This window comes from Streptomyces aidingensis (assembly GCF_900112355.1).
GTDB lineage: Bacteria > Actinomycetota > Actinomycetes > Streptomycetales > Streptomycetaceae > Streptomyces > Streptomyces aidingensis.
Genome location: NZ_FOLM01000002.1, coordinates 376,040 through 432,890 on the forward strand (window position 1 = coordinate 376,040; position 56,851 = coordinate 432,890).

Here is a 56,851-nt window from a genome sequence, read left to right on the forward strand (position 1 = left end):
TGCGGCTCGCGGTGCCGTCCGAGGAGATCCGCAACGCGCCGGTGCTGACCCAGAACGATCTCCAGGCCTTCCCGGTCCATCTGCGTGCCCCCTCTCCGGCGGCGCCGAACGGGTGACGCGCCCGCCGGGGGGGCTCCGCGAGCGGGGCCCCCCGGACCCTTTCGCACCGGCTCCCACCAGTGGTGTCGCCCGTCTCGCCTGCTGTGCGGACCGTCTCAGGGGCCGGACAGCGGCGGGCCCGGGCGGGGTCCTGGGTCTACCCTCACCGCGTGGCCGATATCCAGATTCCCGCTGACATCAAGCCCGCCGACGGCCGGTTCGGCTCGGGTCCCTCCAAGGTGCGGACCGAGGCGCTGAGCGCCCTGGCCGGGACCGGCACCTCGCTGCTCGGCACCTCGCACCGGCAGGCGCCGGTGAAGAACCTCGTCGGCCGGGTCCGCGAGGGCCTGTCCGCGCTGTTCTCGCTGCCCGAGGGCTACGAGGTGGTCCTCGGCAACGGCGGCACCACCGCGTTCTGGGACATCGCGACCCATGGGCTGATCGAGCGCCGGTCGCAGCATCTGACGTTCGGTGAGTTCTCCGCCAAGTTCGCCAAGGCCGCCGAGCTGGCCCCCTGGCTGGAGGAGCCCACCGTGATCGCCGGTGAGCCCGGCACCGTGCCGCAGCCGCGGGCCGAGGCGGGCGCGGACGCCTACGCCCTCACCCACAACGAGACCTCCACCGGCGCCGCGGCCACCCTGAAGCGGGTGGCGAGCGCGGACCCCGGCGCCCTGGTCCTGGTCGACGCCACCTCGGGCGCGGGCGGCCTGCCCGTCGACATCGCCGAGACCGATGTCTACTACTTCGCGCCGCAGAAGTCCTTCGCCGCCGACGGCGGTCTGTGGATCGCGCTGTTCTCCCCGGCGGCGCTGGAGCGGGCCGCCGCGGTGCACGCCTCCGGCCGCCATGTGCCGGAGTTCTTCTCGCTGCCGACGGCGATCGACAACTCCCGCAAGAACCAGACCTACAACACTCCGGCCCTGGCCACGCTGTTCCTGCTGGAGAACCAGATCGACTGGATCAACTCGCGGGGCGGGCTCGACTGGGCGGTCCGCCGCACCGCCGACTCCTCCTCCCGGCTGTACTCCTGGGCGGAGAAGTCGGAGTACGCCACGCCGTTCGTCACCGACCCGGTGCACCGTTCGCAGGTCGTGGGCACCATCGACTTCGCCGACTCCGTGGACGCGGCGGCCGTCGCCAAGGTGCTGCGGGCCAATGGCATCGTGGACACCGAGCCCTACCGCAAGCTGGGCCGGAACCAGCTCCGGGTGGCCATGTTCCCGGCCGTCGAGCCGGCCGATGTGGAGGCGCTGACCGTCTGCGTCGACTACATCATCGAGCGGCTCTGAGCCACGGCGCATTCCGCGCATTCCGCGCGTGCCGCGGCGGGCCGGTTCCCGTACCGGGGTCCGGCCCGCCGCTTTTCGTTCTCACCGCATCCGGACGCCCGGCCCGCGGTCAGACCGGTCAGACCGGTCAGACATAGGGGTTGTAGACCCTGCCGTAGGAAGATCCGTGGTTCTCGCCGCCGCCGTCGCTGCGGTAGGACACATACTGGGAGCCGTGGAAGGTGTCGCCCTGGATCACCACGCGCACATAGACCACGTCATAGCTGTGGGTGAACTCGCCGCTGATGGTTCCCTGGGCGTTCCACTCGGTGACCGCAAGGCTGCCGTTGGCGTAGATCAGCACATCGGGCGGGGTGTAGCTGGACTGCCGGTCCACGGTCAGCGAATAGCGGAACTTCTTCTTCCCGCTGTCGAACTGCACCCAGCCGGAGGCCTTGCCCAGGTTCTGGTTGTAGTGCCAGTCGCCGTCCACCACCTGCACCGTCACCGGGAGCTGGGCGCCATAGGCGGCCTGGGCGGGGGCGGCGTGCAGCAGACCGGCGGCGAGGACCGCCAGCGCGGCGACCAGACTCCGCGCCACATTGCGGCTGAATAACCTTCCGAGCATTCGGTCTCACTCCTCTTTCTTCGTGTTTTGCTTCCGTGTTTTTCCTTCGGGTTTTTGCTTCGGGTTGTGCTTCGTGCTGTGGTGCTCTCTCACCCTGCGGGACCGCTGGGGAGAGTAGTGACGCCCCTGTGTGCCTGCAAGACACAGGCACCGGGAAATCTCCGCGTACCCATCGGTATTCGCGCCGAATCGGCAGAAGTCGCGCACCGGCAGACTTCCCGCGCCGTACCGGTCAGCGAATGCGATAGGAGGGCAGTCCGCGCCGCCGGATCAGCCATTCGGCGACAAACATGTTCGGCACCCAGCACAGAAACGGAACGGCGTGGTAGGCGTTGTCGAACAGAACGTCCGGGTCCACATCCTCGGCGGTGAACGGCACCTGGACCCCGGTCAGCACGCCCACCCAGAGCCGCAGCGTGACCGCCGCGAAGGTGAAGGCGAAGTTCCGCATCATCCAGGCCTGATGGCCCGCCGGATCGCCGCCGCGCACCGCACGGTAGGCCCGGACGGCGGTGACCGCCCAGAGCACCGCCAGCATGCCGAAGCCGAAGAAGCCGACCATGCCCGCGGAGTTCCAGGGCGCCAGGGCCAGCCCGCTGCCCGCGCCGGTCAGCACCGCGACCAGATAGATCCGCCCGGTGACCCGGTGCACCCGCGGGCTGCGGCGGCGCAGCGCGCGCAGAAACTGCCAGGGCCCGAGCAGCAGCGCCAGCGAGGCGCTGACCACATGCGTGTAGAAGACCGCCTGCACGGCCCCGGGCCGGTCCGCGTACGTCTCGGCCAGCCCCTGCTCGTCCTCGGCCAGGGACTCCAGGCCGGCCTGGGCGTAGAGGGAGAGCGAGAAGGCGGCGATCGCCAGCGAGGTGAGCACGACCGCGGTCCAGCCGGCCCGGGCGCGGCGCCCGGGCGGCCGTCCGCCGGCCCGCCGGGCGGCCCGGTCCCCGGCCGCCGGGGGCCGGGGCGGTGGCAGGTTCTGGCCGGTGAGCTGGGATGGCGCGGGCACGGTGTTCCTCCGGGGCGAATGTTATGCTCTCTTACAATGTGAGAGCATTCAACATAGCGTCCGATGTTAGCGTGGTCAACATGCCATCCGCCGCCCGGAGCCGGGACACCTACCACCACGGTGCTCTCCGCCAGACGCTGCTGGAGGGTGCCCGCGAACTGCTGGCCGAGAAGGGCGAGGAGGGCTTCAGCCTCAGCGAACTCGCCCGCCGGGCGGGCGTCAGCACGGCCGCCCCCTACCGCCATTTCGAGGACCGGCAGGCCCTGCTCAACGCCGTGGCCGACACCGGATACGAGGAACTGCGCGCCGCCCTGCTGGCGGACGCCGGGGCCGCCGGGGATCCGGCCGACGCCCTGATCCGGATGGGCATCTCCTATGTGCGGTTCGCCGTGGACCATCCGGCGCTCTTCGGGCTGATGTTCCGCGCCCGCCCCGGCGCCCAGTCACCGCTCGGCCCGCCGTCCTTCCAGCCGCTGGTGGAGGCGGTCGCCGCCGCCCAGCGGGACGGCACCCTGCCGTCCGGCGAGCCGCCGCACCTGGCGGCGCGCGCCGTCTGGGCCACCGTCCACGGGGTGGCCACCCTGCGGCTCAGCGGCGGTTTCGACAAGCTCGGCCTGGGCGACACGGTGGAGAACCTGGTCCGCGGCACCCTGGCCCTGGCGCTGCACGGCCGCCCCGGCGGCCCCTGAGCCGCGCGGTCAGCCGCGCTGCTTCGCCGGGCGCCCCAGCCCGAACAGGGACCCGGCGGCCTGCGCCACATCGGCGGCGGCCCGCACCGAGATCTCCGCGGGGACGTTCATCCGGCGCAGCGCGCCCGCGAACACGTCCTCCAGCATGGCCAGCCGCCAGCTCAGTTCGTTGAAACCCTCCGCCCGGGGCCGCTGGGAGAGAGCGGTGAGCAGCTCCTGCGCGCTGCCGCGCAGCGTCCCCAGCACCTGCCACTCGTTGGGCTCGCGCGGCGGCTCCACGCCCGGCGCCGAGGGCGAGGGCGCGCCGAGGCCGTGCGGCACCCGGACCGGCAGCTCGGCGTACCAGCTCAGCAGCGCGCCGCTGAGGTCGGCCTGGAGGCCGTCGAGCATGGTGAGCAGCATGGCCGCGCCCATGGCCGGGGTGGCCGGATCGGGCGGCAGCATGTCCTCCTGCCGGGAGGTGCCGTCCGGGCCGTCGGCGGAGTCCGAATCCAGATAGGCGCGGATGACGACCGGCACCGCACTGGCGCGTGTCCGGGGGCGGCCGGGCGCGAGCACCGCCCGGACGGGATCGATGCCTCTGGCGGCCTCCCCGGCCGCCGTCTGGCATGCGTGGTCAGTGGTCACGGCGCGTTCACCACTTTCTGCGACGGACGGCTGCCTCCGGCCGCTCCGCGTCTTTCCTGGGCTGAGGTCCGTACCGTACCCCTGTTACGGGGTGTTGGAGGAGGTGTGTGCGCAGAGCAATGGAACAGCCGGGACATCCACACCGGTAAGCATCACCGCACGTAATGCTGTCTGGATTCTGTCTGGCCTTCACGGAGCATGAGGCTCCCGGGCACCGGGCGGGGCGGTGGAGGCGATGGTGTGGGCGGCATAGCCGAGCTGGGCGTCGGTGAGATCGGCGCGGGCGGTGAGCCGCAGCCGGGACACCCCGTCCGGCACCGACGGCGGACGGAAGCAGCCCACCGACAGCCCCGCGGTACGGCAGGCCGCGGCCCAGGCCACCGCCGCCCGCGGAGAGGGCGCCGGCACCGAGACCACCGCGGCGTCCGGCCGGGTGGCCCGCAGCCCGGCGGCGGTGAGCCGCTCCCACAGCGCCTCGGCCACCTCGCGCACCCGCGCGGCCCGCAGCGGCTCGCCGTGCAGCAGGGTCAGCGCCTCCAGCGCCGCGCCGGCCGCCGCCGGGGCCAGGCCGGTGTCGAAGATGAAGGTGCGGGCGGTACTGACCAGATGCTCGATCACCCGGGCCGGGCCCAGCACCGCGCCGCCCTGGCTGCCCAGCGACTTGGAGAGCGTCACCGTGACCACCACATCCGGCGCCCCGGCCAGCCCGGCGGCATGCGGCGCGCCGCGCCCGCCCGCCCCCAGCACGCCGAAGCCGTGCGCGTCGTCGACCAGCAGGGCGGCGCCATGGGTGCGGCAGACCGCGGCCAGCCGGTCCAGCGGCGCGGCGTCGCCGTCCACCGAGAAGACCGAGTCGGTCACCACCAGGGCGCGGGCCGGGTGACCGATCAGGGCCTTGCGCACCGCGCCCGGATCGGCGTGCGCCACGATCTCCACCTCGGAGCGGGACAGCCGGCAGCCGTCGATCAGCGAGGCATGGTTGCCGGCGTCGGAGACGATCAGCGTCTCCCGGCCGCCCAGCGCGGTGAGCGCGGCGAGATTGGCGGCATAGCCGGAGGAGAAGACCAGGGCGGCCTCGGCCCCGCAGAACGCGGCGAGCGCCGTCTCCAGTTCGGTGTGCAGCTCGGTGGAGCCGGTGACCAGGCGCGATCCCGTGGCGCCGGCGCCCCAGCGGCGGGCGGCCTCGGCGGCGGCCGAGGTGACCCGGGGGTGGCGGGCCAGGCCCAGATAGTCGTTCCCGGCCAGATCGAGCAGCGCCTCGTCGGACGCCCGGGGACGCAGCGCCCGGGTCAGCCCGGCCCGGTCGCGCCGGGCGCGCTGCTCGTCGATCCAGCCGAAGGGGTCGATGCGGAGCTGTTTCATGGGCCGGGCCGCTCGCCTCTCCTGCGTCAAGGACTGCCGGCCGTGGGGAGACAGCCCAAGGGTGTGGGGGACGTGAGGCACGATCCCATGCCGCCGCGCAGGCGTCACGGGCGGGGTGCGCGACCCCGCGCACCCCGCCCGTGACGGCCGCCCGCCCGGCGTCAGGCCGATCCGGCGGCGCACCAGGCGCGGCTCGCGCGCCACATCGTGGCCGCCGACCCGGGCCCGGCCGCCGTCCAGCCGGGTGAGGGTGGCCAGGATGCGGACCGAGGTGGTCTTGCCCGCTCCGTTGGGGCCCAGCAGGCCGTAGACCTTGCCGCGCGGCACGGCGAGATCCAGGCCGTCCAGCGCGCGCTTGCCGCCGCCCTTGCCGCCGTAGGTCTTCACCAGCCCTTCGGCGAACACCGAGTAGTCGCGCGGGCCGTCGGCGCCGCGACCGTCATCCGGGGGCACGTTCTCCTCCTCATCTTCTGGGTACGCTGTACTCAGATTTGCGTACGGTGTACCCAGAAGTCAAGCGTACGGCGTACGCACCTGATTCGGGCAAACGGGCGGCGGATAGGATGAAGCTCCGATGACCACGGCACACAGCGGAAGCGGCGATCCCCGCCGCAGCATGGAACTGCTCTGGCGGGACACCGCCGACCGGCCGGCCCGCGGGCCGCGCCCCGCGCTCTGCCTGCGGCGGATCGTGGCGGCGGCCGTGGAACTCGCCGACCGCGAAGGGCTGGAGGCCCTGTCCATGCGCCGGGTCGCCGCCGAACTGGGCGTCGGCACCATGTCGCTGTACCGCTATCTGCCGGGCAAGGGCGAACTGCTGGACCTGATGCTGGACCAGGTGGTCGGCCCGCCGGAAGCGCCGCCGCCCCCGGAATCCGCGGCGGGCGACGCCCGGACCGGTCCCCGCTGGCGGCACGACATGGCGGCGCTGGCCCGCTCCATGTGGCGGCTGTACCTCGCGCATCCCTGGCTGATCCACGTCAACCAGTCCCGGCCGGTGCTCGGCCCCAACTCACTCGCGGGTTTCGAGCACGCCCTGGCGTCGCTGGACGGCCTCGGTCTCTCCGGCAAGGAGAAGGTCAAGATCATCATGGCCATCGAGCACTATGTCACCGGCACCGCCCGGACCTTTATCCAGCAGCGGCAGGTCGCCGAGCAGTCCGGGGTCAGCGACGACGAGTTCTGGGCCTCCCAGGGCCCGATCCTCGCCGAGGTGCTCGCCGGCGGGAAGTTCCCGGAGGTCGCGAAGCTGCCCGCGGACTCCTTCGCCATCGACGGCGAGGAGGCGCTGGAGTTCGGGCTCGGGCCGCTGCTGGACGGCCTGGCCGTGGTCGTCGCGCACCGGGCCCGGCACCCGGCACCGCCGGCGGACCGGGCCGACCAGGACTGCTGCCGGCCGGGCTGAGCCCGCCGGGCTGCGCCGCCCGCCCCTCCGCAGCCCGCCCTCGCCGCCGCCGTCAGGCGCGGCGCGTGCCGCGGCCCCGGCGGAAGGCCCGGCGCAGCGCGAACACCAGCACCGCCACCGCCACCGCGGCCACCGCCAGCCGGCCGGAGCCGGTCCCGTCCCCGCCGTTCTCCCCGTCCCCGTCCCCGGCCCCCTGCTGCGGACCGGAGCCGTCGCCGTCCTCCGGCCGCCCGTCCCCGGTCGCGGCCCCCTCGCCCCCGGACGGTTCCTCCCGGGCGCTGTCCGGCATCCGCTCGCCGCGCAGCTCGACGCTCTGCACCTGTGAGAACTCCCCCTCGGTGCCGAAGACCAGATAACGGCCGTCCGGGGTGAAGGTCACCGATTCGCCCTGCGGCTGGATCGGCACATTGACCAGCCCGACCGGCTCGGGAACGGAGCCGTCCCGCCAGCGGAGCATCTCGGAGCCGAAGTAGCCGCGCAGCAGCAGCCGGGAGCCGTCCGGGGAGAAGGCCCCGTCGGTGACCCACAGGTCGGTGTCCCAGTACCGCTCGAAGACATTGACGCCGCCGGCGGTGAGCTGCTCCGGACCGGCGTAGAGGGCGCCCGAGCCGTCGTCCTTCTTGCTGGCGATATAGACCCGGCCGGTGCCGGGGTGCACCATCAGCGCCTCGGCGTCCCGCGGGCCGTCGTCGTACCGCACGGGCAGGATCTCCGGGGTGACGGTGGTGTCGGCCAGTGTCCCCGGCTCGGGGAACCGGTAGATCCACACGGTGTCCCAGCCGCCGTCGAAGTTGTCGCCGATGTCCCCCACATAGAGGCTGCCGTCCGGGCCCAGATGGATCGCCTCCACATCGCGGAACTCCACGCCCTGAAGGGTCACGGTGGCCACCGTCTGCCCGGTGGCGCCGTCCACCGCGAAGATCTCCGGGGCATAGCCGCTGTCGTTGTGCGTCCAGTAGACGCCCGGGTGGCGGTGGCTGGCCTGGAGCCCGCTGGACTCCAGAATCCGCTCGTCCTGCATGGTGAACTCGACGGCCTCCCCGGCCTCCGCGGCGGCGGACGGCAGCGCTGCCAGGGCCGTGAGGGCCGCGAGAACGGTGCCGGGAACAAGGGCGGCGGCAGCGGCACGCGGCACGCTCCAGGACAGACGCATGCGCCAAGACTGCCATCCCGGCGCCGGACCCGGCGGGCCGCGCTTGCCTTGAGCGGACTCCAAGCGGCTAGCGTGCGCCCATGGAGCAGATGCAGTACACACAGCTCGGGCGTACCGGCCTGAAGGTCAGCCGGCTGGTGCTGGGCACAATGAACTTCGGCCCGCACACCGGGGAAACCGACAGCCACGTCATCATGGACGCCGCGCTCGACGCGGGCATCAACTTCTTCGACACGGCAAATGTCTATGGCTGGGGGCCGGACAAGGGCCGCACCGAGGAGATCATCGGAAGCTGGTTCGCCCAGGGCGGCGGGCGCCGGGACAAGGTGGTGCTGGCCACCAAGTGCTACGGCAGCATGCAGACGGACGACGGGCCGGTCTGGCCCAACAACGACAAGCTCTCCGCGGTGAACATCCGCCGCGCGGTGGAGGCCAGCCTGAAGCGGCTGGGCACCGACTACATCGACGTCTACCAGTTCCACCACGTGGACCGGGCCACCCCGTGGGAGGAGATCTGGCAGGCGATCGACGTCCTGGTCAAGCAGGGCAAGATCCTCTACGCGGCCTCCTCCAACCACGCCGGCTGGCACATCGCGCAGGCCAATGAGACGGCGGCGCGGCTGGGCATGCTGGGCCTGGTGAGCGAGCAGTGCCTGTACAACCTGACCGAGCGGCGGGCCGAGATGGAGGTCATCCCGGCGGCCCGCGCCTACGGGCTGGGCGTCATCCCGTGGTCCCCGCTGGGCGGCGGCCTGCTGGGCGGCGCGCTGCGCAAGGCCGCGTCGGGCGGCGGCACCCGCTCGCTTGCCGCGCTGGAGCGGACGAAGATCAGCCGCGAGCAGATCGAGCGCTACGAGAAGCTGTGCGACAAGCGGGATCTGGAGCCGGGCGAGGTGGCGCTGGCCTGGCTGCTGGCCCAGCCGGGCGTCACGGGCCCGATCGTGGGCCCGCGCGACCTGGCACAGCTGGAATCGGCGGTCCGGGCGGTCGGCCTGGAGCTGGGCGAGGAACTGCTGGCCGAACTGGACGAGATTTTCCCCGGCCCGGGCCCCTCCCCCGAGGCCTTCGCCTGGTAACGGCCCTTCCGGCCTGCACGGGTGACGCGCCGCCCTTCCGGCGGCACGTCACCCGGCCGCGGGCACGGCTTCAGCGGCCGAGGGCGCCCACCACGAAGACCACCGCGAACATCAGCAGCAGCGCGGCGCTCACGATCCGCATCCTGGTCTTGGCATCCACGCCCTCAACCGTAACCGCTCCGCCCCCGGCCCCCACGCCCGCGGGCGGCCCCCGGTCAGCGGTCGGGCGCCGCGGGCGGCGGGGACGGCGGCGGCTGGAGCGGCCACGCGGAACGCACCGTGTAGCGGGGGCGGGCGCCCGGGGTGCCCGGCTCGGGGGGTTCGCTGCGCATCAGCACCAGTTCCCCGGCACACCAGGCGGCCGAACGGAAGCCGTCCAGCGCGGCCGCCCAGGCCCGCGGTCCGGCCGCGCCGTCCGGCTCCGGCCGGGCGGTGAGTGGCCGGGCGGTGAGTGGCCGGGCGCCCCGGGCCAGCGTGAGGTGCGGGTGGTAGCGGCGGGTTTCCCGGTGCGGCGCGCCCGCCTTGCGGCCGGCCGCCCGGGCGGCGGTGGCCAGCCGGGCGAGCGCGGTCCGGTCGCCGCCCACCCCGGCCCACAGCACCCGGTCGCCGAACCGGCCGCCGCCGGCCAGCCACAGCTCGAAGGCCGCGCGGCGGGCCGCCGCCCGGCCCAGCCGCTCCTCCAGGCCGCCCACCGCGGCCAGGGGCATCTCGCCGTAGAAGGCGAGCGTCAGATGCCAGTCCTGGCGGCCGGTCCACCGGAAGTCCTCCGTGCCGGGCAGCCGGCGCAGTGCGCGCACGGCCTCGGCGAGTTCCTCCACGACCTCCGTCGGCGGCAGCAGCGCGGCGAAAACTCTCACGCCCCCAGTCTGGCCCACCCCGCCGCGCACCCCGCCGCGCAGGCCGCCGGACAGGCCGCTACGCGTTGGCGCGCTGGCCGGGAGCCGGGGCCACCCGACCGGTGGCGCGGGGCACGAACGCCAGGTGGCGGTGGCCCGGCCGCAGATCGATCTTCAGCCGCAGGCCGCCGATCCGGGCCAGGATCAGCGCCACCCCCACGGTCGCCCCGGCGCACAGCAGGCCGCCGGTCAGCAGCCCGATCCGGGGCCCGTGGTGGTCGGTGACCCAGCCCAGCAGCGGCGCGCCGATCGGCGTGCTGCCCAGGAAGACCATCATGTACAGGCTCATCACCCGGCCGCGCATGGCCGGTCCGCTGGCCATCTGGAGGCTGGTGTTGGCGCTGATCATGAAGGTCATGCCGACCAGTCCCAGCGGCACCATCAGGGCGGCGAACAGCCAGAAGACCGGGGCTCCGGCCGCACCCACCAGCAGCAGGCCGAACGCCCCGGCGCAGGCCGCGGTGAACCGCATCCGCCGGCTGCCGCGCTTGGCCGCCAGCAGCGCGCCGGTCAGCGAGCCCACCGCCATCAGCGTGTTGAGCAGGCCGTATGTCCCGGCACCGGAGTGGAAGACCCGGTCGGTGAAGGCGACCAGCCAGATCGGGAAGTTGAAGCCGAAGGTGCCGACGAACCCGACCAGCACGATCGGCCACAGCAGTTCCGGTCTGGCCCGCACATGGGCCAGACCCTCCCGCAGCTGGCCCTTGCCGCGCGGCGCCCGTTCGGTCGGGATCAGTTCGCCGGTGCGCATCAGCAGCAGCCCGATGACCGGTGCCAGGAAGGACAGCCCGTTGTAGAGGAACGCCCAGCCGCTGCCCACCGCGGTGATCAGCACTCCGGCCACGGCCGGGCCGATGATCCGGGCGGACTGGAAGCTGGCCGAGTTGAGCGAGACGGCATTGGGCAGCAGCGCCGGCCCGACCAGTTCGGAGACGAAGGTCTGCCGGGCCGGGTTGTCCGCCACCGTGGCCAGGCCGAGGGCGAAGGCCAGCGCGTACACGTGGTAGACGTGCACCTGGCCGGTGAAGGTGAGGGCGGCCAGGGTGAGGCCGATCAGACCCATCGCGGACTGGGTGCACAGCAGCAGCTTGCGCTTGTCCAGCCGGTCGGCGAGCACCCCGCCGTAGAGACCGAAGAGCAGCATGGGCAGGAACTGGAGGGCCACCGTGGCGCCGACCGCGGTGGCCGAGCCGGTGAGGGTGTGCACCAGCCAGTCCTGGGCGATGCGCTGCATCCAGGTGCCTATGTTGGACACCGTGGAGCCGACGAAGTGGATGCGGTAGTTGCGGATTCTGAGCGAGCTGAAGGTCGAGGTCGCGGAGAGGCGGGGGGCGGCGGGGTCTGCGGGCTGGTCGGGTGCGGACGCTGCTCCGGGTCCCGGACTCAAGAAGAACACTCCCTTGCACGGTGCGGTGTGGTGTGGTGCGGTGTGGCGGGGCGGGGTGGGGTGGGGTGGGGGCGGTGCCCGGCGTGGGCCGGCGTGGGTGCGCCGCCGGCTAGAGGTGGGCGAGTTTGTGGAGGACGGGTGCGGCGCCGCGCAGCAGCGCCCACTCCTCGTCGTCGAGCCGGCCGGCCAGCCCGGTCAGCCAGGCGTTGGTCTGCGCCCGGGTGGCCTGGAGCATCTCCTCGGCCCGCTCGGTGGGGGTGACGGTCTTCTGGCGGCGGTCGTCGGCGTGCGGTTCGAGCCGGACCAGTCCGCGTTCGTGAAGCTGGGAGATGATCCGGGTCATGGTGGGCGGCTGGACATGCTCCTTGCGGGCCAGTTCCCCCGGGGTCATGGCGCCGCAGCGGTGCAGGGTGCCGAGTGCGGAGAGCTCGGCGAGGCCCATCGAGCGGTCCACGCGCTGGTGCCGGATGCGGCGGGCGAGCCGGAGCACGGCGATCCGCAGGGTGTTGACGGCCGCGGCGTTCTCGGGATCGCCCGGCAGCTCGCCGGACGGCGCACCGGAGGCGCCCGCTACGGCCGGTCCGTCCGTGGCGTCCGTGGCGTCCGGAGCGTCCGGAGCGTCGGGTATCGAGTGCCGCGGCGGTTCGGGGGAGGTGGCTTCCGACATGCTGATCAGATTACGTGATTAGCTTGGCTAACGAAAGTTCTGCCGGAAGCGGTGTGCGGGAGGCCACGCTCCGGGGCGCACGACCCTCTCGTACCCTGGTCGCTACAGGTGTGAGGGAGGCGGAATGCGCTGGGCAGACCTGACCAGCGGCGCCCGGGAGGCCCCGGAGCCGCTGGAGGGCAATGTGATCGCCACAGTGGTGGCCGGCACCGCGGTATGGGCCGTGCTGTTCCTCATCCAGGTGCCGTTCCACGGCCGCCTCGCCGACGACGGCCGCGGGAATTGGCTGTGGATCTGCCTGACCGGCTTCGGCCTCGGCCTGTTCGGCCTGTGGTACTCCCGCCGCCGGGAGGCCGCCCTGCGCGCCGCCGCCCGCCGGGAGTCCGGAGCACCGGCCGACGGACCGTCACCCGAGGGCCGCGGGCCCGCCGGGACCGACTGAGTCCCGCCCGGCCGCACCATGACCACCAGCGAACCGATGGACGCAGAAGCCGGGTCCGCCGTCCGGGAATCCGCCGCGCCCGGTGAGCCGCCCCGTACCGTCATCCCCATGACACCGACCGAGGCCCCCGCGGCCTCACGCGCAACCGGACTGACCGCCGCCGACGTCGCGCAGCGCGTGGCCCGCGGCGAGGTGAACGACGTCCCGGTGCGTTCCTCCCGCTCGGTCAAAGAGATCGTCCGGGCCAATGTCTTCACCCTCTTCAACGCCGTGATCGGCGCGCTCTTCGCCATCGTCCTGGTGGTCGGCCCCATCCAGGACGGGCTGTTCGGCTTTGTGATCATCGCCAACGCGCTGATCGGCATCGTCCAGGAACTGCGCGCCAAGCGGACCCTGGACAATCTGGCGGTGATCGGCGAGGCCCGGCCCACCGTGCGCCGCGACGGCCGCAGCCAGGAGGTGGCCACCGCCGGGATCGTGCTGGACGACGTGATCGAGCTGGCGCCCGGCGACAAGATCGTGGTGGACGGCACGGTCATCGAGGCCGACGGCCTGGAGGTGGACGAATCGCTGCTCACCGGGGAGGCCGATCCGGTGCTCAAGCACCCCGGCGACCCGGTGCTCTCCGGCAGCTTCGTGGTGGCCGGCGGCGGCGCCTTCACCGCCACCAAGGTCGGCCGCGAGGCCTACGCCGCCCAGCTGGCCGAGGAGGCGTCCCGCTTCACCCTGGTCCACTCCGAGCTGCGCAGCGGCATCAGCAAGATTATCAAATACTGCGTGCTGCTGATGATCCCGGCCGCCGTCGGACTGATCGTCAGCCAGTTGCTGATCGAACGGGCGGATGTGGCCGAGGCCGTGCGGCGGATGGTGGCCGGGATCGTGGTGATGGTCCCGGAGGGCCTGGTGCTGCTCACCTCGGTGGCCTTCGCCATCGGCGTCATCCGGCTGGGCCGCAAGCAGTGCCTGGTGCAGGAGCTGCCGGCGATTGAGGGCCTGGCCCGGGTGGACGTGGTCTGCCTGGACAAGACCGGCACCCTCACCGAGGGCGGCATGGATCTCGGCGGAATCCGGCTGCTGGACGGCGCGGCGGGCCCCGACGGGGACCCGGCCGCCGGCGAGACCCATGTCCGGCAGGCGCTGGGCGCGCTGGGCGGCTGCGATCCGCACCCCAACGCCAGCATGCAGGCGGTGATCGACGCCTGCCCCGCCCCGGACGGCTGGCGCGGGCAGGAGACGCTGCCGTTCTCCTCCGCCCGCAAGTACAGCGGGGCGGTGCTGAGCGAGCCGGACGGCACCCGCTCCACCTGGCTGCTGGGCGCACCCGACATTCTGCTGCCGGACGGCCACCCGGCGCTGGCCGAGACCGAGTCGCTCAACGCCGAAGGGCTGCGGGTGCTGCTGCTGGCCCGCTCCGAGCGCCCCCTGGACGAACTGGCCGGCCAGGCCGGGCGGGTGCCGGGCGGAAGCCCGGGCAGGGCCCCGGCCCCCGCCCCGGTCGCCGCTGCCGTGCAGCCGCTGGCCCTGGTGGTGCTGGAGCAGCGGCTGCGCCCGGACGCCGGCGACACCCTGCGCTACTTCGCCGAGGAGAACGTCACGGCGAAGATCATCTCCGGCGACAACGCGGTGTCGGTCGGGGCGGTCGCCGCCAAGCTGGACCTGCCCGGAGCCCACAGCGCGGTGGACGCCCGCGGGCTGCCCGAGGACCAGGAGCGGATGGGCAAGGTGCTGGAGGACGGCACGGTCTTCGGCCGGGTCACCCCGCAGCAGAAGCGGGCCATGGTCGGCGCCCTCCAGGCCCGCGGCCACGACGTGGCCATGACCGGCGACGGCGTCAACGACGTGCTGGCGCTCAAGGACGCCGACATCGGCGTGGCGATGGGCTCCGGCTCCGAGGCCACCCGGGCCGTCGCCCAGATCGTGCTGCTCAACAACAGCTTCGCCACCCTGCCCTCGGTGGTCGCCGAGGGCCGCCGGGTGATCGGCAACATCGAGCGGGTCGCCAATCTCTTTCTGACCAAGACCGTCTACTCGGTCTTCATGGCCTGGGCGGTGATCCTCACCCATGTGCCGTATCCGTTCCTGCCCCGGCACCTGACCCTGCTGTCCTCGCTGACCATCGGCATCCCGGCGTTCTTCCTGGCCCTGGCGCCGAACCGGGAGCGGGCCCGGCCGCACTTCGTGCGCCGGGTGCTGCGGCTGGCCGTGCCGTTCGGGCTGATCGCGGGCGTGAGCACCTTCACCGTCTATCTGCTGGCCCGCGCCTACTACGGCGCCGGCGACAGCACCCGGGAGGCGGAGACCAGCGCCGCCACGCTCACCCTGTTCCTGATCGCGCTGGGCGTGCTGGCGATCATCGCGCGGCCGTACACCTGGTGGCGGCTGCTGCTGATCGCGACCATGGCCACGGCCTTCCTGGTGGTGCTGGTGACGCCCTGGCTCCAGGAGTTCTTCGCGCTCGACCTCCAGGGGCGGGTGATGCCCTGGGTCGCGGTGGGCGTGGCCGCGGCCGGGGTGGCGGGCCTGGAGGTGGCCTGGCGGCTGGTGCCGCGCCGCTGGCCGGATCTGCCCGCCGCCGCGCACTGAGCCCCCACAGCCCGGTACGCGACGACGGGCAGTCCGGTATGGTCACGGCCCCGGCCGACCGGTAGCCGGCCGGTCGAGTTGCGGCCGGGGCCGTGACACGCCCGCTCTCGCCCTCCGGGGTCTCCCCCCAGAGTTACCCCGGGAGAGCGAGAGCGGACCTTCAGGTGCTGGTCCTGGAGAGCACGGCGCCGGTGTGCGCGTCCACCTCGATCCGTTCGATCCTGGGGAAGCGCAGCTCCGGCCCGGCTCCGGTGCCCTGGTACTCGTCCTTGCTCCGGTCCTGGTCCCGGTGCTGGTGCTGGTCCTGCCGCGGTCCGGGCCGCCGGCGATCGTCTCCACCGCCGCCCCAGTTGCCGCGGTCGAGGGTGACGGTCCAGCGGCCGGTGTGCCAGATGTCGGCCTCGGCGGTGGCCGGAGCGGTCAGGTCGCCGGCCAGCCGGCGGGCGGCCACCGTGGCCTGCGCCGCGGAGACCGGGAACCCGCCGGGGCCGGCGGCGGCCTCCGCGGCCGTGCCGCGGACATCCGCGAAGTAGACCACCGCGCCCGAACGGAGATCGATCTCCACCGACACCTCCCGGGCCCCCGGCACGCCCGACCACAGCGGGCGCCAGCACAGCAGCCGCAGCGCGTCGCCGTCCAGATGACCGGCCGGCTCGTCCGCGGTCAGCAGCCAGCCGTCGTCCGCGCCGGAGCCGAAGCCGGGCACCTGGGCCTCGGCGAAGCGCCGGGCCGCCAGCCGCGCACCCTCTGCGGACAGCCGCACCGGGCCGGCGGTGGAGGGGGTGCCCACCGCGTCCAGCACCGAGCCGTCGGGCCGCACGCGGTAGACCACCCCCTCCGCCGTGGCCACCTCGGTCAGCCCGGTGGACTCCTCGACGGGCCGGGAGGCCGCCGGCGCCGGGGAGGAGGCGACCGAGACCGGGGTGAGTTCGTGGAAGCCCGCGAACGGCCGGGTGACCGTCGGGCCGAAGGGCAGTGCGTCATGGGCGCCGGTGGAGGCCCCGCGGATGACATAGCGGTGCCATCCGCCGCTGTGCCCCTCCCGCGCCACCAGTTCGGTGCGGGCCAGCGCCAGGGCGGTCAGCAGGGTGCCGCCCTCGGAGCTGTGGGCGGAGAAACGGCTCCAGAAGTAGTTGCCCGAGCCCTCGCCGTTGTCGGCCGGCACACCGGGCGCGGTGGCCGGGTAGTACACCAGGCCGGAGAAGGTGATCACCGAATCGACTCCCCGGGACACCGAGGCCGCACCGAGATCCGCCCAGCGGGAGGTGCAGCAGCCCGCCAGCAGCAGCAGGCTCATCCCGCGTGCCCCGCGGTCGGGCGATGGGCGGACGGGGACGGTGGTGCCATGGGGATCCGGTATTCCTGCCGCACCATGTCGATGATCGCTCCCTCCGTCGGCGGCTGTGAGCGCATACATCTGCTCTACGGCGGAAAGCGGTTCCTGCGTCGCGCGAGTTGGAAAAAATTCCAGAACCGCTCCGGAGCCGGCTCCGGACGGCCGGTGACCACGGGCGGGTCGGGCCGCGGCCCGGATCAGGACGCCGCGCGCGGTCCTCCGCCCGCCGCACCACCGGCGTCGGCGTTCCCCGCCGCACCACCCGAGTTGCCGTTCCCGGCCGCGCCGCCCGAGTTGCCGTTCCCCGCCGCACCACCCGAGCCGGCGTTACCGGCCACGCCGCCCGAATTGGCGTTACCGGATGCTGCGCCCGCGATGCCCGAAGCCGCGTTTCCGGAGCCACCGGACTGTTCCGGAGACCCCTCCGAGGCCCCCGCCGGCGGCCGGCCGTCCGCTCCGCTTCCCCGGGTCCCCGCGTCCACCGGCCCCTCCCCCGCTCCGCCGGACCCGGCCTCCGCCGCCGGACCGGGCACCGTGCCCGGGGCGCCGTTCGCATTGCCGCTGCCGGTGGCGCCCGGGCCCGCGTCGGCGGCGTTCTCCGCCCCTTCCGGGTTCGGCCCGGACCGCTCCCGTCCCGTGCCGTCCGCGTCCCGGCCGTCCTCGGCGTTGTCGGCGTCCTCGGCGTTGTCGGCGTCCTCGGCGTCCTCGGTCTTCTTCTCCTGCTTCCGCTCCCGGTCGTCCTCCCCGGCGGCGTGGTCGGAAGCGGTGGGCTGGCCGGGAAACCACTCACCCGTGCCGTCCCCGGCGTCCTCGCCGGTGCCGTCCGGGCTGCCCGGAGCTCCGTCGGCCGGCGGATGGGACGACGGCGCCGACTCGGTGACCACCGGCACCACCAGCAGTCCCAGCCCGGCGGCCGAGGCCGCCGCCGCGGCCACCGGCGCGGGCGCCGGGCCGGCCGCGCCGGAGCCGCGCACCATCACCCGCCACAGCCACACCCCCACCCCCAGCGTCGCCACCAGCGCCGCGCGCAGCGTCTTGCGGCCCCGGGCCAGCAGCGACTGCACGGCGCGGTAGCTCAGACCCATATGACGGGCGATCCGGTCCAGCTCCATGCCTTCGGCCTGGAGCGCCAGTGCCTCGGCCTGACGGGCCGGCAGCAGTTCGTCCCGCCGCCGCTGGAGCCAGCGCGCCTCGGCCACATCGCAGACCGACTCCTCCACGCTGCGCTCCACGTCCACCGGGCCCGGGACGGCGGGCAGCTCGAAGGCGGTCCCGCCGCCGCTGCCCGCCTCCCGGCGCATCTGGCGGTGGCGGTCCACGCAGAGCCGGATGGTGACGGTGGTCAGCCAGGCACCGAGCCGCGCCGGATCCAGGTCCCGCCGCTCGGCCGCGCGCAGCATCGCCTCGTGCACGGCGTCCTCGGCGTCCTCCCGGGTCGCCGAGCGGCGCATGGCGATGCGGAGCAGCTCCTCACGATGGCTCCACACCCGTGCCCACCAGTCGTCCCCGGTGCCGTTCCACGCTGCGCTCACGGCTGGCCTCCCCGCTGTCCCGGCCGGTGACCGGCCCGCACGCGGCATAGCAGTAGCAGTCTCCCGCCCCTCCGGGGGACGTCCCGGGGGCACCAAGAAGCAGAGCAGCCGACCGGTGTCCCCCGCAAGGGTTCCTTGTCTCATCGTCATCATTCCGGTCACTCAGGTACCGCAAACCGGTGCCCGGCACCCGCCGTTCACCTTGCCCGCCCCCGTCCGTCACCGCGGGGCCGGGGGCCGGGGCCCGGGGGCCGGGGTCAGTCGAACCAGCGGGCGGTGGCCAGTTCGGGGGCCCGGTCGGGGTCCTGGAGCAGGGCCGCCAGCTCGAAACGGCGCGGCCACTGGCCGGCGGCCCAGGCCAGACCGGCGGCCAGACCCTCCACCGTGGCGGCATGCAGGGTGCCGTCCCCGGTCAGCCGCCACTCCAGGTCCACGCCGTCGATCAGCAGTTCGTCGTGTTCCCGGTAGTTCTCCGGGGCGGACGGCCCCAGCAGGGCGCGGGCCGCCTCGGGCACCGGGTGCGGGCTGCCGCCGGCCGGCGGCACGGCCGGCAGTACCGCGCTGAGCAGCGGCACCTCCAGCAGCGCGGCCAGCGCCGTCGCCCGCCGCGGGTCCACCGGCAGCAGCGGCAGCCCGGCCGCCATCGCCAGGGGCAGCAGATCCGGCGCGTCCGCGACCGCCGCCCGGGCCGCCGCCACCACGTCCGGCTCCTCCGCCCCCGGCACCGCGCGCAGTTCGTCGGGCAGCGTGACCTCCTCCGGGTCCAGCTCGGCCAGCAGCGAGTACAGGCCGTGCAGCTGGGCGGCGGTCACCGGGCGGTCCGGATCGGCCAGCCGGGCCAGCAGTTCGGCGGCGCCGCCCGGCTCGTCCAGCAGGGCGGCGGCGCTGGTGCGCACGCCCAGCGCGCGCAGCACCTGCTCGTCGGCCTCGGCGGTGTCCACCGCCTCGTAGAGCCCGGCCAGCAGCGGGTCGCCGCCGGCCGCGCGCAGGCCGGCCGGGCGGCGGCCGTCCAGCACCGGCGCGCCGCGCAGCCACCAGGCGGTGTAGGAACGGACGGTCTCGGCCGAGCCGTCCGGCATCCGTACCCGCACCGGCGTGGTCAGGGCGTCGCGCAGCGGCGGCTCGGAGAGCATGGCCAGCGCCTGCGGCCAGCGGTCGTCGTCCACCAGTTCCAGATCCCGCACCCCGGCCAGCTCGGCGGCGACCGGCGGCAGCGGGCTGTCCGGCAGGGCGTCCAGCGCGTCCTCGCACCAGACGTCCACCGCGTCCAGTACGCCGATGTCGTCCGGTTCCGGGAGGTCGGTGTCGCGCGGCTCCAGCTCGTCCGGATCCAGTACCACATCGGTGGCCCGGACCAGGGCGAAGCCGGCCTGGACGCCGACCGCGGTGAGCGGCTGTTCGCCCCAGCGGGCAGCGAGTTCCGGGTCGCAGGCGGCGAGTTCGCCCTCCCGGATGACCTGCTGGAAGGGGCTGCCGGGGTAGACGAGTTCGGCCGCCGGGGCCGGCTCGCCGTCCTCGTCGGGCAGGGCCAGGGCGCCCAGCCAGGGCAGTTCGCCGGGCTCCAGGGCGGCGTCCCGGACCAGGCCCAGGACGGTCTCCGCCAGTTCCCCGGCGGTCAGCGGGCCCGGGCCTTCACGGCCCTCGCCGGGGCCGTCGCCGTCGCCGGGCTCGGCGCCCAGGTCCCAGGCCCAGGCCGCCTCCTCGTCCAGGGAGTTGGCCACCGCGGCCCGCACCTGCGAGGTCTCCAGCACGGCCCGCGGGGTGGCGGGGGTCGCGCCCAGCTTCTCCAGCAGGGGGTGGGCGGCCTCCGGGTGCACCGCCTTCAGGCCCAGCCTGGCCAGCCCGGCGGGGTCGGTGCCGGGCAGCGGCAGCAGCACCTGGCGCGGGCCGATGGTGGTGCGGCCGTCGGCGAGCGGGACCGGCAGGCCGGACAGCCGGTCCGGGTCGGTGCCGGCCAGGGAGTCGTACAGCCGCCGCCACCAGGCGGGCGGGCGCTCGGCGCCGGCCACCCGGTCCACGGCCTCCCCGAGCGGCACCCGGGCGACGCCGAGCAGCCGCAGGGCGCTGTGGTGTTCCACGCCGGCGGGCAGCAGCCCGGGGAACAGCTCGCCGAGTACGGCCACGGTCTCCCGGCCGGCGCCCTCGATCACCTCGGCGTCCACCGCCCGCAGCGCCTCGGGGGGCGCGCCGTCCCCCGCGTCCGCGCCGTCCGCCGTGCCGGGGGCGACGGCGGGCGGCAGGAACGGGGTGGCGGGCAGCAGCCGCAGCAGATGGTCCCGGAGGCCGCCGTCGATCTCGCCCAGCCCCAGCGGGCCCGGCACCAGCTCCAGAATGCCGGTGGTCACCGGGCGCCAGTCCGCCAGCAGCCGGGCATAGGCCTGCGCCGCCCGCTCCAGCAGAAAGTCCGTCAGCGGACCGGGGGCCACCCGGCGCCGGGTCGGCTCCAGCGGGAAGGACGCGATCAGCAGCGCGGGCACGCCCAGCGCGTCGTCGGTGGGGGTGGGCGCGTGCACCACCCGGGCGCCGGGAGGCGGCGCCGGGGTGCCGTCCGGCCGCACCGGGACCGCCCAGGTCACCGACCACACCGGCCGTTCCCGCTCCTCCAGCGGCCGGTCGGCCAGCAGTTCCCGGGCGGCGGTGCCGCTGTCGGTGACGGTCCGCCAGCGGGTGGTGCGCTCCCCGGGGGCCGCGCCGCCGGTGGTCACCGCGTGGATCACGGTGTCGGCGCCGTCCGGGCGCCGGGTGAGGGTGCGGACCTCGCCGGGAAGCTCGACGACCACCTCGGTCAGTCCGGGCAGGGTCAGCAGCAGGGTGTCGTCCAGCCCGGCCAGCAGCCGGGCGGCCAGTTCACCGGCGGCCGCGTCCCGCAGCGGCAGCACGACCTCGGTGTCGTAGCCGTCGGCCGGGCGGGCGTCGCCGGCCCGGGGCAGCGGGAGCCGCAGCAGCGGCACGGCATGCCGGTCGCCCGCCCGCCGGTCCAGCTCGGCGGCCAGGCCGGGACTGTCCGCGGCGGCCCCGCGGGCCAGCCGGGCGGCCTCGGCCAGCGACCAGCGGACCCCGCCGGTGCGGCTGACCACCGCCGGCTCGTCGGTCACGGTCAGCACGGCGGCGAAGCCGACGCCGAACCGTCCCACGCTGGAGACATGGCCGGGCAGATCCCGCTTGGCCGAGGCGCGCAGCGTGGAGAGCGACTCCACGCCGACCGCGTCCAGGGGATCGCCGCTGTTGGCGGCGGTGAGCACACCGTCGCGCAGCGCCAGCCGCAGCCGGCCGGGCACGCCGGCCCGGGCCGCGGCGTCGGCGGCGTTCTGCGCCAGCTCGACGACGAGGCGGTCGCGGTAGCCGCCGCGCGCCAGGTCCTCCTCGGTGTTCGCGTCCTCCCGGAACCGGGCCGGAGATGCGGTCCAGGCGTCCAGTACGGCACGCCGCAGCCGCGCGGTGTCGAAGGTGTCGCTGCCGGTCATCTCTCGCTGCCTGGGGTCTCGGGACCGGCACCGGCCCGCGGCCGGACCGGTCGGTCCGCTGGCCCGGGCCGGTCGGCGCGGGCGTCACGCACAGGACAGTACCGCCCTGCTGCCGCGCCCCCGCCGCTCGCCCGGCACCAAGCGGCAGCGGCCCGGCCGTCCGCGCCGCCCCCGCCGCTGCCCGGTGGCGCCGGGGAAATGAGCGGCGGGGCCGCCGGCAGGGCTGGTAGCCTCGCCGCCCGTGCCTGACATAACGTTCCTGCTCATCGTCGGTCCGGTCATCTTCTTCGGCTCCGTGGTGCAGGGCGGTGTGGGGCTCGGACTGGGCCTGATCGCCGCCCCCGTGGTCGCCTTCGTCGAACCCTCCCTGATGCCCGGCGCGCTGCTCACCGCCACCGCGATCCTGCCGGTGCTGAGCGTGGCCACGGAATGGCGGCACATCGACTGGCGGACGCTGGCCTGGGCGCTGCCCGCCCGGCTGCCCGGCTCGGTGGCCGGGGCCTGGCTGGTGGCGGTGCTCGACCCGACCGCGCTGGGCGCGGCGGTCGGCCTGATGGTGCTGCTGGCCGTGGCGGCGACGCTGACCGCGCTGCGCATCGAGATCACCCCGGTGTCGCTGCTGACGGCCGGTGCGGCCTCCGGCCTGACCGGCACCGCGACCTCGATCGGCGGGCCGCCGCTGGCGCTGGTGCTCCAGCACTCGGCGGCGCCCATGGTGCGCGGCACCCTGGGCGCGTTCTTCGTGGTCGGGGCCTCGCTGTCGCTGGCCGTGCTGGCGGCCGGCGGGCAGCTCACCGGCGAGCAGGTGGGCACGGGCCTGGCCCTGGTGCCGTTCGTGGTCGCCGGTTTCGCGGCCTCCCGGCCGCTGCGCCGGAAGCTGGAGAACGCCCGGTTCCGCGCCGCACTGCTGGGCGTGGTCTCGCTCTCCGGGCTCGCCCTGGTGCTGCGGTATCTGCTCTGAGCCGCGCGGCGGGCGGCGCCCGGCTCAGAGCGGATCGGCGCCGAGGTGGTCGATCACCGGCGGGGGCGGCGGCTTGGGCGCGGGCGTCCTGGCCGCCTCCGAGTGCCCGCCGCAGCCGTAGGCCAGCGACACCACCCGGCCGTCGGCGGGCGAGAACTGGTTGGCGCAGACGCCGAACGCCTGCCGCAGCGAGCCGGTCATGGGCACCAGAAAGCCGCAGCTCGCGCACGTGCCCGGGGCCGCCTGGGCCATCGGGGTGTCCGCGCCGTACTGCTCCTCCCAGCGGTCCGCTGCCTCCCGCATGCCATGGCGGGAGAGCACCCGCACCCGGCCGAGGCCGAGTTCCTCGGCGATGGCGGCGATGGTGGCCCGCCGGGGCGGCGGCGCCGCGCCGGCGTCCGGCTCCTCCGCCGCCTCCGGTTCCGCCGCCGCGGCCCCGGGCTCCTCCTCCACCGTGGCCCCGGGCGACTCCACCGAGTTGGGCGGCGGCTCGTCCTCACCGCTGAAGCCGGGCTCCAGCCGCAGATCGTCGCCGGGCGCCGGCAGCAGATCGCCGGGGCTGAGATCCCCCGGCCGCAGCCGCTCGCTCCACGGCACCCACTGGGGCGCCAGCAGCGCGTCCGGGCCGGGCAGCAGCGCCACCTCGTCGACCGTCACATGCCGGGCCCGGGACGCCCGGGTCACGGTGACGCTCCAGCGCCAGCCCCGGTAGGCCGGATCCAGGCAGTCGAAGAGATGGGTCACCAGCCGGTCGCCTTCGGTGACAACACCCAGGTGCGGCCCGAGCGGCTGCGGGCGGGCGGCTTCGACGGCGGCCTCCCGGGCCAGCTCGACGGCCTCCGCACAAAGCTGGTCGGCGGTTCTCCGACTTCGCGTCCGAACAGTCACTGGCGTTCGACTTTCTCCTGTGCCGTTGTCCGGTGCGGGCGCCGAGGGCGACGAACGGGCCGACGGAGCGGTCTGGCGGACATCCCGCTTCCGGTCCGCCCGCGAGCACCCGGGCCCGCGGTGATCCGGCAGCGTCCCATCCGGTACGTTCCGGCACTCCTCCGGAACCGTCCACCACGCTGACCGGCGCTTTCCGGAGCCGGGCACAGTCCGGAGCCGCTGCGACGTCGTGCTCGGCAAGGCACGGCGCACCGGTCAACCACGCTACCTTACCCAGCGGCCTCCGTCCCCCGGCCGCCGGGATCTTGGCCCGGGCCCCCGCCGGGCAGCGCCGGCCGCCCTTCCGGTGCGCGGCCCGCAAGGAACGGCTCCGGCTCCCTGCCGAGCCCCTACGCTTGCAGGGTGGCCGCCGACAGCACGTCCGATACCAGAGTCAGGGCCCGGACCGGCGCGTTCGTCCGGGTGGTCCGGGCCGCCGGTGGTGCTCTCACCGCTGCGCCCGCCGCCGTGCTGCGCCGCATCCGCCGGGCGACCCATGCCGAGGGCGCCGGCGAATCCGGGCTCGCCAAGCTGATAGAGGTGCATGCCGTCCACTCGATGGGCGACATGCTGATCACCATGGCGCTCGCCTCCACCATCTTCTTCTCGGTGCCGACCAGCGAGGCGCGCGGCCGGGTGGCGCTGTATCTGGCCGTCACCATGGCGCCGTTCATCCTGCTGGCCCCGGTGATCGGCCCGCTGCTGGACCGGCTGCCGCACGGGCGCCGGGCGGCCATGGCCGCGGCCCTGCTGGTGCGGGGCACGCTGGCGCTGCTGATGACGGGCGCGGTGGCGCACGGCGGCCTGGTGCTGTATCCGGCGGCGCTGGGCGTGATGGTGGCGTCCAAGGCGTACAACATCGTGCGCGCCGCGGTGGTGCCGCGGCTGCTGCCGCCGCAGATCTCACTGGTCAAGGCCAATGCCCGGATCACGCTCACCGGCCTGCTCGCGGCGGGTGCCGCGGCCCCGCTGGGTCTGGTGCTCAATGTCATCGGGCCCCAGTGGCCGCTGTACGGCGCGCTGGTCATCACCGTCATCGGTGCCGTGATGTCGTTCCGCCTCCCCCACACGGTGGATCTGGCCAGGGGCGAACGCACCGTGCATCTCCAGGAGCTGGCGCATGCCAGGGCCGCCGCCCGGCAGGCGGGCGACCGGCGGGACGGCGGCGGCCTGATGCGCCGTTTCCGGGCCGGTTTCGGCAGCCGGGAGACCCGTGGCGGACGCGGCGGACGGCAGGGCGGCGGGCTGGTCTCCGACTCCCCGGTGCTGAAGGCCCTGATCGCCAACTCGGCGATCCGCGCGCTGGCCGGGTTTCTCCTCTTCTTTCTGGCCTTTCTGCTGCGCGACCAGCCGTTCGCCGGGTTCACCGCGGCCCTCTCCATGGGCCTGGTGGGGCTGGCCGCCGCGGTCGGCAACGGCGCGGGCAATCTGCTGGGCGCCTGGGCCCGGGACCGCGCCCCCGAGGCGATCCTGCTGACCATGCTGATGCTGGCGCTGGGCAGCACGGTGCTGGCCGCGGCCGTCTACGGGATGCCCACGGTGCTGCTGGCCGCCGTGGTCGCCGGACTGGCGCAGGCGATGGGCAAGCTGTCGCTGGACGCGCTGATCCAGCGCGATGTGCCGGAGGTGGTGCGCACCTCGACGTTCGCCCGCTCCGAGACCACGGTGCAGATGGCCTGGGTGATCGGCGGCGGGATCGGCATCTCGCTGCCGCTGATCGGCACGGTGGGGATGGCGGTGGCGGCCGGTCTGGTGTTCTGCGGCGTGGTCACCACCGTCCGGGGCCTGCTGGCGGCGGCACGCCGCGGCGCGCCGCACCCCCGCGTCCGGTGATGCCGCCCGCCCGGTAACCTGCCCGCATGACCGCACTCTCCTGGAGCCGGGGCCGCCGGGCGGCCCGCACCGCCCTCGCCGCCGGCGCCGCGTCGCTGGGTCTGTTCGCCCTGACCGCCTGTGAGCGGCCCAGTCCCAACGCGCACTTCACTCTCGGTTCGAACACCACGTCGCCGGAGGCGGAGCAGCAGTGCTGGAGTGAGGACAAGCCGCTCAGCGTGGACGCCGCGCAGAGCTGCCTGACCGGCGAGGGAGATGTGGCGTCGTTCCGTACCACCCCCGGCGACACCTTCCGGATCGGGGTGGACCCGGAGGTTGCGGAGGACGGCTGGCTGCTGTTCTACAACGGCCAGCCCGCCGATGTGGAGCTGAACACCACCACCTACCGCAGCTTCGCCACCGAGGAGCTGTACGCCATCGCGCAGTCGGCGCAGCCCTTCCCGGGCATGGAGCTGCCGGAGCCGGAGGGCGAGGAGATCCGGGTCAGCGTGGTGCAGATGAGCGAGAGCTTCAGCTCCGAGGCCCTGGAGTCGGCCGCGAGCTGGGAGGTGCTGATCGAGGAGATGTACGGCAACGTCCTCGGCATCTGGAGCGTCGAGCTGGAGCCCAAGAACGCCGCGGGCGGCGAGGAGGACGGCGCCGGGGAGAGCGGTGCCGACACCGGCACGGACACCGGCACCGGGGATCAGCAGGACGGCGCCGGCACGGGCGGCGCCGCCGAGGAGGACGCCGGGGAGCAGGGTTAGGCCGCGCCGATGGAGCCGAGCCGGATGCTGGTGGTCACCGCGGTTCCCGCCGAGCGGGACGCGGTGGCCGGGGCACTGGCCGGGCCGGCCCGGACCCGGGTGGCCGCCGGGCGGCCCGAGGTGCTGGCCGCCGGGGTCGGCCCGGCAGCCGCCGCGGCCCGCACCGCGGCGGCCCTGACCGCCGCCGCGCTGGCCGGCGAGCCCTACGGCCTGGTGATCTCGGCCGGTGTCGGGGGCGGCTTCCTTCCGGTCGCCGGGATCGGCTCCACGGTGGTGGCGTCCCGGATGGTGGCGGCGGATCTGGGGGTGGAGACGCCGCAGCGCTTTGTGTCCCTGGCGGAGCTGGGCTTCGGCACCTCCGAGCATCTGCCGCCGGCCGGGCTGGCCGAGGAGGCGGCCGGGGCCGCCGGGGCGGTGCTGGGGCCGGTGCTGACGGTGGCCACGGTGACCGGCACCGCGGAGCGCGCCGCCGGGCTCGCCGCCCGCCACCCGGGGGCGGCGGCCGAGGCGATGGAGGGCTTCGGGGTGGCCGAGGCCGCGGCCGGGCAGGGCGTGCCGGTGCTGGAGGTGCGCACGGTGTCCAATGTGGTGGGCCCGCGGGACCGTTCCGCCTGGCGGATCGCGGAGGCGCTCGCGGCCCTGACCGTGGCCTTCGGCAAGCTGCTGCCGGTCCTGGAGTCCTGGCCCGGCCCCGTACGGGACGAACGGAAGTGACGGGCATGACGAGTGCGGCGGGTGTGACGGCGATCGGCGGAGCGGGCGGCGAGCGGGGGCCCGGCCGGGAGCTGGACATCGCGTATTCGCCGTGCCCCAACGACACCTTCGTCTTCCACGCCTGGGCACACGGCCTGGTGCCGGACGCCCCGCCCGTCCGGGTGACCTTCGCGGACATCGACATCACCAACGGGCTGGCCGAGCGCGGCCGGGGCAGCCTGCTCAAGGTCTCCTACGCCGTCCTGCCCTGGGTGCTGCACCAGTACGCGCTGCTGCCCTGCGGCGGTGCGCTGGGCCGCGGCTGCGGCCCGCTGGTGCTCACCCGGGGCCCGGAGACCACCGAGGCGGCGCTGGCCGGCGGCACGGTGGCGGTGCCGGGCGAGCGCTCCACCGCCTATCTGCTGTTCCGGCTCTGGGCCGCCGAACGGGTGCCGGGCGGCGGCGTGGGCCGGGTGGTGGTGCTGCCGTTCCACGAGATCATGCCGGCGGTGCGGGACGGCCGGGTGGACGCCGGGCTGGTGATCCACGAGGCCCGGTTCACCTACCGCGGCTTCGGGCTGCACCGCCTCGCCGACCTGGGCGAGTTCTGGGAGCGCGGCACCGGCCATCCGATCCCGCTGGGCGCCATCGTCGCCAAGCGCTCGCTGGGCGCCGGAACGCTGCGCGGGCTGGCCGGGACGATCCGCCGCTCGGTGCGGATGGCCTGGGACGATCCCGGGGCCTCACGGGAGTATGTGCTGCGGCACGCCCAGGAGATGGACCCGGAGGTGGCGGAGGGGCACATCGGGCTGTATGTCAACGACTTCACGGCCGATCTGGGCGAGGCGGGCCTGGCGGCCGTCCGCGCGCTGCTGGACCGGGCCGCCGAACGGGGCCTGGTCCCGCCCGTGGACCCGGCCCTGCTCCGCCTTCCCTGAGGGGGGAGCAGGGCGCCGGCGGCGCGGAGCGCGGGGGTCAGACGTCGAGTTCGTCGGCGACGGCGCGGAGCATGCCGGCGATCTTCCGGCCGGCCTGCTTCTCCGGGTAGCGTCCGCGCTCCAGCTGCTGGGCGACGCCGTCCAGCAGTGTGCTCAGGTCCTGGACGATCGACACCAGCTCGTCCGGCTTGCGGCGGCGGGCCGCGACCACCGAGGGCGCCGGGTCGAGCAGCGCCACCGACAGCGCCTGCTCGCCGCGCTGCCCGGCCACCACGCCGAACTCCACCCGCTGCCCCGGCTTGAGGGCGGTCACACCACTGGGCAGCGCCGACTGGTGCACGAAGACATCGCCGCCGTCGTCGCGGGAGAGAAAGCCGAAGCCCTTCTCGCTGTTGTACCACTTGACCTTGCCGGTAGGCACGTGTCCTCGTCCTCGTCGCAGTCGTCCTGGCCGCCCACCGGCCAGCGTCCTTCCCACATGGCGCGGGGCGGGCCGCAGGACCCGCCACATACTCCAGGCTAGTCGTACCCGGTCGCCCACGGCACGCCGACGATCAAGGTATGACCTCCCCCACGGGGAGACCGCGTCCCGCGGCCGCCCCCGGGAGCGCCGCCTACCCTGGAGGGGTGAGCGGTACACCTGAGTCCGATAGCCGGAGTGGAGACCTGCTGGTCCGCACGGGCGGAGTGATCTTCGCCGTCGGGGCGGTCGCCACGCTGATCACCTTCATCCCCATGTTCGCGGGATCCGAACCCTTTCCCCCGGTGGCATATGCCGTGTCGATGCTGATGGGCGTGGGGTTCGCGGTGGCCGCCGGAGGGCTGCTGCGGGACATCGCGGTCCAGCGCCGGGCGGCCCGCGCCACCCCTGCGGCGCAGCGCCCGCCCGGCGCCCGGGACGCGGCGCGGGAGGGGCGGCACCGCTGACCGGGGCGGCGCGGTACGCCCGGCACGCGCCACCGCCGGCACCCGGGCCACCCGGTTCACGCACCGTTCACCCGGCGGGTGTGTGCCGCACACCCGCCGCTTGCGTAGTCTCGGGCCATGCGACTGGCCGATCTGGAGGCCGCCAACACCCGGATGCTCGCCCATGCTCCGGTGGTCCGGCCGGTGTCCACCTCCGACATCATCAAGATCCACCGCAAGAAGTTCCCCTACAAGGGCTGGGTGGAGATCGACTCCCCGCACTGCGCGCCCTTCGTGGTGTTCTGCGGCAATGACGAGGCCGTGGCCCTGGACACGCTGTGGAACGGGGAGTTCCGCTACGAGCCGGGCACCCTGGCCACCTGGGCCGGGCTGGCGGCCGGCAGCCGCACGGTGGTGGACGTGGGCGCGCATGTCGGCTACTTCTCGCTGATCGCCGCCCTGGCCGCGCCCGAGGCCACGGTGCACTCCTTCGAACCGGTGGACTACATCCACGCCCGGCTGGCGGTGAATCAGCGGGCCAACAACATCCAGAATCTGGTGCGCCATCAGGCGGGCGTCTCCGACCGGGAGGGCCGGGCGGAGATCACCGTCCGGTTCTCCGCCAATCTGCTCTCCACCGGGGCCTCGCTGGACCGGCTCACCGACACCCCGGGCAGCCGCAGCGTGCAGCCGATCAGGCTGGTGACCCTGGACGGCATGTTCCCGGAGGGCCCGGTCGACCTGATCAAGATCGATGTGGAGGGTCATGAGCCGCGGGTGATCGCCGGGGCCCGGGAGCTGATCCGCCGCGACCGCCCGGTGATCCTGATGGAGGCGCTGCGGGACGCGGCCATGGAGGAACTGCTCGCCGACCTGGGCGGGCTGGGCTACGCGGGGCACTGGCTGCGGGAGAAGGACGGCTCGCTCGTCCCGTATGCCGAGGGCCGCCCGGCCGGCTCGCGCAATCTGCTGTTCCGGCCCGGCGGCGGCCGGGGGCGGCAGCGGGCCTGATCCCCGCTCACCGCGGGGCGCGGGCGGCGAGCCAGCCGTCCAGCCAGCCGGGGAACTCCGGCAGGCCGCCGTCCAGCACCACATCGGCCCCGGCGGCGCGCAGCTCGCCGGCGCCGATGGGACCGGTGGGCACGGTCACCGAGAGGGCGCCGGCCAGCACGGCGCCGCGCACATCGCCGACATGGTCGCCGACATAGACCGCGGCGTCGTGCGCGCGCAGCGCCTTGGCCTTCTCCTCGGCCCAGAGCCGGCCGACGAGGTGATCGACGGGCAGGCCGAGGTGGTCGAGATGCAGGCGGGCGTTGGGCCCGTACTTGGCGGTGACCACCAGCACCCGGCCGCCGTGCCGGTGCACCGCGTCGATCGCCTCCCGGGCGCCCGGCATCGCCGGGGTCGGCGCCACGGCGTGCTCGGTGTACAGCTCGCGGAAGCGGTCGCCGACCGCCGGGACGCGCTCGGCCGGGAACCAGTGCGCCAGCTCGTGCTCCAGCGGCGGCCCCAGCCGGCCGGCGGCCAGCTCGGCGTCGATCCGTACCCCGGTCTCGGCCGCCAGGGCCAGATAGGTGGCCCGGATGCCCGGCCGGGAGTCGATGAGCGTCATGTCCAGATCGAACCCGACCGTCGGCCCGCGCTGTTCTCGATCTTGCATGCCCCCAGTCTCCCCCGCATGCTGGTGCTCCCGCCGCGCCGCCCCCCCTGTGCGCCGACCCGAGGAGCCGCCATGGCCAAGGTCACCATCACGCTCGACGCCGACCTGGCGATCGAGGTGATGCTGCTGTCCGGGACCCGGAGCCCGCAGGACGCGGTCGAGCTGCTCGTGCTCGACTATCTTCAGCAGGCACGCCGCACCGAGGCCCGCACCGGCGAGGAGGACCCGGCCCGCCGGCACGCCGTCCCGGAACCGCCTCCGCCGGTTGACTGAGCGCTACGGGTAGGCGCTGTCCAGCAGGTCCTCGGTGGCGGCGAGCAGGGCCTGGCGCTTGTCCTCGGGGGCGCCCTCGATGCCCTTCAGGGCGAAGCTGCCCAGATGCATGCACAGCAGCGCGCTGACGCTGCGCACCTGGGAGGCCATGGGCGCGTCCGGGTCCTTGAACAGATCGACCAGCGCGCTCACCCGCTGCTTGAAGTCCTGGCCGACGCTGAGATCACGCAGCGTGGCCTGGTTCTCCTGGAGGATGTGGAACAGCGGGGCGGCGTCACCGGCGATCCGGCTGTAGCGGCTGAGGAGTTCCCGCTTGACGGCCCGGGTGCGCGGCTGCTCGCGGCCCCAGGCGATCAGCCGGTCCACCTTCGCGCCGACCTCGGCGAACAGGCTGACCAGGATGTCTTCCTTGGTCTTGAAGTGGTAGTACAGCGCCGCCTTGGTGACGCCGAGCTCGTCGGCGATCTCGCGCAGGGAGGTCTTCTCATAGCCCCGCTCCATGAAGAAGGCCAGGGCGACGTCCTGGATGCGCTGCCGGGTGTTGCCCCGGCGGGGCTGCGGTGAAGTGACCATCGGGGTGGCGCTCCTTGTCGCGTCGGCCGCCCCGCGGACGGCCGCTCGGCGGCATCGGCTCCCATTCTAGTCACTAGCCGGTCGGCAAGTAAGTGACCGGGGGGGCGGATCAGCCCTTGGCCGGCGGGCGGCGCAGGGCACGCCAGAGCAGGAACAGCGCGCTGGCCACCGCGGCCAGCCGGAGCAGCAGCGGGAAGTTCTCGGACAGCCCGGTGGGGATCGCGTCCTCGGCGACCGGGTCGCCCCAGTAGCCGTTCATCCGGCCGAACAGCCAGATCACATAGCCGCCGAAGACCCCGCCCAGACCGCCGAAGACGGCGATCTTGGCCTCGGTGCGGGTCAGCCGGGGCGCCCAGTAGGCGATCAGCCAGCCGGCGATCAGCGCCAGCACATTGCGCAGCACCGTGCCGCCCAGCAGCAGGGCGACGGCCAGCAGTTCGAAGAAGCCGCCGGCATGCCTGCCGCCGGCGGCGCGGCGCAGTGCCCGGGCGCCGCGGCGGGCCCGGGACGCCTTGCGCACGGGCTGCGGCGGCGGGGGCGGCGGTGGCCGCTCGGGCTCGGCCTCGGGCCGGGGCACGGACTTGCGCAGGGAAAGCCGGGGTATCCGCGGGCCGCGCCGGGCCGGTCCCGGCCGCTCACCTTCATCGGCACCGGCACCGGCACCGTCACCGTCACCGTCACGATCGTCGTGCTCGTGCCCGCCCTCGCCGTCCGGTCCGCGCTCCGGGCGCGGCTCCCCGGCCTGGCCGGGGTCACGGTCCGCGGCCGGCTCACGGGCCGCGGGCAGGCGCTCGTCCTCGTCGGTGTCGGCCTCGGGGTTCAGCATCTCGGGCACCGTGATGCCGCCGACAAAGCCGCCGATCCGGCCGGCCGGCCAGGCCGCCTCGGCGCGCGGCTCCCCGGCGGGGGCGTCCCGCGCCGGGCGGGACCGCGGCACCAGCGGGACCTCGGACGCCTCCGGGGCTTCCCCGGCGGCCGGCACCTCCGGCATCGCCCGGGGCGCCGGCGGGGCGCCGGCGGCCCGGCCGGAGGCGTCCGCCACCACATCCTCGGGGCGGCCCATGCCCCGCAGGATGCGCCTGACGTCCTCGCCCTTCTCCTCGCCGGTCACCGCCGAACGCCGCCGGCCGATCTCGTCGCGGAGCCGGGTGACCAGTTGCCGGCGCTCGTTCGCGGACATGCTGGTGGCCTGGGCCAGGTCGCCGACCTTGCTCAGATAGTCCAGGACAAGCCGCTCACCTTCGATGCCCACGTCCCGAATGGTAGTGAACCGCCCCGCTCCGCCACAGGGGTTGCCGCCCGGGAGGGGCAACGGAGCGGGACGCTCCGTTCACTTTGCGAGCAGTTCACCGGGGCACATGAACCCGACGCGCCGCGACAACATCACCCTCACAGTTACGCCGCTGTTATGTGGCCGTGACGACACTTCCCGGTCGGGTTTCCATTCATGTCGCGTTCACCCGCCCTGCCCTGTGAAGTCATGTCGCCCTCTTAGCGTCCGAGCACGTGAGCATCACTCGCGTCGGCTCGGGCCGACCGCGACACTTCGGAAGAGGACAACTGTGAAGCGTACTATCCCGGGCCGTCTGCTCGCCCTCCCCGCCGCGATCGTGCTGTCCTTCGGCCTGGCCGCGTGCAGCTCGTCCAACGAGTCGGACGACGAGAACAACAACAGCAACGGGAACGGCGGCGGTGAGACCGCCGAGACCACCAGCGAGCTGTCCGGCACCCTGAACGGCGCGGGCGCCAGCTCCCAGGACGCGGCGCAGCAGGCCTGGATGGCCGGCTTCGTCGCCGCCAACCCCGATGTGACGGTCAACTACGACCCGGTCGGCTCCGGCGGCGGCCGTGAGCAGTTCGTCGCGGGCGCCACCCACTTCGGCGGCACCGACGCCTACCTGGCCGACGAGGAGCTGCAGGGCGCCATCGACCGCTGCGCCCCCGGCGAGCTGATCGAGCTGCCCGCCTACATCTCCCCGATCGCGGTGATCTTCAACCTGGAGGGCGTGGACGAGCTGAACCTCAGCGCGTCGACCATCGCCCAGATCTTCGACCAGAAGATCACCAACTGGAACGACGAGGCCATCGCCGCGGACAACCCGGATGTGGAGCTGCCCGACCAGGCGATAACCCCGGTGAACCGCTCGGACGAGTCCGGCACCACCGAGAACTTCGTGGAGTACCTGGCCGCCGCGGCGCCCGAGGACTGGACCCACGAGGTCAGCGGTGACTGGCCGGTGGCCGGCGGCGAGGCCGCCCAGGGCACCTCCGGCGTGGTGCAGGCCGTGACCAACGGCGAGGGCACCATCGGCTACGCCGACGCCAGCCAGGCCGGCGACCTGGGCACCGTCAAGGTCAAGGTGGGCGAGGAGTTCGTGGGCTACTCCCCCGACGCCGCCTCCAAGGTCGTCGAGGTCTCCACCCCGGCCGAGGGCCGCACCCAGTACGACTTCGCCTACGACCTGTCCCGTGACACCACCGAGTCCGGCGCCTACCCGATCGTGCTGCTGTCCTACCAGATGGCCTGCACCAGCTACGAGGACGCCGAGACCGCCGAGCTGGTCAAGGCCTACCTGAACTACATGATCAGCCCGGAGGGCCAGCAGGCCGCCGCCGACGCGGCCGGCTCCGCGCCGATCTCCGACTCCCTGCGCGCCCAGATCCAGCCCGCCGTGGACGCCATCTCCGCGGCCGAGTGATCTCGCGCCTCACCTGACATGTCCGGGTGGTCCCCCCGCCAGGGGGACCCCCGGACATACGGAGTTCAGGACCTGAACACCCCAGCTCACCCGCAGTCATGAGAAAGGGACAGACAGTGCCTCCCACTTCCGAGAGGACACGCACCCGCGGAGCCCCGCTGAGCCTCGGGGATCGCCTCTTCGCCGGTTCCGCCACCGGTGCGGGCGTACTGATCCTCCTCGTCCTCGCCGGAGTGGCGGCCTTCCTGGTCGCCGAGGCATGGCCGGCGCTCACCGCCTCCGAGGACGAAATACCCGGCGGCGAGGGCCTCGTCCTCTACATCTGGCCGCTGCTGCTCGGCACCCTGCTGTCGGCCACCCTGGCGCTGCTGATGGCGGCGCCGCTGGCGGTCGCCATCGCACTCTTCGTCACCCACTACGCGCCGCGCCGGCTGGCCGCGCCGCTGGGCTACATCATCGACCTGCTGGCCGCCGTGCCGAGCATCATCTACGGCCTGTGGGGCTTCAGCGTGCTGGCGCCGCAGACCGTCTCGCCCTCCGGCTGGCTGGCCGAGAACCTGGGGTGGATCCCGTTCTTCGCCGGGCCCGCCTCGTCCACCGGCCGCACCATGCTGACCGCCGCCATCGTGCTCGCGGTGATGATCCTCCCCATCATCACCGCGGTCATCCGGGAGGCGTTCCTGCAGACGCCCCGGCTGCACGAGGAGGCGTCCTGGGCGCTGGGCGCCACCCGCTGGGAGATGATCCGGCTGTCGGTGCTGCCGTTCGGCCGCTCCAGCATGATCGGCGGCTCGATGCTGGGGCTCGGCCGGGCGCTGGGCGAGACCATGGCCGTGGCGATCGTGCTCTCGGTCTCGGCGGACGCCTTCAGCTTCAACCTCATCAGCTCCTCCAATGTGGCCACCATCGCGGCCAACATCGCGCTGAAGTTCCCGGAGTCGTCGGGGGTCGCCGTCAACGTGCTGATCGCCTCCGGCCTGGTCCTGTTCGTGGTCACGCTGCTGGTCAACATGGGGGCCCGCGCGGTGATCAACCGTCGCCGTGAGTTCTCGGGAGCCAACTGATGACCAGCCTGACCAAGACCCCGACCCCGCAGGACCTGCCCGCGGTGTCCGATGTGCCGCTGACCCACGGTTCGCTGCCGCGCCGCGCCGCGCCGCTGACCCTGCTCGGCTCTGTGCTGGCCGGGCTGCTGCTGTTCGTTCTCGACTGGAGCCCGGCCTGGTGCGCGCTGCTGGCCGCGGCCGGCTACACCCTCACCGTCTACCTGTGGTCGCGGCGGGTGGAGGGCTCCCGCAAGGCGACCGACCGGGTGGTCACCGCGATCGTCACCTCCGCCTTCCTGCTGGCGCTGCTGCCCCTGGTCTCGGTGCTGATCACGGTGGTCGGCAAGGGCCTGGCCCGGTTCGACGCCACCTTCTTCACCAACTCGATGCGCGGGGTGGTGGGCGAGGGCGGCGGCGTGCACCACGCCATCATGGGCACCCTGATCATCACCGGGCTGGCCGCGCTGATCTCGGTGCCGGTCGGCATTCTGACCGCGATCTACCTGGTGGAGTACGGCCGCGGCCGGCTCGCCCGGTACATCACCTTCTTCGTCGATGTGATGACCGGCATCCCCTCCATCGTGGCCGGTCTGTTCGCCTACGCGCTGTTCGAGCTGTTCTACGGTCCCGGCGTGCGGATGGGCATCATGGGTGCCGTCGCCCTGAGCGTGCTGATGATCCCCATCGTGGTGCGGGCCACCGAGGAGATGCTCAAGCTGGTGCCCAACGAGCTGCGGGAGGCGGCCTTCGCGCTGGCCGTGCCGAAGTGGCTGACCATTCTCAAGGTGGTGCTGCCCACCGCGCTGGCCGGTATCGCCACCGGTGTCACGCTGGCCATCGCCCGGGTCATCGGCGAGACCGCGCCGCTGCTGATCGCCGTGGGCATCACCACGGGCGACAACTTCGACCCGTTCGACGGCCGGATGGCCACCCTGTCGGTCTTCTCCTACTACGAGTACGTCAGCCCCGGGGTCCCGCCCGAGCCGTCCCTGGACCGGGCGTGGTCGGCGGCGTTCCTGCTGATCATCATCGTGATGGCGCTGAACCTCGTGGCCCGGCTGGTCTCCCGCCTCTTCGCCCCCAAGACCCGCGCCTGACGCACGGCACGACTCACGCAAAGGACAGCACAGTGGCCAAGCGCCTCGACGTCTCAGACCTGGACATCTACTACGACAAGTTCCTTGCCGTGCAGGGTGTGTCGATGACCATCGAGCCCCGCTCGGTGACCGCCCTGATCGGCCCCTCCGGCTGCGGCAAGTCCACCTTTCTGCGCACCCTGAACCGGATGCACGAGCTGGTGCCCAACGCCCGGGTCGAGGGCAAGGTGATGATGGACGAGGAGGACCTGTACGGGCCGAACGTGGACCCGGTGCGGGTCCGCCGGCACGTCGGCATGGTCTTCCAGCGCCCCAACCCGTTCCCCACCATGTCGGTCTACGACAATGTGGCGGCCGGGCTGAAGCTCAACAACAAGCGCATGAAGCGCAGCGACATGGACGAGCTGGTGGAGCGCTCGCTGCGCTCGGCCAACCTGTGGGACGAGGTCAAGGACCGGCTCAACCGGCCCGGTTCCGGCCTGTCCGGCGGCCAGCAGCAGCGGCTGTGCATCGCCCGCGCGATAGCCGTGCAGCCGGACGTGCTGCTGATGGACGAGCCCTGCTCCGCCCTGGACCCGATCTCCACCGGCGCGATCGAGGACCTGATCGTGGAGCTGAAGCGGGACTACACCATCGTCATCGTGACCCACAACATGCAGCAGGCGCAGCGGATCAGCGACACCACCGGTTTCTTCAATCTGAAGGCGATCGGTGAACCGGGTGCGCTGGTGGAAATCGACGCGACCACCAAGATTTTCACCAACCCCGGCAATACCGCCACCGAGGACTACGTCTCGGGCCGGTTCGGCTGATCGGCGCATTGACGCGCGGAAGAGGAGCGACGGGCGCGTCGGGCGTGACACGGGGGCGGATTGCCGGCAACGGGGAAGTGCACCCGAGGGAACAAAGGTGTTCATCCGGCATTCACCCGCCCCCGTACGATGCGCTACCCACGGCCCGTTACATGAAGAACGTCCCGCCGGGCACGCCGTCGCGCGACTCGGGCCCACCGGGCTCCGGGGGTCGAGAAATCCATGGGCGACCGCACCCCCATGGAGACGGATGCGGTTGCCGGCCGTTGCACCGCGTTCTTCACTGCCGGCACCAACAGCGAGGGAGAGCAGCATGGGCACCTGGCCGGTCTCGGCCCAGCCGGCGTGGGCATCCGCCGGCAGACCTTTCGCCGGAGCCGGAACGGCCGGGTACCCGGCGGAGCCGGACGACGACGGCATGGCCGACGGGCGCGCCGGGCAGGCCGGGCACGCCGGGCTGACCGCCGCCGACACCCTGCCCGGCCCGCGCTCCCTCCCGCCGGAGCCGGACGGCCGGCCGTCCGGCATCCCGCTGGGCAGCCACCCGGTGGTGCTGCTGGCCGACGCCGACGAGCGCATCCGGCAGGGGCTGACCACCCAGCTCGCCAAGTACCAGGTGTCGGTGGTGCACTGCGCGGACGGCGCCACCGCCCTGCTGGAGGTGGGGCTGCGCAAACCCGATGTGCTGCTGATATCGGCCGAGCTGCCGGTGCTGGACGGTGCCACCGTGCTGCGGCTGGTGCGGCGCCGGATGTCCATTCCGGTGGTGCTGGGCGTCGGCCCGGACGACACCCATCTGGTGGCCCCGGCCCTGGCGGCCGGGGCCAGCGCCTGCGTGGCCCGGCCCTACCGGCCGCGCGAGGTGGCCCAGCTGCTCAGCCTGTCGGACCGCTCCGCGCGCAACTGGGACCAGCCGGTGGTGTGCGGGCCGCTGACCCTGGACCCGAGCACCTACGAGGTGCGGATGCACGGGGTGCCGACCGCGCGGCTGCCGCTGCGCGAGTTCCAGTTGCTGCATCTGCTGATGCAGAACGCCGAGAAGGTGATCACCCGGGAGCGGATCCGGGCCGAGCTGTGGGGCGACGGGGCGCGCCGTTCCAACACCATCACCGTGCACATCCGGCGGCTGCGCGAGCGGCTGGGCGACGACCCGCACCATCCGGACATCATCCAGACCGTGCGGGGCGTCGGTTACCGTCTGGTGCCGCCGAGCTGACCCGGGCACCGGGGACGCGGCGGGCCGTCCGGGGACGGCCCGGTGAAACGACGGTGAACAGGGCCTCCCGGCCCGGTGACGGACACCATCACAAGCGGGAACACGGGGCGGCCGAAGTCATCGGCCGCCCTTTTCCCCTGGCCTGCCCCATGGCTTTCCCCTAGCCTTCCCCTGGCTTTCCCTGGCTTTCCCACGGCTTGCCCGCGGCGCTTTCCCGCCGCCGCGAGCGCTGTTTCCGCAAGGCAGGGATATCCCCCTATCGGCGTGTTTGACAGGCGGAGTCCGGCCCGGCAGTGCGCGGGAAACCTGCCGGACGGGACGGCGGCCCGGCCGGCCGGGGGCCGATGTTCGGCCGGAATTCTCCCCGCCTCACCATGCGTGATGAATTGGCGTCACATGAGCGCCGCTCACTTCTTCATGAGCCGTCTCCTGTCGTTCACCTTCCGGCCGTCGGAGTTTCCACCGGGACTCCTAAGTTGCATCGTGGACCGGTTGGGCATACACAAGGAGCACATGACATGGGCACGTGGCGAACCCCCGCGCTCACGGCCGTCGTGACGGCCACCGCGGCGCTGGCCACCGGCTGTGGCATGGTCAGCAGTGCGAGTCCCTCCGACCAGCCCAAGCAGGAGCTGCGCACCGGCATCATCGACGGCGCCGGCGCCACGTTCCCGCATCCGCTGTTCCAGGAATGGATCAACGAGTACAACGCCCGGCAGCCGTTCGCCACGATCACCTATCAGGGCGTCGGCTCGGGGGAGGGCGTCAAGCGTTTCCTGGCGGAGGAAACCGACTTCGGTTCCTCGGACGAGTTCCTCTCCCGCGATCAGATGGCCGATGCCAAGTTGAACCGCTCCTGCGCGGCAGTGCAGTTCCCGGTGGTTTTCGGCTCGGTGGTGATCGCGTTCAACGACCGGAATCTCGACGGGCTGGTACTGACCGCCGAACTGATCGCCAAGATCTACGACCGCCAGATCACCCACTTCAACGACCCCGAGATCCAGGAGCTCAACCCGGGCCGGACCCTGCCGGCCACCGAGATCCTCCCGGTGCACCGCGCGGACGGTTCGGGCACCACCTTCGTGTTCACCCACTACCTGGCCTACGAGGTGCCGTTCTGGTCGGACGCCTACGGCGAGGGCAAGGAAGTGGAGTGGCACGCCGAGACCCTGGGCGCGGACGGGAACGACGGCGTCACCGCCCAGGTGATCGAGCAGGCCGGCGCGCTGGGCTATGTCAACCAGTCGTACGCCGTGCAGCACGGCCTGGCCACCGCGCATGTGGTGAACGCCGACGGGGAGGCGATCGAGCCGACCCTCCAGGCCACCACCGCCGCCTCCGAGGAGGCCGAGATCCCGGGCACCTTCCAGTTCACCATCGACGACATCGGCGGCGAGGGCTACCCCATCACCGGCAGCAACTGGGTGTTCGCCTACACCTGCGGCTACGACCGCGAGACCGGCACCCTGCTGCGGGACTTCTGGCGCTGGGCCGTCACCGCCGACCAGGCCGACTCCCTGGCCCTGGAGCTGGGCTACGCCCCGATGGGACCCACCCTGAAGGAGCGCGTCCTGCACCAGATCGACCTGATCAACACCGCCGAGACCCCCAACTGACCGCACTTCGCCACCGAGCGCCGCCTCCCCGGCCATGGGCCAAGGGGGGCGGCGCTCAGGTCATTCCGTTCCGGCGAGGGGCAGGTTTCCGTAGACCAGCCTGACGCGGTCGGCCGGAGTGACGACGCGGAGGAACTCCAGGGGCCGGCCCGCCGAGTCCTTGGTCAGGCGCTCGATGCAGAGCACGGGAATCTTGCCGCCGACCCCGAGCCGGCCGGCCTCCTGCTCGGTCGGCATACGGGCACTCACCGTCTCACTGGCCGTCGCCGGCACGTGTCCCGCCGCGGACAGGGCCGCATAGACCCCGCCGTCGATCTTCCGGCGCCCGGCCAGACCGGCGGATTCCGCCAGGTCCCTGGCGTACCAGGCGTGCTGGATCTGCACCACATCGTCGGGCCGGATGAGCGCGTGCCGGGTACGGCGCACCACGTCTTCGCTGCCCAGATCGCGGACTCCGGACGGCGCCCCTTCCGCCGTCTCGTGCCGGACATCGACGAGTTCCACGGATCCGTCCAAGCCCTGGGCGGCGGTGGCGGTCTCCCAGGGGCCCTTGGTGCCGCCGGGCGAGAGCACCCGGCCGTACCGGCTGAGGGGGATCAGCACCGGCGTACGGTGCCGGACGATGGTTCCCGCCTTGCGTCTGGTGTAGACGAGCCCTTTGTCGGCGAGGACCGCGATCGCGTCCCGGACGGTCTGGCGCGCCAGCCCGTACCGCTCCTCCAGTTCGCTGATCCTGGGCAGCGTCCCACCCTGGCGGAACTCCCCGGCGTTGATGCGCTGTTCCAGCTCATCGGCGAGTTCCCGATAGCCCCTCACCATGCGTGCACCTCCCCCCTCCGGCTTGTCTCCTGGCGTCAAAGCTAGCCCTGTTGACAGCACGCATCAAACAGCGGCAGGATTTTAGGGCTAGCCTTTATGTCTCCGCTGGAGGTTGCCATGCCGCCCACTCGCCCCGAGATGCCCGCAGAGCCTCTGTTCTGGGGAAAGCGGCGGCTTCCGGTTCCCTGGGCCGCCTCCTGGAGCGGGGAGCGGGTCGCCGTCAGCGGTGACCTGGTCGCGCGTCCGGACGGCACCGGCCTGGCGTACCGGGACGAGACCGCGGACGACCGGGACCGGTACGGCGTGCTGTGGGCGCGGCTGGCCGGCTCGCCCGGCAACGGGCGGCCCGCCTTCGGCACCCTGCACTCCGGACGGCAGCGGCATGCCATGCTCCGCCGGCTCTGCCAGGTGTGCGGCGGCCCCGCCGACCGCACCTCCCGAGGCTGGCTGTTCCTCCTGCCGCACTCCGGCCACCCCGCCGGCGAACCACCTGGCCGGACGGAAGGCGCCCTGTCCACCAAGCCGCCGGTCTGCCGGCCGTGCGCCGACCTCGCCGCACGCCATTGCCCGCATCTCACCGGCGCAATCGCCGTCCGCTGCCGTGGGCCCCGGGTATGGGGCGTCTTCGGCGGGCTGTGCGTACCGGCCCCCGGCGGCCGGCTCGTCTCCCCCACCGACGGGTACCTCCCCTACGGCCACCCCGCCACACCCTGGTTCCTCGCCTCCCAGCTCGTCATCCGGCTCACCCGCTGCACACGCACCTCTCTCACCGCCGAAGGCCTGGGGCGCACGGGCGACGGGTGACGGCGGGGGCCGCTACCGTTGAGCGGATGAGCACGGACAACCGCGGTGGCGCGCCGCGCACCCTCGCCGACGAGCTGCGCGCCCTGCCCGACGACGCGCTGGCCGAGCTGCTGCGGCTGCGCCCGGACCTGCTCTCGCCGCTGCCCGGGGATCTGTCCCGGCTCGCCGCCCGGGCCGGCACCCGGCCCTCCGTGCTGCGCGCCCTGGAACGGCTGGACACCTTCACCCTGCAGACCGCCGAGGCGCTGGCCGTGGCCGCCCAGCCCTGCCCGGCCGAGGCCCTGGCCCGGCTGCTGCCCGGCGGCGAACGGCGGCTGCCCGCCGCGCTGGCCGCGCTGCGCGGCCGGGCCCTGCTCTGGGGCCCGGACCAGGCCCTGCGGCTGGTGCGCACCGCCCGGGAGCTGCTGGCGCCCTCGCCCGGCCGTCCCGGCTCCACCGGCCTCGGGCCCACCCTGGCCGAGGCCACCGCCGGCTTCCCGCCCAGCCGGATGCAGGAGCTGCTGGCCGCCACCGGGCTGCCGTCCACCCATGACCCGGTGAGCGCGCTGCGCGGGCTGGAGGAGCTGTTCGCCGACCCGCGGCAGCTGGACAAGCTGCTGGCCGTCGCCCCCGAGCGGGCCCGGGCGGCGCTGGAGAAACTGATCTGGGGGCCGCCGTACGGCGAGCTGTCGCCGCAGCCGGCGCCGCATCTGCGCTGGCTGCTGGAGCGCGGCCTGCTGATCCCGGTGAACGGTGGCGGCCCCGCGGGCAGCAGCGGCGGCACCGGCGCCCGTTCCGGCGGGATGACGGTGGTGCTGCCCCGGGAGGCCGCGCTGACGCTGCGCGGCGGCCGGGCGCACCGCGCACCGAGCCCGCTGCCGCCCGAGGTGACGGTGCGCGCCCGGTACACCCCCGAGGAGGTGGACCGCGCCGCGGCCGGGCAGGCGCACACCGCGCTGACCGTGGTGGAGGAACTGCTGAGCCGCTGGGAGCAGGACGGCCCGGCGGTGCTGCGGGCCGGCGGGCTGGGCGTGCGCGATCTGCGGAGGCTCGCCACCACGCTGGAGCTGCCGGCGGCGGAGGCCGCGTTCTGGGCCGAACTCGCCTATGCCGCCGGGCTGGTGGCCTCCGACGGCGAGGCCGACGAGCGCTGGGCCCCGACCCCGGCCGCCGACGAATGGCGCGAGCTGCCGCCCGAGCGGCGCTGGGCCGCGCTGGTCCTGGCCTGGCTGCGCACCACCCGGGTGCCCGGCCTGATCGGCCGCCGCCCGCCCGCCCCGGCGGGCCCGGGGGGCCCGGCGGGGCAGGCCGGCCGCGACCAGCGGCCCCCGGTCGCCCTGGGCCCCGGCCTGGACCGCGGCCCGGCCGCGGAACTGCGGCTGGCCGCGCTGCGGCTGCTGACGGCGCTGGAGCCGGGCGCCGCGGCCGATCCGGAGGCGGTGCGGCACCGGCTGCGCTGGGAGGCCCCGCGCCGCATGCCCGAGGAGCTGCACACCCTGCTCACCGCCGCCGTCCTGGCCGACGCCGAACGGCTCGGCGTCACCGGCCGCGGCGCACCGGCCGCCCCCGTCCGGCCCCTGCTGGCCGCCCTCACCCCCGACGACACCCCGGCCGCCCCCGCCGCGGCCCGGGGGGCCGCGGGCGATGCCGGGCCGGATCCGGAGGCCGCCGTGGCGGCCGCGCTCGCCGAAAGCGCCGCACTGCTCGCGCCGCTGCTGCCGGAGCCGCTGGACGAGGTGCTGCTCCAGGCGGATCTGACCGCCGTGGCGCCCGGGCCGCTCCGGCGCGAGCTGGCGCAGGCGCTGGCCGTGGCCGCCGACATCGAGTCCAAGGGCGGCGCCACCGTCTACCGCTTCGCGCCCGGCTCGGTGCGCCGCGCGCTGGACGCGGGCTGGTCCGCCGCCGAGCTGCGCGAGTTCCTGGCCCGCCACTCCCGCACCCCGGTGCCGCAGCCGCTCGCCTATCTGATCGACGACGTGGCCCGCAAGCACGGCCTGCTCCGGGTCGGCGCCGCCACCAGCTATCTGCGCTGCGACGACGAGACGCTGCTCACCCAGCTTCTCGCCGACCGCCGGGCCGCCGCCCTGCGGCTGCGCCGGCTGGCCCCCACCGTGCTGCTCTCCCCGGTGGCACCCGAGGTGCTGCTGCAGCGGCTGCGGGAACTGGGCCACGCCCCGGCCGCCGAGTCCGCCGAGGGCGCGGTGCTGGCCCCGCGCCGCGCCGCGCACCGCACGCCCCCGCGGTCCGCCCCCGAGCCGGTGCCCGACGGCCCGCCGCCCGCCGACCGGCGGCTGCTGGCCGCCGCGGTGCGGGCGGTCCGCGCCGGGGACCACGCCGCCACCGCCGCCCCGGCCGCCGCGGCCCCGTCCGCCGCCGTCCCGGAGGGTGTCACCGATCTGGAGCTGCCGCGCCGGACCGCGGCCGAGACCCTGTCCACGCTGCGCGCCGCCGCACACCACGGCGGCCTGGTCCGGATCGGCTATGTGGGCGCGGACGGCGTGGCCGGCCGGCGCGTGCTGGCCCCGGTGCGGGTGGAGGGCGGCCTGGTCACCGCCTTCGACCACACCGCCGAGGAGATCCGCACCTACCCGCTGCACCGCATCACCGGCGCCGCCGCACTCGGCACCGAGCCGTAGCGACGCCGGACGGCCGGACGGCCGGACGGCCGGGCGGCCGGGCGGCTGGGCGGCTGTGCGGCTGGGCGGCCCGGCCGCCATAGCGGTAACCGCGGTCCCGCTCCAGGCCGGTGGGGGAGGCTTGCCGTGGCCCCTCCCCGGCGCCGCCCCCGACCGAATGTGGAGGACCACGATGACCATTCCCGCCGACGGTCCCCTGCTGCCGCCGCACCCGGATCTCGACGGGCCCGCGGTGACCGTGGGGGACGCCGCTCTGGGCCGCGAGGAGCTGTTCGCCGCCGCGGCGGCGGTCGCGGACCGGGTGCACGGCGCGCCCGCGGTCGCCGTGCGCGCCGCCGCCGATCTGCGCACCGTGGTGGCGGTCACCGGCTGTCTGCTGGCCGGGGTGCCGGTGGTTCCGGTGGGGCCGGACTCGGGGGCCGCCGAGCGCGCCCATCTGCTGGCCGACTCCGGGGCCGCGCTCTGGCTGGGCGAGCCGGTGGACGGCCTGCCGGTCGAGGCCGTGCCGGTGGAGCCGGGCGCCCGCTCCGCCACCGTCCGCCCCGAGCCCCCGGCCGACGCGGTGGCGATGATCATGTACACCTCGGGCACCACCGGCCCGCCCAAGGGCGCCCTGCTGTCCCGCCGGGCGATCGCCGCCGGGCTGGACGGCCTGGCCGACGCCTGGGCCTGGACCCCGGAGGACGTGCTGGTGCACGGGCTGCCGCTGTTCCATGTGCACGGGCTGATCCTCGGCGTGCTGGGCGCGCTGCGCACCGGCAGCCCGCTGGTGCACACCCTCCGGCCCGGCCCGGCCGGTTACGCCGGGGCGGTCACCGCCCGGGGCGGCACCCTGCTGTTCGGGGTGCCCACGGTCTGGTCCCGGATCGCCGCCGATCCGTCATCGGCGCGGGCGCTCGCCCCGGCCCGGCTGCTGGTCTCGGGCAGCGCACCGCTGCCGGTGCCGGTCGCCCGGGAACTGGCCCGGCACACCGGCCACACCCCGGTCGAGCGGTACGGCATGACGGAGACGCTGATCACCCTGGCCCAGCGGGCCGACGGGCAGCGCCGTCCCGGCCGGGTGGGCACCCCGATCGCCGGCGTACAGGCCCGGATCGTGGACGACGCCGGGCAGCCGGCGCCGGCCGACGGCTCCACCCCGGGCGATCTCCAGGTGCGGGGCGCCACCCTTTTCGACGGCTACCTCGGCCGCCCGGACCCGCTCACCCCGGACGGCTGGTTCCCCACCGGCGATGTCGCCGCCATGGACGGCGACGGCCACTTCCGGATCGTCGGCCGCAAGTCCACCGATCTGATCAAGTCCGGCGGCTACCGCATCGGGGCCGGGGAGATCGAGACCGCGCTGCTCGGCCACCCGGCCGTCGCCGAAGCCGCCGTCGTCGGCCTCCCCGACCCCGACCTCGGCCAGCGCGTCGTCGCCTTCGTGGTGCGCCGGGAGGGTTTCGCGGCCGAACCGGCGGACCTGGTCGCGGAGAAGCTGGTGCGGCATGTCGCCGGGCAGCTCTCGGCGCACAAGCGCCCGCGCGAGATCCGTTTCGTCGCCGGTCTCCCCCGCAACCACATGGGCAAGGTGCAGAAGCGGCGGCTCACCGAGTAGCCGCCGGGCGCGGTCAGCCGAAGCGGCCCTGGACGTAGTCGGCGGTGCGGGAATCCCGCGGGGAGCGGAACATGGCGGTGGTCGGCCCGTGCTCCACGATGACGCCGGGGGTGCCCTGTTCGGCCAGGAAGAAGGCGCAGAGCTGGGAGACCCGCTGCGCCTGCTGCATGTTGTGGGTGACGATCACGATGGTCACCTCCTCGGAGAGTTCGGCGATGGTCTCCTCGATCCGGCGGGTGGAGGTGGGGTCCAGCGCCGAGCAGGGCTCGTCCATCAGCAGCACCCGGGGGCGCACGGCCAGCGAGCGGGCGATGCACAGCCGCTGCTGCTGGCCGCCGGAGAGCGCCCCGCCGGGCTGGCGCAGCCGGTCCCGGACCTCTTTCCACAGGCCGGATTTGGTCAGGCACTCCTCCACCAGGGCGTCCTTCTCCCCGCGGCCGGCGCGCCGGCCGTTCAGCCGCAGCCCGGAGACCACGTTGTCGTAGATGGACATGGCCGGGAAGGGGTTGGGCTTCTGGAAGACCATGCCGATCTGACGTCGGGCGTGGGTGATGCGGCGGCCCCGGTCGTAGATGTCCTCGCCGTCCAGCAGCACCTCGCCGGCCAGGGAGGCGGAGGCGATCAGCTCGTGCATGCGGTTGAGGATGCGCAGAAAGGTGGACTTGCCGCAGCCGGAGGGGCCGATCAGGGCCGTCACCCGACGGGCCGGCATGTCCAGGGACACCCGGTCCAGCACCTGGTGGCTGCCGAACCAGGCGGAGACCGAGCGGGCCCGGAGGGACGCCGGCCCGGTGCCGGGGGCGGGCGGGACACCCGCCGGGTCCGGGTCCTCGTCACCGCTCCTGGGCAGCGGGATGGTGGTCTCGGTGTCGGGCGTCGGCACGGTCATGAGGTGCGTCCCCTTCGGTCGGTGCGGGTACGGGCGTAAGGGCCGGGCGGCAGGGGTGCGGGGCGGGCGGCGCGGGTCACAGCAGGTTGGGCAGCAGCATGGTGAGGGCGCCGGAGAGCCCGACGGACAGGCCGCCCAGCAGCGGGACCCCGACGATCCACGCCTGTGCACGACCCCAGTTGCGGTAGGCCCAGGTCACGGCCAGGGCGGCGAGCAGCAGGCCCTGGCTCCACAGCAGCACCTGGATCCAGACCCGGCTGTCGCCCTCCAGGGTCTCCTCGCCGGGGCCGAGGGAGCCGACCGGGAAGATCCGCGCCGGGGCGGGCTGGACGCCGGTGGTCAGCTCGGCGTCCACCCGCAGCGCGTCGGACGGGGTGTACGGGCCCCCGGTGGCGGTGATCAGCGTGAGCCGTCCCTCGCCCTCCCCCGCGGGCGCCGGCACCTCGTCGCCGGGGTACCGCAGGCCGGTGACCCGGTAGACGTGCTCGCCCTGGCCGGTGGTGATCTCTACGGTGTCGCCCACGGCGAGGGTGTGGAGTTCGCGGAACGGTCCCCCGTACGCCCACTGACGTCCCATCAGCACGCTGGTGCCGGCCTGGCCGGGCAGCACGGTGTCCCGGCGGTGGCCGGGTCCCGCGGTCAGCACGCCGGGCGTGGTGCCCTCGAACACCACCTCGCGCAGGTCCAGCGCGGGGATGCGCAGCAGGGCGACCGGCGCTCCCGGGTCCAGGGGGTGGCCGCGATAGTCGGTCTGGCCGACCGGCGCGGTGCCCAGTGCGAGCTGCTCGCGCAGTTCCGCGAAGCCGGTCTGCTGGGCGCGGGCGTGCTGCAAGTGGCTGACCACGGTGAGGTTGGCGGCGAAGCCGAGCAGCAGGGCGGCCAGGATCAGCAGGGCGGCGCCGGGGACCGCGAACCGCGCGTCGGGAAGCGGCTGCCGCTCCTGCTGTGCGTCGGCGGGCGGGGGCGACGGCACCGCCGGGTCGGCGGGAGACATCGGTGCGGGCACTGCGGGTACGGCGGGCACTGCGGGCACCTTCCGGTGTGTGGAGGGGTGTCGGGGCGGACGGGGGCGGCGGGGCCGGTTCTCGGGCGAGGAGGGAAGGGCCGGCCCCGCCGCCGCGGGTGCCCCGGCCGGCGGGCCGGGGCGGGCCGGCAGGCTCCGGCGGTCAGCCCTGGCGGGCAGTGCCGAAGCTGAGCAGCGGACGGTTGAGCCGGCGGGCGCGGACCACCAGCACCACGCCCGCGCCGGCCATCAGCAGGCCGAGGAAGGCGAAGCCCATGATGTCCGCACCGGTGTTGGCCAGCGGGCCGCCGCCGCCGTGGGGGGTGGGCCCGCCGGATGCGGAGCCGCCGCTCAGTCCGGTGTCGCCGCCGGAGACGCCGCCCAGGGCGCCGGCGGCGCCGCCGAGGCCGCCTCCGCTGTCCCCCTCGGTGGAGCCCTGGGCCTCGCCGCCCTCGGTCTCACCCTCGGTGGAACCCTCGTTCTCCCCGCCCTCGGTCTCACCCTCGGTCGAACCCTCGGTCTCACCCTCGGTGGAGCCCTCGTTCTGTCCGCCCTCGGTCCCGTTTCCCTCGCCGATGGTGAAGGGGTAGCCGATGGTGATGCCGCTGGTGGCGCCGGTCACCCGGAGGGTGTGGTCGCCGTCGGCCAGGTCCCCGGGGAGGCCGATCCGGTGCAGGTTCACCGCGCCGCTGCCGTCCGCGGTGGCCTCGGGGAAGGCGGCCTCGCTGTCCGCCAGGGTGATCCGCACGGCCTCGTTCCGGTAGAAGCCCTCGGCGGAGACCAGCAGGCTCTGCCCGGCCTCCAGCACGGATTCCTCCGGCAGCACATTCTCGTCCTCGTCGCGGACCGTGACGGAGGTCTCGTCGACGACCGCGTACGGCACCGGGTCGGAGGTGGCGGCGCCGTAGGCGCCGGGGTCACTGGGGGTGAACACGGCCCGGAACTCACCGGTCGTGGGGTTCTCCGGGGCGGTGTAGGTGGTGGTGGCGGTGCCGTTGGTGACCGGGACCGCCGCGGCCACCACCTGGGCGCCGAACTGGAAGCGCACATGTCCCTCGGCCGCAGCCGGGGTGACCGTCGCGGTGAGGGTGGCCTCCTTGGCGATCACGGAGTGGCCGGCCGGTTCGACGGACAGCGCGACCTGCGTCTCCTCCGGCTCCTCCCGGACCAGCGTCCAGCTCTCCCCGGAGACCTGGACCTGGAACGCGAAGTGCTGGGCGGCGTCCACCGCCACACCCGTGTCGGGCCAGCAGCGCACCCGGATCTCGTAGGTGCCGTCGCCCGCGCTCCTGGCGTCCAGCCGGGACTTCAGGGACCGGTCGCCGGTGGTGATGGAGAAGGTGAAGGGCTCGTCGTAGGGCGCGCCGTCGCGGATGACGCCGCTCAGGCTGTACTCGGAGCCGTCGATGACGACCAGCACCACCAGGCCGCTGCGGTAGTCGGCCGGGCAGGGCTGGGAGACCGTGGCGGAGGAGAACATCGGGCTGGCCGTGGTGGAGCCCTCGGTCTCGGCCGGCACGAAGTCGCCGGCGAGTGCCGCGTGGGCGGTACCCGTGCTGCCCAGAACCACGGCGGCCGACCCCAGCAGGGTCGCCAGGATCGTCAGGAGTGCGAGCCGGGCCCGCTTTCTTGTTGTGCGCATCAGGGTGTCCTCAGTGGGTCAACAGGGATGGGTGTCGTGGTGGTGCGGGTGGGGGGGGGAACACGGGTGCAGCCGGGCGCCTCCCAGGGCGCCCGGCTGTGATCACGCACAGCGGCACATGATCGTTCTCACCGTGGTCAGCAGAGGCAGTCGGCCTGGAAGGTGTAGGTGACCGTGATGCCGCTCTGCACGCCGGTGAGCTTGAGCGTCATCTTCCGGTCCACGAGGCACCACGGGGTGGTCAGGGCGTAAGCGCCGACCGTGCCGGTGGCGTCGGCGGTGGTGTCCGCGTACTGCGACAGCGTGTAGGGGATGGCGACCTCGACGGCCTCTCCGGGGTGGAAGCCGGCCGCGGTCACGGAGAGGTCGCTCTGCAGCGGGATGGCGGAACCGGCCGGAAGGACATTGCCGTCCGCGTCCCGCACCTCGATGGCGGGGGCGAGCACGGTGGCGTAGCCCAGCGTGGTGGTGTCGCTGGTGTAGGACGCCGGGTCGGCCGGGAAGAACTCCGCGCGCAGGGTGAGCGGGCCCGGCACGGCGGGCGCGGTGATCTGCTGCTGCGCCACGCCGTTCAGGACCTCGGCGACGCCGTAGGTCAGGGCGCCGGAGCTGAAGCGGACCAGGCCGGCGGCGGCCGGGTCGGAGACGGTGGCGGTCAGGGTGGCGGTGGTGCCGGTCACCATCTGCCCGGCCGGGTCGGCGGCCAGGGTGACCTCGGTGTCCTGGCGCTCACCGGTGGCCACCTGCCACTGGTCGCCGGTCACCTGCACGGCAAAGGAGAAGTGCAGGGCGGGGTCGATCGGGTGGGCGCTGCCGGACGCGGGCATGCAGCGCACCCGGATCTCGTAGGAGCCGTCCACGCCGGTGGTGCCGATGCGGTCGGCGAGCGAGCGGCCGTTGGCCGGCACGGTGAAGGAGAACGGCTGGTCGTAGGGCGCGCCGTCGGTGATGATGCCGGCCAGGCTGCGCTCGGAGCCGTCGACGACCACGAACAGGCCGAGCCGCGACTGGTAGTTCTCCGGGCAGGCGGCGCCGACCGAAGCGCCGGCGAACATCGGTGCGTCGGTGATCGACCCGGAGGTCACGGCGGGGGTGACGGTGCCCGGCAGCGAGGCGGCGGCGGCGGGCGCGGACAGTCCGAAGACCGCCAGGCCGGTGCCGAGCACGAGCGCCAGCAGGGCTGCGGCGGCACGGCGCACTCTTCGACGGGCGGCCGGGACATGGGCGTTCATGAAGACAATCCCCTTAATGCGAGCATGGTGTGCCATTTCCGGTGAGCGGAGCGCGGTTCGCTTCACCGCGCCCCGGACTGCCCGGCCGGGCGCCGGATGCGCCCGGCCGGGGGTGGGTGAGTTCGCCGGTTGCCGGAGGCGACTCAGTTGTTGGCGGTCAGCGAGGTGTCACCGCAGTTGGGGTGGGTGGCGAAGCCGAAGCCGGTGATGGTGGAGGTCCGCTGGCAGACCTCGGAGGTGCTGCCCACCACGACCGACTCCAGGTCGGCGTCGTAGGCCGGGTCCAGCGGGTCGATCCGGGCGGTCTCGACCACGTTGTAGACCGGGCGGATCACCGGGAAGGAGCTGTTCATGACCTCGTTCCCGGAGGTCCCGGTGTACGGGGCGGCGCCGGCGACGAGGTTGAGCTCCGAGTCACCGCGCCGGTCCGGGACCTGCGTGGTGGCGGAGTGGAGCTGGGACAGCCACTGCGGGATGGAGTAGGGCATGATCTGGCCGCTGCCGGACAGGATCGTGCCGTCGTGCTCCTGCACCGGGGTGCCGCTGACGTTGTCCGAGACGCAGGGTGCGTCGGACAGGTCCTCCTCGATGCCCATCAGGTCGGTCCAGTAGCCCCGGGTGCCGGAGCCGGCCTGCGGCACCAGCGGCTGCAGGGTCACGCCGTTGAGGCTGGTGGTGGTGCACTGGTAGATGTCGCGCAGCTCGGCCAGGGTCAGGTCCTCGCCGGCCAGCGGGCTGTCGTCCCGGGAGGCCCAGGTCACGCCGTCCTGCGCGAACGGGACGAAGGTGAGCAGGTCGCCGCTGGTGTCGCGGGGCCCGCGGGAGGAGCGCGCGATGTCCACGCAGCCGGTGCCGGCGGCGATGTCGTTGCGCAGCGCGGTGATGCCGGCCGAGGAGCCGTTGGGCCGGTCGATCACGCAGTTGGACGGCCAGCCCACGGGCTTGGTCCGGATCTCGCCGTTGTTCACCCCCGAGGGCGGCGTCCAGCCGACGGGCTGGGTGGCGTCGTAGTTGCCCAGCCACAGCTCGGCCGGGTTCAGGTCCGGGTCCTCGATCGAGGTGCCGATGATGCCGTCGGCGAGACCGGTCATCACCTGCTGGGTGGTGTCCGAACCCACGATGGCGAACTGGCGCCACTCGTGGTTGCCCGCGCCGTCGTACGGGTCGGCCTGGGCGGGCGCGGCGAGCAGGGTCAGGCCGAGGGCGGCGGCGCCGGCCGCGGCGAAGGCCCCGCGCTTGACGGATTTCACGTTCACGATTTTCCTCCGGTATTCCGGGAGAACGGGTGACGTGCTTTTCCTGTCCGCCGTCCGGGCCCGACCCACAGAGATTTCTTCCGGGCCCGGCGGGCGAACACTTACAGCTTCACCGCAATAAAGCTGCCGAGTACACCAACCCGGCCTATCCGCCGGGTTAACACAAGACCAGTCAGACTGCCTGAGAATTTGCCCCCCGGAGTTGCCTCGTACCGGTCGGAGAACGGGATATCCCCATGCGCATCAGCAGGGGTCCGGAAAATGCTCCGAGAATACCGAGGGTCACCACCGCGAGCAGCACCCAGCGGATCGCGCCGATGACGTTCTCCGGGGTGAGCACTCCGCCGGCGGCGGCGGCCGGTTCCTCGTCCGTCCCGCCGCGCGCGGCGGGCTCCTCGGCCTGCTCCTCGCCGGCGCCCCCGTCCCCGTCGCCGCCGGGCGGCTGGTCCCCGGTGCTCCCGGCGGCTGCCCCGCTCATGTCCCCGGTGGAGCCGGCGGTTCCGCCCGCCGGGCCGGGACCGGCGGAAGGGCCGCCGGAGTCCGCACCGCCCACCGAGCCCACCGCGCCGGCGGCACCGGTGACACCGGTGGTGCCGCTGGTTCCGGTGGTGCCCGGTGTCCCCGGGGTGCCGCCGTCCGTGCCCTGCGCACCACCGCCGCCCGGGGTGCCGGGCGGGCCGGACCGGAGCAGCTCGGCGGCCTGCCGGGTCTGCTCGCGGAGTTCCTCCGGGAGCGGGGCGTAGCCCGGCGGCAGCAGTCCGTCGCCGATGCCCTGCTCCTGGCCGGGTCCGGCCACATACTCCAGCACCTCCGCGTAGTCCCGGCGGGTCTCGGCGGGCAGCGCGGTGGAGGCCGCGGCGTAGCTGAGCACGGTCAGCGGGTAGGCCCCGCCGGTCATCGCCCCCGGGTCGGGCTCCAGCACCCGGCCGTCCTCGCCCGGCTCCATCTGGGAGGCCGCGGCGAGCAGCGCGTCCGGTTCCGGCCGGGTCCAGGTGCCGTCGGCGTTGCGGAGTTCCGCGCTGCGCAGCCCGTAGCGCAGCGCCGTCGGCGTATCGGTGACGGACAGCACGAACCGCTGGCCGACCTGCTGCGGGCCGGACCGGGACCAGCCGGGCGGGGTGCCCTGCGGGTTCCAGACGGTGCGCTGCCCGTTGTCCGCGCGCAGCGTCTGCCGCGCCACCTCGTGCATGTCACGGAAGTAGGGGCTCAGGTTCAGCAGCCCGTACTCCACACCCTCCGGGGCGAGCGCGGGGGCCCGCGTGGTCGGATCGGCCTTGGGAAATCCACTGGACGGCGCGTCGGCCAGACCCAGCTCCGCAAAATAGGGATTGACCCGCATTCCCCACTCGTCAGGGGTTCCGGAGAGGAATTCCCGCGCGTCCTGGTCCGAGATGATCCACTGCCAGAGGATTTCGAAGGCGTCCGCATCGCCTTCCGGCAGGATCATTCCCGGCGCCGCGTTCGCGCCTCTTGGGAAACGGCCTTCGAGATGGCTGTTCACCGCCAGGAATTCCGGGTCGTCACCGAAACCGAAGGGATTACCCGCCAGGTGTCCGGGATCGGGGACGGTCCGGAGATAGGAGTGGGTGAGGTACTTCGCCAGCAGCCGGGGGGTCAGGCGCAGGCGCTCCACCGGCCGTCCGCCCGCGTCGTCGATGACAAAGGTGAGGGACAGCCCGGAGACCGTGGCCGGCGCGTTGACCACCGGCGGCTGTCCCTCGGCCGCGGTCACCGGACGGGAGGTGAATCCCATGCCGGGGCCGCCCTCCACCGGCGTGCCCGCCTGGGCGCGGGCCAGGACGTCGGTCGCCTGCTGGAACCGGTAGGTGGTGCCGAGCGTGGTGCACAGCACGGGCTGCCAGGCCTGTACCGCCTCGGTGACGAGTTCGGCGCCGGCCAGCAGCCGCTCCTCCTGGCCGAGCGGGCACACGTTGCCGACCGGCTGGAACTCCAGCCTGACCACCATGCGCAGCGCCCAGTTGGAGGCCGAGAGCGGGCTGCTGTTGAGGGTCCCGGTGGTCGGCTCCACGCCGTCCGGCTCCAGCTCCCCCCGGGGCACGATGACCAGCCAGCAGGTCCGCGGCGCGGCCCCCGGCTCCGCCACCACGCCGCATCCCAGGTGGGGGGCGGTGAGACCGGACTGGAGCTCGAAGACGGTCTCCCCGACCCCTTCCTCGGAGATGTCGAGGAAGGGCTGCTCGTTGCTGGTGAACTTGTTGAAGTACTGGGTGTCCTTGGGGGACGTGGTGGGGTCGCCCACCACGGGCCGGAAGGGCACCCAGCCGGCCTCCTGGTACGGGCTGCCCGCCTCCGCGGAGTCCGGGATGTTCCCGAAGTCGCGGCTGGCGGTCCGGGTACCGCCGCCGAAGGTGTGGTAGTCGCCGAACTGGCACTGCTCCCGGTCCGGGCCCGCGGGGTCGTCCCCCCAGCACTGCATGATCTGGAGGTAGTTGGAGCGGTAGGTGCTGCCCTGCCGGTCGGTCGGCACACCGCCGGTCCAGGTGATGCGGACCGCCTGGGTGCGCAGGTCGCGGGTCTGGTGCACGGTGACTTCCAGGTCCGAGAAGTCCTCGTGCGGGCCGCGGGGGCCGTGCACGGTCACCGCCGAGTCCTCGGGCTGCGCGGCGTGGGCGGGCAGCTCGCCGGGCGGCACCGGAAGCAGCACCAGCAGCAGCGCCGCGAGTGCCGCCGTGGCGCCGGAGGCGATGCGGAGGTCAGGAAGCAGGCGCACGGTTCCTCCTGCGGGCGGCGAAGTGGCGTCCGATGAGCGGCGGGGCGGCGATGACGCCGAGCAGCATCACGCCGGAGGCGAGCATCAGCGTGGTGCGCAGCCCCCACAGGGATTCGTCCTCCAGCGACACCGGGGTGGCATAGACCTGGCCGCCCCCGCCCGCTCCGCCGGAGGCCGCGTCCCCGCCCTGGCTGATCACCTCGCCGGTCTCGGGGTCGATGACGGGCTCGTCCACGGCGCCGCCCGCCGCTTCGCCGGAGCCCGCGGTGTCACCGCCGGAGGAACCGCCGGCCGCGCCCCCGTCCGCGCCGCCGTCCGCACCGCCGGAGGCGCCGCCCGCTCCGCCGGAGGCGCCGCCGGCTCCCCCGCCGGAGCCGCCGCCGCCCGAGGAACCGCCGGCTCCCCCGCCGGAGCCGCCGCCGCCCGAGGAACCGCCGGCTCCCCCGCCGGCGCCGCCGCCCGAGGAACCGCCGCCGCCCGGGGAACCTCCGGAGGCGCCGCCGGAGCCGCCGCCGGAGTTGCCGATGCACTGTGTGGCACCCTTCTTGTCGCACGCGGGCGGCATCGGGGCCAGATCGGCCAGGGCGTTGCCGCCGTCGGCGGAGAAGGTGGGGTTGCGGCAGCCGCTCAGCCCGGACCGGTAGTCGATCTCCAGCTCCGCCCCGGGAATGCGTTCGACCTGCTGGAAGCCGGCCCGCACCAGGTTGATGGGCAGCGGCGAGTAGCCGAGCGGATCGGCCAGCCGCTGCCCCTCGCACAGAAAGTATTCGGCGAAGTCGCCGAGGGTACGGCCCTTGTCCTCGGTGAAACCCTCCTCCTCGGTGGTCGGCAGGATCATGTAGCTGTAGCTGGACAGCGGGTAGGTGCGCGGGTCGTCGTCCCGGTAGACGTTCTGCAGCTTCTGGGTGAGGTACTGGCGGGAGTCCGGGTTGTCGTTGATCTCCGCCCGCAGCAGCGCCACGGCCACCGAGTAGGCGGTGGGCTCCACGTAGTAGCCGGCGCCGTTGAGCACCTTGGCCACCGGGAAGCCGCGGTTGCGGGCGTAGGAGTACTCGACGTAGGTGATGGCGCCCTCGCCGTAGTTCTGGCTGACATAGCCGGACACGCCCAGCGAGCCCGCCTGGGAGACGAAGCCGGAGCCGCCGGCCACCGGGAAGTACGAGGTCATGCCGCAGGGCACGGCCTTGCCCACCTTGCGGCAGTAGTCGTTCCACAGGCCGCTGTGCATGTCGGCCATCCAGGTGGTGAACTGCGCGGTGGTGCCCGAGCCGTCGGAGCGGACCACCGGCACGATCTCCCGCGCGGGAAGCGCCAGCGCCGGGTTGTCGGCGCGGATCGCCGGATCGTTCCAGCGGGTGATCTCCCCGGTGAAGATCCTGGTGATGACCTCGCCGGACAGCCGCAGGTCGGTGACCCGCCGGCCGCCGATCTTCAGGTTGTACATGAAGGCGGTGCCGCCGGCCACGATGGGCATGTAGGCGAAGCCGCGCTCGGGAAGCGGGTCGGTGGTGTTGAAGTCCCGCAGCCCGTAGGGGATCTCGGACACCGCGAAGTCCACGGTGCCCTGCTTGAACTGCTCCCGGCCGTTGGACGAGCCGGTGCCCTCGTACTCCACCGGCATGCCGTTCTGCGCAACGTTGCTCTTCCACTGGTCGAGGGCGTTCTGGCTCCAGGTGGAGCCGGCGCCGCTGATCCGGGCGTAGGTGGCGCCGTAGGCGTGCGGCAGATCGACCGCCAGCAGCAGGCCGAGCAGCAGCGCCAGCCCGGTGGCCAGCCGCCGCGCCCGCTGCCGGGCGCCGCCGCCGCCGGCCGGCGGCGGTCCGCCGTGGGCGGTTCGGTACACGGACTTCACCGTTCTCTCCCTGAGTCGTTCTGGTGCGGCAGCGCCGTCGCCGGTCCGGCCGGGCGGCGGTCGCCGGCGCGCTGCTCGATGCGGGTCAGGTCCTTGCGGGAGGCGATCACCCGGCGGTGCTCCTGACGGCGGCTCAGATGCCCCGGCCCGCGCCCGCCGATGACCCGGGCCAGCACGAAGAGCAGCAGCACCAGCACCATGAGCACGGCGGCGGCGCCGAAACCGCGCGCGATGTGCGCGGGCTCGGGCGACTTGACGAGGTCGAAGGCGGCCAGCGGCAGCGAGGTCATCGCGCCGTGGAAGGGGTCGGTGTTGGTGGCCGTGGCCAGGCCGGCGGTCAGCAGCACCGGGGAGGTCTCGCCGATGCCGCGGGCGGTGCCCAGGATGACCGCGGTGGTCAGCCCGGAGCGGGCGGTCGGCAGCACCACATGCCACACGGTGCGCCAGCGGGACGCCCCGGTGGCGTACGCGGCCTCCCGGAGGGTGGCGGGCACCAGCCGGATCACCACGTCCGCGGAGCGGATGATGATCGGCAGCATCATCACCGACAGCGCCAGCGCGGCGGCGAACCCGGACTTGTCCACCCCGAGCGCCAGGATGACGGTGGCGAAGATGAACAGGCCCGCCACGATGGAGGGCAGCGCGGTCATGGCCTCGACGATGGTGCGCACAAAGCGGGCGTAGGCGCCCGGCACCTCGTTCAGGAAGAGGGCGCAGACCAGCCCGGCCGGGATGGTGATGGCCAGCGCGATGGAGATCTCGATCAGGGTGCCGACGATGGCGTGCCGGATACCGCCC

General features: G+C 73.9%; 49 protein-coding genes and 1 pseudogene (2 of these 50 cut by a window edge). 24 read left to right on the top strand and 26 right to left on the bottom strand.

The annotated features are described in order from the left end of the window. Together BM242_RS06210 and serC are read left to right on the top strand one after the other, a co-directional pair. On the top strand, positions 1-116 hold the 3' portion of the coding sequence (locus BM242_RS06210; protein WP_093837637.1) for a cytochrome P450 family protein. Its footprint begins 1,228 nt before the window's first position; the window shows 116 of its 1,344 coding nt (coding positions 1,229-1,344); its start codon lies off the left edge, out of view; the stop codon is at positions 114-116. Positions 117-269: 153 nt separating this feature from the next. Next, a complete protein-coding gene (gene serC, locus BM242_RS06215) occupies positions 270-1,388 on the top strand; it encodes a phosphoserine transaminase (RefSeq protein WP_093837638.1) in 1,119 nt (372 codons plus the stop codon). A 127-nt stretch (positions 1,389-1,515) separates the two neighbouring features. Here serC and BM242_RS06220 read toward each other — a convergent pair whose 3' ends face one another. Both BM242_RS06220 and BM242_RS06225 read right to left on the bottom strand, forming a co-directional pair. Beyond that, positions 1,516-1,995, bottom strand: a complete 480-nt coding sequence (locus BM242_RS06220) for a hypothetical protein (protein WP_139238277.1) — start codon at positions 1,993-1,995, stop codon at positions 1,516-1,518. A 232-nt stretch (positions 1,996-2,227) separates the two neighbouring features. After that, entirely contained in the window at positions 2,228-2,998 is a 771-nt protein-coding gene (locus BM242_RS06225) for a DUF2306 domain-containing protein (RefSeq protein WP_217652381.1), read from the bottom strand. An 80-nt stretch (positions 2,999-3,078) separates the two neighbouring features. Here BM242_RS06225 and BM242_RS06230 point away from each other — a divergent pair, with 80 nt between their 5' ends. After that, positions 3,079-3,687 carry a TetR/AcrR family transcriptional regulator gene (locus BM242_RS06230; protein ID WP_093837846.1) on the top strand — a complete coding sequence of 203 codons (609 nt, stop codon included), beginning with the start codon at positions 3,079-3,081 and terminating at the stop codon, positions 3,685-3,687. Between the two features lie 9 nt (positions 3,688-3,696). Here the strand turns inward: BM242_RS06230 and BM242_RS06235 are convergent, their stop codons facing one another. From BM242_RS06235 to BM242_RS29240, 3 genes and pseudogenes are all read right to left on the bottom strand, one after another. Further along, positions 3,697-4,314, bottom strand: coding sequence for a hypothetical protein (locus BM242_RS06235; RefSeq protein WP_093837640.1), 618 nt, complete (start codon positions 4,312-4,314; stop codon positions 3,697-3,699). 189 nt (positions 4,315-4,503) lie between these two features. Next, the gene (locus BM242_RS06240) at positions 4,504-5,676 is read right to left on the bottom strand and encodes an 8-amino-7-oxononanoate synthase (RefSeq protein ID WP_175541301.1); all 1,173 of its coding nucleotides are present in this window, start codon (positions 5,674-5,676) and stop codon (positions 4,504-4,506) included. A 168-nt stretch (positions 5,677-5,844) separates the two neighbouring features. Further along, positions 5,845-6,129: pseudogene (locus tag BM242_RS29240) on the bottom strand (ATP-binding cassette domain-containing protein); the annotation flags it as partial. Between the two features lie 121 nt (positions 6,130-6,250). On the opposite strand from BM242_RS29240, the gene BM242_RS06245 reads away from it, so the two are divergent. Then, positions 6,251-7,081, top strand: a complete 831-nt coding sequence (locus BM242_RS06245; protein ID WP_093837642.1) for a TetR/AcrR family transcriptional regulator — start codon at positions 6,251-6,253, stop codon at positions 7,079-7,081. Positions 7,082-7,133: 52 nt separating this feature from the next. On the opposite strand, the gene BM242_RS06250 is transcribed toward BM242_RS06245, so the two are convergent. Next, positions 7,134-8,234: a hypothetical protein gene (locus tag BM242_RS06250; RefSeq protein WP_093837643.1), complete on the bottom strand. Its 1,101-nt coding sequence runs from the start codon at positions 8,232-8,234 to the stop codon at positions 7,134-7,136. 89 nt (positions 8,235-8,323) lie between these two features. On the opposite strand from BM242_RS06250, the gene BM242_RS06255 reads away from it, so the two are divergent. Then, a complete protein-coding gene (locus tag BM242_RS06255) occupies positions 8,324-9,310 on the top strand; it encodes an aldo/keto reductase (RefSeq protein ID WP_093837847.1) in 987 nt (328 codons plus the stop codon). Between the two features lie 215 nt (positions 9,311-9,525). Here the strand turns inward: BM242_RS06255 and thpR are convergent, their stop codons facing one another. The 3 genes from thpR to BM242_RS06270 all read right to left on the bottom strand — a co-directional run bounded on the left by thpR (position 9,526) and on the right by BM242_RS06270 (position 12,260). After that, positions 9,526-10,167: an RNA 2',3'-cyclic phosphodiesterase gene (gene thpR / locus BM242_RS06260; RefSeq protein ID WP_093837644.1), complete on the bottom strand. Its 642-nt coding sequence runs from the start codon at positions 10,165-10,167 to the stop codon at positions 9,526-9,528. Positions 10,168-10,225: 58 nt separating this feature from the next. Beyond that, complete coding sequence (locus tag BM242_RS06265; RefSeq protein WP_093837645.1) at positions 10,226-11,593, bottom strand: MFS transporter; 1,368 nt, start codon at positions 11,591-11,593, stop codon at positions 10,226-10,228. 109 nt (positions 11,594-11,702) lie between these two features. Then, the gene (locus tag BM242_RS06270) at positions 11,703-12,260 is read right to left on the bottom strand and encodes a MarR family winged helix-turn-helix transcriptional regulator (RefSeq protein ID WP_093837646.1); all 558 of its coding nucleotides are present in this window, start codon (positions 12,258-12,260) and stop codon (positions 11,703-11,705) included. 124 nt (positions 12,261-12,384) lie between these two features. Between BM242_RS06270 and BM242_RS06275 the strand changes: the two genes are divergently transcribed. After that, positions 12,385-12,702: a DUF2530 domain-containing protein gene (locus BM242_RS06275; RefSeq protein ID WP_093837647.1), complete on the top strand. Its 318-nt coding sequence runs from the start codon at positions 12,385-12,387 to the stop codon at positions 12,700-12,702. Between the two features lie 108 nt (positions 12,703-12,810). Next, positions 12,811-15,285, top strand: coding sequence for an HAD-IC family P-type ATPase (locus BM242_RS06280; RefSeq protein ID WP_093837848.1), 2,475 nt, complete (start codon positions 12,811-12,813; stop codon positions 15,283-15,285). A gap of 160 nt (positions 15,286-15,445) precedes the next feature. On the opposite strand, the gene BM242_RS06285 is transcribed toward BM242_RS06280, so the two are convergent. The 3 genes from BM242_RS06285 to BM242_RS06295 form a co-directional block, all read right to left on the bottom strand. Beyond that, a complete protein-coding gene (locus BM242_RS06285; protein ID WP_093837648.1) occupies positions 15,446-16,582 on the bottom strand; it encodes a hypothetical protein in 1,137 nt (378 codons plus the stop codon). Between the two features lie 236 nt (positions 16,583-16,818). Beyond that, positions 16,819-18,153: an RNA polymerase sigma factor gene (locus tag BM242_RS29810; protein ID WP_245833861.1), complete on the bottom strand. Its 1,335-nt coding sequence runs from the start codon at positions 18,151-18,153 to the stop codon at positions 16,819-16,821. Between the two features lie 257 nt (positions 18,154-18,410). Then, on the bottom strand, positions 18,411-21,617 hold the full coding sequence (locus BM242_RS06295) for a sacsin N-terminal ATP-binding-like domain-containing protein (protein WP_093837649.1): 3,207 nt from the start codon (positions 21,615-21,617) through the stop codon (positions 18,411-18,413). A 241-nt stretch (positions 21,618-21,858) separates the two neighbouring features. Here BM242_RS06295 and BM242_RS06300 point away from each other — a divergent pair, with 241 nt between their 5' ends. Further along, a complete protein-coding gene (locus tag BM242_RS06300) occupies positions 21,859-22,578 on the top strand; it encodes a sulfite exporter TauE/SafE family protein (protein WP_093837650.1) in 720 nt (239 codons plus the stop codon). A gap of 24 nt (positions 22,579-22,602) precedes the next feature. On the opposite strand, the gene BM242_RS06305 is transcribed toward BM242_RS06300, so the two are convergent. Then, positions 22,603-23,466 carry a DUF3027 domain-containing protein gene (locus tag BM242_RS06305; protein WP_093837651.1) on the bottom strand — a complete coding sequence of 288 codons (864 nt, stop codon included), beginning with the start codon at positions 23,464-23,466 and terminating at the stop codon, positions 22,603-22,605. Positions 23,467-23,868: 402 nt separating this feature from the next. On the opposite strand from BM242_RS06305, the gene BM242_RS06310 reads away from it, so the two are divergent. The 4 genes from BM242_RS06310 to BM242_RS06325 are packed head-to-tail and all read left to right on the top strand — an operon-like array spanning position 23,869 to position 27,715. Further along, positions 23,869-25,338: an MFS transporter gene (locus BM242_RS06310; RefSeq protein ID WP_425443814.1), complete on the top strand. Its 1,470-nt coding sequence runs from the start codon at positions 23,869-23,871 to the stop codon at positions 25,336-25,338. A gap of 26 nt (positions 25,339-25,364) precedes the next feature. Beyond that, positions 25,365-26,084: a hypothetical protein gene (locus BM242_RS06315; protein WP_093837652.1), complete on the top strand. Its 720-nt coding sequence runs from the start codon at positions 25,365-25,367 to the stop codon at positions 26,082-26,084. Between the two features lie 9 nt (positions 26,085-26,093). After that, positions 26,094-26,798, top strand: coding sequence for a futalosine hydrolase (locus tag BM242_RS06320; protein WP_093837653.1), 705 nt, complete (start codon positions 26,094-26,096; stop codon positions 26,796-26,798). Positions 26,799-26,803: 5 nt separating this feature from the next. Then, a complete protein-coding gene (locus tag BM242_RS06325) occupies positions 26,804-27,715 on the top strand; it encodes a 1,4-dihydroxy-6-naphtoate synthase (RefSeq protein ID WP_093837654.1) in 912 nt (303 codons plus the stop codon). Positions 27,716-27,752: 37 nt separating this feature from the next. On the opposite strand, the gene BM242_RS30745 is transcribed toward BM242_RS06325, so the two are convergent. Then, a complete protein-coding gene (locus BM242_RS30745; RefSeq protein ID WP_093837655.1) occupies positions 27,753-28,136 on the bottom strand; it encodes a cold-shock protein in 384 nt (127 codons plus the stop codon). 206 nt (positions 28,137-28,342) lie between these two features. Here BM242_RS30745 and BM242_RS06335 point away from each other — a divergent pair, with 206 nt between their 5' ends. Further along, positions 28,343-28,642: a hypothetical protein gene (locus tag BM242_RS06335; RefSeq protein WP_093837656.1), complete on the top strand. Its 300-nt coding sequence runs from the start codon at positions 28,343-28,345 to the stop codon at positions 28,640-28,642. Positions 28,643-28,759: 117 nt separating this feature from the next. Beyond that, the gene (locus tag BM242_RS06340; RefSeq protein WP_093837657.1) at positions 28,760-29,632 is read left to right on the top strand and encodes an FkbM family methyltransferase; all 873 of its coding nucleotides are present in this window, start codon (positions 28,760-28,762) and stop codon (positions 29,630-29,632) included. Positions 29,633-29,639: 7 nt separating this feature from the next. On the opposite strand, the gene BM242_RS06345 is transcribed toward BM242_RS06340, so the two are convergent. Then, positions 29,640-30,281, bottom strand: a complete 642-nt coding sequence (locus BM242_RS06345; RefSeq protein ID WP_093837658.1) for an HAD family hydrolase — start codon at positions 30,279-30,281, stop codon at positions 29,640-29,642. 72 nt (positions 30,282-30,353) lie between these two features. Between BM242_RS06345 and BM242_RS06350 the strand changes: the two genes are divergently transcribed. Beyond that, positions 30,354-30,554 (top strand): hypothetical protein, encoded by a 201-nt coding sequence (locus tag BM242_RS06350; protein ID WP_093837659.1) that lies wholly within the window; start codon positions 30,354-30,356, stop codon positions 30,552-30,554. A 3-nt stretch (positions 30,555-30,557) separates the two neighbouring features. On the opposite strand, the gene BM242_RS06355 is transcribed toward BM242_RS06350, so the two are convergent. After that, positions 30,558-31,127 carry a TetR/AcrR family transcriptional regulator gene (locus tag BM242_RS06355; protein ID WP_093837660.1) on the bottom strand — a complete coding sequence of 190 codons (570 nt, stop codon included), beginning with the start codon at positions 31,125-31,127 and terminating at the stop codon, positions 30,558-30,560. 109 nt (positions 31,128-31,236) lie between these two features. Continuing rightward, complete coding sequence (locus BM242_RS06360; RefSeq protein WP_093837661.1) at positions 31,237-32,379, bottom strand: hypothetical protein; 1,143 nt, start codon at positions 32,377-32,379, stop codon at positions 31,237-31,239. Positions 32,380-32,689: 310 nt separating this feature from the next. On the opposite strand from BM242_RS06360, the gene pstS (BM242_RS06365) reads away from it, so the two are divergent. The 6 genes from pstS (BM242_RS06365) (at position 32,690) to pstS (BM242_RS06390) (ending at position 39,613) form a co-directional block, all read left to right on the top strand. After that, the gene (pstS, locus tag BM242_RS06365; RefSeq protein ID WP_093837662.1) at positions 32,690-33,826 is read left to right on the top strand and encodes a phosphate ABC transporter substrate-binding protein PstS; all 1,137 of its coding nucleotides are present in this window, start codon (positions 32,690-32,692) and stop codon (positions 33,824-33,826) included. A gap of 98 nt (positions 33,827-33,924) precedes the next feature. Beyond that, positions 33,925-34,890 (top strand): phosphate ABC transporter permease subunit PstC, encoded by a 966-nt coding sequence (gene pstC, locus BM242_RS06370; protein WP_093837663.1) that lies wholly within the window; start codon positions 33,925-33,927, stop codon positions 34,888-34,890. Next, a complete protein-coding gene (gene pstA / locus BM242_RS06375) occupies positions 34,890-35,969 on the top strand; it encodes a phosphate ABC transporter permease PstA (protein WP_093837664.1) in 1,080 nt (359 codons plus the stop codon). The genes pstC and pstA (BM242_RS06375) overlap by 1 nt, the downstream gene beginning before the upstream one ends. A gap of 32 nt (positions 35,970-36,001) precedes the next feature. Further along, the gene (gene pstB, locus BM242_RS06380) at positions 36,002-36,781 is read left to right on the top strand and encodes a phosphate ABC transporter ATP-binding protein PstB (protein ID WP_093837665.1); all 780 of its coding nucleotides are present in this window, start codon (positions 36,002-36,004) and stop codon (positions 36,779-36,781) included. A gap of 313 nt (positions 36,782-37,094) precedes the next feature. Further along, the gene (locus BM242_RS06385; protein WP_245833863.1) at positions 37,095-37,997 is read left to right on the top strand and encodes a response regulator transcription factor; all 903 of its coding nucleotides are present in this window, start codon (positions 37,095-37,097) and stop codon (positions 37,995-37,997) included. 518 nt (positions 37,998-38,515) lie between these two features. Next, complete coding sequence (gene pstS / locus BM242_RS06390) at positions 38,516-39,613, top strand: phosphate ABC transporter substrate-binding protein PstS (RefSeq protein ID WP_093837666.1); 1,098 nt, start codon at positions 38,516-38,518, stop codon at positions 39,611-39,613. Positions 39,614-39,673: 60 nt separating this feature from the next. Here the strand turns inward: pstS (BM242_RS06390) and BM242_RS06395 are convergent, their stop codons facing one another. Next, positions 39,674-40,432: a GntR family transcriptional regulator gene (locus tag BM242_RS06395; protein WP_093837667.1), complete on the bottom strand. Its 759-nt coding sequence runs from the start codon at positions 40,430-40,432 to the stop codon at positions 39,674-39,676. 138 nt (positions 40,433-40,570) lie between these two features. Here BM242_RS06395 and BM242_RS06400 point away from each other — a divergent pair, with 138 nt between their 5' ends. From BM242_RS06400 to BM242_RS06410, 3 genes are all read left to right on the top strand, one after another. Then, entirely contained in the window at positions 40,571-41,236 is a 666-nt protein-coding gene (locus BM242_RS06400) for a hypothetical protein (RefSeq protein ID WP_093837668.1), read from the top strand. A 26-nt stretch (positions 41,237-41,262) separates the two neighbouring features. After that, positions 41,263-43,851, top strand: a complete 2,589-nt coding sequence (locus BM242_RS06405) for a helicase-associated domain-containing protein (protein ID WP_093837669.1) — start codon at positions 41,263-41,265, stop codon at positions 43,849-43,851. Positions 43,852-44,023: 172 nt separating this feature from the next. Further along, positions 44,024-45,448, top strand: a complete 1,425-nt coding sequence (locus tag BM242_RS06410; RefSeq protein ID WP_093837670.1) for an acyl-CoA synthetase — start codon at positions 44,024-44,026, stop codon at positions 45,446-45,448. Positions 45,449-45,461: 13 nt separating this feature from the next. On the opposite strand, the gene BM242_RS06415 is transcribed toward BM242_RS06410, so the two are convergent. The 8 genes from BM242_RS06415 to pstA (BM242_RS06450) form a co-directional block, all read right to left on the bottom strand. Next, positions 45,462-46,337, bottom strand: a complete 876-nt coding sequence (locus BM242_RS06415) for a phosphate ABC transporter ATP-binding protein (protein ID WP_093837671.1) — start codon at positions 46,335-46,337, stop codon at positions 45,462-45,464. Positions 46,338-46,413: 76 nt separating this feature from the next. Beyond that, positions 46,414-47,361: a sortase gene (locus tag BM242_RS06420; RefSeq protein WP_139238278.1), complete on the bottom strand. Its 948-nt coding sequence runs from the start codon at positions 47,359-47,361 to the stop codon at positions 46,414-46,416. Between the two features lie 142 nt (positions 47,362-47,503). Continuing rightward, positions 47,504-48,982 carry a hypothetical protein gene (locus tag BM242_RS06425; protein ID WP_093837673.1) on the bottom strand — a complete coding sequence of 493 codons (1,479 nt, stop codon included), beginning with the start codon at positions 48,980-48,982 and terminating at the stop codon, positions 47,504-47,506. 137 nt (positions 48,983-49,119) lie between these two features. After that, a complete protein-coding gene (locus BM242_RS06430; RefSeq protein ID WP_139238279.1) occupies positions 49,120-50,214 on the bottom strand; it encodes a hypothetical protein in 1,095 nt (364 codons plus the stop codon). Positions 50,215-50,357: 143 nt separating this feature from the next. Next, positions 50,358-51,470 (bottom strand): type 2 periplasmic-binding domain-containing protein, encoded by a 1,113-nt coding sequence (locus tag BM242_RS06435; protein WP_093837675.1) that lies wholly within the window; start codon positions 51,468-51,470, stop codon positions 50,358-50,360. A 172-nt stretch (positions 51,471-51,642) separates the two neighbouring features. Further along, positions 51,643-54,201 (bottom strand): hypothetical protein, encoded by a 2,559-nt coding sequence (locus BM242_RS06440; protein ID WP_093837676.1) that lies wholly within the window; start codon positions 54,199-54,201, stop codon positions 51,643-51,645. Further along, on the bottom strand, positions 54,185-56,053 hold the full coding sequence (pstS, locus tag BM242_RS06445; protein WP_217652384.1) for a phosphate ABC transporter substrate-binding protein PstS: 1,869 nt from the start codon (positions 56,051-56,053) through the stop codon (positions 54,185-54,187). Before pstS (BM242_RS06445) ends, BM242_RS06440 begins: the two co-directional genes overlap by 17 nt. After that, on the bottom strand, positions 56,050-56,851 hold the 3' portion of the coding sequence (gene pstA, locus BM242_RS06450; RefSeq protein ID WP_093837677.1) for a phosphate ABC transporter permease PstA. The gene runs 464 nt beyond the window's last position; only the last 802 of its 1,266 coding nucleotides appear in the window; the start codon falls outside the window, past its right edge — the gene reads right to left on this strand; the stop codon is at positions 56,050-56,052. The genes pstS (BM242_RS06445) and pstA (BM242_RS06450) overlap by 4 nt, the downstream gene beginning before the upstream one ends.

What these genes read in the sequence shown, in the direction of transcription:
- BM242_RS06295 (WP_093837649.1), bottom strand. Translation starts at nt 21,617, where the DNA reads ATGACCGGCAGCGACACCTTCGACACCGCGCGGCTGCGGCGTGCCGTA.
- BM242_RS06315 (WP_093837652.1), top strand. Translation starts at nt 25,365, where the DNA reads ATGACCGCACTCTCCTGGAGCCGGGGCCGCCGGGCGGCCCGCACCGCC.
- BM242_RS06280 (WP_093837848.1), top strand. Translation starts at nt 12,811, where the DNA reads ATGACACCGACCGAGGCCCCCGCGGCCTCACGCGCAACCGGACTGACC.
- BM242_RS06220 (WP_139238277.1), bottom strand. Translation starts at nt 1,995, where the DNA reads ATGCTCGGAAGGTTATTCAGCCGCAATGTGGCGCGGAGTCTGGTCGCC.
- BM242_RS06430 (WP_139238279.1), bottom strand. Translation starts at nt 50,214, where the DNA reads ATGAACGCCCATGTCCCGGCCGCCCGTCGAAGAGTGCGCCGTGCCGCC.
- BM242_RS06345 (WP_093837658.1), bottom strand. Translation starts at nt 30,281, where the DNA reads ATGCAAGATCGAGAACAGCGCGGGCCGACGGTCGGGTTCGATCTGGAC.
- pstA (WP_093837664.1), top strand. Translation starts at nt 34,890, where the DNA reads ATGACCAGCCTGACCAAGACCCCGACCCCGCAGGACCTGCCCGCGGTG.
- BM242_RS06395 (WP_093837667.1), bottom strand. Translation starts at nt 40,432, where the DNA reads ATGGTGAGGGGCTATCGGGAACTCGCCGATGAGCTGGAACAGCGCATC.
- BM242_RS06410 (WP_093837670.1), top strand. Translation starts at nt 44,024, where the DNA reads ATGACCATTCCCGCCGACGGTCCCCTGCTGCCGCCGCACCCGGATCTC.
- pstS (WP_093837666.1), top strand. Translation starts at nt 38,516, where the DNA reads ATGGGCACGTGGCGAACCCCCGCGCTCACGGCCGTCGTGACGGCCACC.
- BM242_RS06405 (WP_093837669.1), top strand. Translation starts at nt 41,263, where the DNA reads ATGAGCACGGACAACCGCGGTGGCGCGCCGCGCACCCTCGCCGACGAG.
- pstC (WP_093837663.1), top strand. Translation starts at nt 33,925, where the DNA reads ATGAGAAAGGGACAGACAGTGCCTCCCACTTCCGAGAGGACACGCACC.
- BM242_RS06230 (WP_093837846.1), top strand. Translation starts at nt 3,079, where the DNA reads ATGCCATCCGCCGCCCGGAGCCGGGACACCTACCACCACGGTGCTCTC.
- BM242_RS06425 (WP_093837673.1), bottom strand. Translation starts at nt 48,982, where the DNA reads ATGCGCACAACAAGAAAGCGGGCCCGGCTCGCACTCCTGACGATCCTG.
- BM242_RS06255 (WP_093837847.1), top strand. Translation starts at nt 8,324, where the DNA reads ATGCAGTACACACAGCTCGGGCGTACCGGCCTGAAGGTCAGCCGGCTG.
- BM242_RS06355 (WP_093837660.1), bottom strand. Translation starts at nt 31,127, where the DNA reads ATGGTCACTTCACCGCAGCCCCGCCGGGGCAACACCCGGCAGCGCATC.
- BM242_RS06270 (WP_093837646.1), bottom strand. Translation starts at nt 12,260, where the DNA reads ATGTCGGAAGCCACCTCCCCCGAACCGCCGCGGCACTCGATACCCGAC.
- BM242_RS06250 (WP_093837643.1), bottom strand. Translation starts at nt 8,234, where the DNA reads ATGCGTCTGTCCTGGAGCGTGCCGCGTGCCGCTGCCGCCGCCCTTGTT.
- BM242_RS06340 (WP_093837657.1), top strand. Translation starts at nt 28,760, where the DNA reads ATGCGACTGGCCGATCTGGAGGCCGCCAACACCCGGATGCTCGCCCAT.
- BM242_RS06240 (WP_175541301.1), bottom strand. Translation starts at nt 5,676, where the DNA reads ATGAAACAGCTCCGCATCGACCCCTTCGGCTGGATCGACGAGCAGCGC.
- BM242_RS06245 (WP_093837642.1), top strand. Translation starts at nt 6,251, where the DNA reads ATGACCACGGCACACAGCGGAAGCGGCGATCCCCGCCGCAGCATGGAA.
- BM242_RS06385 (WP_245833863.1), top strand. Translation starts at nt 37,095, where the DNA reads ATGGGCACCTGGCCGGTCTCGGCCCAGCCGGCGTGGGCATCCGCCGGC.
- BM242_RS06400 (WP_093837668.1), top strand. Translation starts at nt 40,571, where the DNA reads ATGCCCGCAGAGCCTCTGTTCTGGGGAAAGCGGCGGCTTCCGGTTCCC.
- BM242_RS06275 (WP_093837647.1), top strand. Translation starts at nt 12,385, where the DNA reads ATGCGCTGGGCAGACCTGACCAGCGGCGCCCGGGAGGCCCCGGAGCCG.
- BM242_RS06285 (WP_093837648.1), bottom strand. Translation starts at nt 16,582, where the DNA reads ATGAGCCTGCTGCTGCTGGCGGGCTGCTGCACCTCCCGCTGGGCGGAT.
- BM242_RS06320 (WP_093837653.1), top strand. Translation starts at nt 26,094, where the DNA reads ATGGAGCCGAGCCGGATGCTGGTGGTCACCGCGGTTCCCGCCGAGCGG.
- BM242_RS06350 (WP_093837659.1), top strand. Translation starts at nt 30,354, where the DNA reads ATGGCCAAGGTCACCATCACGCTCGACGCCGACCTGGCGATCGAGGTG.
- BM242_RS06415 (WP_093837671.1), bottom strand. Translation starts at nt 46,337, where the DNA reads ATGACCGTGCCGACGCCCGACACCGAGACCACCATCCCGCTGCCCAGG.
- BM242_RS06325 (WP_093837654.1), top strand. Translation starts at nt 26,804, where the DNA reads ATGACGAGTGCGGCGGGTGTGACGGCGATCGGCGGAGCGGGCGGCGAG.